The sequence below is a fragment of the Xanthomonas sp. NCPPB 1325 genome (assembly GCF_041477645.2).
Classification (GTDB): domain Bacteria; phylum Pseudomonadota; class Gammaproteobacteria; order Xanthomonadales; family Xanthomonadaceae; genus Xanthomonas; species Xanthomonas cannabis.
The window spans coordinates 1839282-1895720 of sequence record NZ_CM192985.1 but is presented as its reverse complement, the minus strand read 5'-3'; the positions used below and the strand labels follow the sequence as shown (position 1 = coordinate 1895720).

At 66.1% G+C, this 56439-nt stretch carries 52 protein-coding genes, 1 other RNA gene and 1 pseudogene (2 of these 54 running past the window's edge); 29 read left to right on the top strand and 25 right to left on the bottom strand.

Annotated features, from left to right (window positions below; genetic code table 11):
• On the top strand, window positions 1–364 hold the 3' portion of the coding sequence (gene metH, locus ACCQ10_RS07960; RefSeq protein WP_372362709.1) for a methionine synthase. 2390 nt of this gene lie to the left of the window's left edge; only the last 364 of its 2754 coding nucleotides appear in the window; its start codon lies beyond the left edge, outside the window; its stop codon occupies window positions 362–364.
• 129 nt (window positions 365–493) lie between these two features.
• On the opposite strand, the gene ACCQ10_RS07955 is transcribed toward metH, so the two are convergent.
• The 11 genes and pseudogenes from ACCQ10_RS07955 to ACCQ10_RS07905 form a co-directional block, all read right to left on the bottom strand.
• Window positions 494–1699: an AGE family epimerase/isomerase gene (locus ACCQ10_RS07955; RefSeq protein ID WP_372362708.1), complete on the bottom strand. Its 1206-nt coding sequence runs from the start codon at window positions 1697–1699 to the stop codon at window positions 494–496.
• Window positions 1696–2682 (bottom strand): carbohydrate kinase family protein, encoded by a 987-nt coding sequence (locus ACCQ10_RS07950; RefSeq protein WP_372362707.1) that lies wholly within the window; start codon window positions 2680–2682, stop codon window positions 1696–1698. The genes ACCQ10_RS07955 and ACCQ10_RS07950 overlap by 4 nt, the downstream gene beginning before the upstream one ends.
• Window positions 2679–3989 carry an L-fucose:H+ symporter permease gene (gene fucP, locus ACCQ10_RS07945; protein ID WP_228889707.1) on the bottom strand — a complete coding sequence of 437 codons (1311 nt, stop codon included), beginning with the start codon at window positions 3987–3989 and terminating at the stop codon, window positions 2679–2681. The genes ACCQ10_RS07950 and fucP overlap by 4 nt, the downstream gene beginning before the upstream one ends.
• Window positions 3990–4002: 13 nt before the next feature.
• On the bottom strand, window positions 4003–5109 hold the full coding sequence (locus ACCQ10_RS07940; protein WP_372362706.1) for a LacI family DNA-binding transcriptional regulator: 1107 nt from the start codon (window positions 5107–5109) through the stop codon (window positions 4003–4005).
• Between the two features lie 149 nt (window positions 5110–5258).
• Window positions 5259–5513: a hypothetical protein gene (locus ACCQ10_RS07935; protein WP_506191973.1), complete on the bottom strand. Its 255-nt coding sequence runs from the start codon at window positions 5511–5513 to the stop codon at window positions 5259–5261.
• Between the two features lie 29 nt (window positions 5514–5542).
• The gene (locus ACCQ10_RS07930; protein ID WP_372362705.1) at window positions 5543–6385 is read right to left on the bottom strand and encodes a transporter; all 843 of its coding nucleotides are present in this window, start codon (window positions 6383–6385) and stop codon (window positions 5543–5545) included.
• A 393-nt stretch (window positions 6386–6778) separates the two neighbouring features.
• Window positions 6779–7516: a DUF2058 domain-containing protein gene (locus ACCQ10_RS07925; protein ID WP_372362704.1), complete on the bottom strand. Its 738-nt coding sequence runs from the start codon at window positions 7514–7516 to the stop codon at window positions 6779–6781.
• 18 nt (window positions 7517–7534) lie between these two features.
• Window positions 7535–7771 (bottom strand): SlyX family protein, encoded by a 237-nt coding sequence (locus ACCQ10_RS07920; RefSeq protein WP_039403175.1) that lies wholly within the window; start codon window positions 7769–7771, stop codon window positions 7535–7537.
• A pseudogene (locus tag ACCQ10_RS07915) lies at window positions 7764–8117 on the bottom strand (UDP binding domain-containing protein); the annotation flags it as partial. The gene ACCQ10_RS07920 and the pseudogene ACCQ10_RS07915, both read right to left, overlap by 8 nt.
• 61 nt (window positions 8118–8178) lie before the next feature.
• On the bottom strand, window positions 8179–9150 hold the full coding sequence (locus tag ACCQ10_RS07910; protein WP_039403181.1) for an FKBP-type peptidyl-prolyl cis-trans isomerase: 972 nt from the start codon (window positions 9148–9150) through the stop codon (window positions 8179–8181).
• Window positions 9151–9240: 90 nt separating this feature from the next.
• The gene (locus tag ACCQ10_RS07905) at window positions 9241–9798 is read right to left on the bottom strand and encodes a glutathione peroxidase (RefSeq protein WP_372362703.1); all 558 of its coding nucleotides are present in this window, start codon (window positions 9796–9798) and stop codon (window positions 9241–9243) included.
• Window positions 9799–9933: 135 nt separating this feature from the next.
• Between ACCQ10_RS07905 and ACCQ10_RS07900 the strand changes: the two genes are divergently transcribed.
• The 7 genes from ACCQ10_RS07900 (at window position 9934) to ACCQ10_RS07870 (ending at window position 14492) form a co-directional block, all read left to right on the top strand.
• Window positions 9934–10182 carry a hypothetical protein gene (locus ACCQ10_RS07900; RefSeq protein WP_372362702.1) on the top strand — a complete coding sequence of 83 codons (249 nt, stop codon included), beginning with the start codon at window positions 9934–9936 and terminating at the stop codon, window positions 10180–10182.
• A gap of 2 nt (window positions 10183–10184) precedes the next feature.
• Complete coding sequence (locus ACCQ10_RS07895) at window positions 10185–10547, top strand: GntR family transcriptional regulator (protein WP_003483692.1); 363 nt, start codon at window positions 10185–10187, stop codon at window positions 10545–10547.
• Window positions 10544–11419: an ABC transporter ATP-binding protein gene (locus ACCQ10_RS07890; protein ID WP_372362701.1), complete on the top strand. Its 876-nt coding sequence runs from the start codon at window positions 10544–10546 to the stop codon at window positions 11417–11419. The genes ACCQ10_RS07895 and ACCQ10_RS07890 overlap by 4 nt, the downstream gene beginning before the upstream one ends.
• Complete coding sequence (locus ACCQ10_RS07885) at window positions 11416–12402, top strand: hypothetical protein (RefSeq protein ID WP_039403197.1); 987 nt, start codon at window positions 11416–11418, stop codon at window positions 12400–12402. Before ACCQ10_RS07890 ends, ACCQ10_RS07885 begins: the two co-directional genes overlap by 4 nt.
• Window positions 12403–12412: 10 nt before the next feature.
• A complete protein-coding gene (locus tag ACCQ10_RS07880) occupies window positions 12413–13237 on the top strand; it encodes a DUF4097 family beta strand repeat-containing protein (RefSeq protein WP_372362700.1) in 825 nt (274 codons plus the stop codon).
• A 22-nt stretch (window positions 13238–13259) separates the two neighbouring features.
• Window positions 13260–13793 (top strand): DUF2884 family protein, encoded by a 534-nt coding sequence (locus ACCQ10_RS07875; protein WP_372362699.1) that lies wholly within the window; start codon window positions 13260–13262, stop codon window positions 13791–13793.
• Window positions 13794–14069: 276 nt separating this feature from the next.
• The gene (locus ACCQ10_RS07870; protein WP_184552115.1) at window positions 14070–14492 is read left to right on the top strand and encodes a hypothetical protein; all 423 of its coding nucleotides are present in this window, start codon (window positions 14070–14072) and stop codon (window positions 14490–14492) included.
• Window positions 14493–14628: 136 nt separating this feature from the next.
• Here ACCQ10_RS07870 and ACCQ10_RS07865 read toward each other — a convergent pair whose 3' ends face one another.
• Window positions 14629–16035: a class II fumarate hydratase gene (locus tag ACCQ10_RS07865; RefSeq protein ID WP_372362698.1), complete on the bottom strand. Its 1407-nt coding sequence runs from the start codon at window positions 16033–16035 to the stop codon at window positions 14629–14631.
• A gap of 285 nt (window positions 16036–16320) precedes the next feature.
• On the opposite strand from ACCQ10_RS07865, the gene ACCQ10_RS07860 reads away from it, so the two are divergent.
• The 3 genes from ACCQ10_RS07860 (at window position 16321) to ACCQ10_RS07850 (ending at window position 19729) form a co-directional block, all read left to right on the top strand.
• Window positions 16321–17643 carry a hemolysin family protein gene (locus ACCQ10_RS07860; RefSeq protein ID WP_372362697.1) on the top strand — a complete coding sequence of 441 codons (1323 nt, stop codon included), beginning with the start codon at window positions 16321–16323 and terminating at the stop codon, window positions 17641–17643.
• 36 nt (window positions 17644–17679) lie between these two features.
• Entirely contained in the window at window positions 17680–19047 is a 1368-nt protein-coding gene (gene purB, locus ACCQ10_RS07855; RefSeq protein WP_372362696.1) for an adenylosuccinate lyase, read from the top strand.
• Window positions 19048–19228: 181 nt separating this feature from the next.
• The gene (locus ACCQ10_RS07850; protein ID WP_372362695.1) at window positions 19229–19729 is read left to right on the top strand and encodes a DUF3060 domain-containing protein; all 501 of its coding nucleotides are present in this window, start codon (window positions 19229–19231) and stop codon (window positions 19727–19729) included.
• Between the two features lie 173 nt (window positions 19730–19902).
• On the opposite strand, the gene ACCQ10_RS07845 is transcribed toward ACCQ10_RS07850, so the two are convergent.
• The gene (locus tag ACCQ10_RS07845; protein ID WP_372362694.1) at window positions 19903–20271 is read right to left on the bottom strand and encodes a PDZ domain-containing protein; all 369 of its coding nucleotides are present in this window, start codon (window positions 20269–20271) and stop codon (window positions 19903–19905) included.
• Between the two features lie 331 nt (window positions 20272–20602).
• Between ACCQ10_RS07845 and ACCQ10_RS07840 the strand changes: the two genes are divergently transcribed.
• From ACCQ10_RS07840 to ACCQ10_RS07780, 13 genes are all read left to right on the top strand, one after another.
• Entirely contained in the window at window positions 20603–22075 is a 1473-nt protein-coding gene (locus tag ACCQ10_RS07840) for a ribosomal protein uL16 3-hydroxylase (RefSeq protein ID WP_372362693.1), read from the top strand.
• Complete coding sequence (locus ACCQ10_RS07835; RefSeq protein ID WP_184442153.1) at window positions 22072–23001, top strand: GNAT family N-acetyltransferase; 930 nt, start codon at window positions 22072–22074, stop codon at window positions 22999–23001. Before ACCQ10_RS07840 ends, ACCQ10_RS07835 begins: the two co-directional genes overlap by 4 nt.
• 180 nt (window positions 23002–23181) lie before the next feature.
• Window positions 23182–26010 (top strand): 2-oxoglutarate dehydrogenase E1 component, encoded by a 2829-nt coding sequence (locus ACCQ10_RS07830; protein ID WP_372362692.1) that lies wholly within the window; start codon window positions 23182–23184, stop codon window positions 26008–26010.
• Between the two features lie 40 nt (window positions 26011–26050).
• The gene (gene sucB / locus ACCQ10_RS07825) at window positions 26051–27262 is read left to right on the top strand and encodes a dihydrolipoyllysine-residue succinyltransferase (protein ID WP_047696719.1); all 1212 of its coding nucleotides are present in this window, start codon (window positions 26051–26053) and stop codon (window positions 27260–27262) included.
• Window positions 27263–27503: 241 nt separating this feature from the next.
• Window positions 27504–28940 (top strand): dihydrolipoyl dehydrogenase, encoded by a 1437-nt coding sequence (gene lpdA, locus ACCQ10_RS07820; RefSeq protein WP_184442149.1) that lies wholly within the window; start codon window positions 27504–27506, stop codon window positions 28938–28940.
• Between the two features lie 219 nt (window positions 28941–29159).
• Window positions 29160–29753, top strand: a complete 594-nt coding sequence (locus ACCQ10_RS07815; RefSeq protein ID WP_039403243.1) for an LOG family protein — start codon at window positions 29160–29162, stop codon at window positions 29751–29753.
• Window positions 29754–29981: 228 nt separating this feature from the next.
• Window positions 29982–30584, top strand: coding sequence for an IMPACT family protein (locus ACCQ10_RS07810; RefSeq protein ID WP_372363079.1), 603 nt, complete (start codon window positions 29982–29984; stop codon window positions 30582–30584).
• Entirely contained in the window at window positions 30581–32347 is a 1767-nt protein-coding gene (locus ACCQ10_RS07805; protein ID WP_104580013.1) for an ABC transporter transmembrane domain-containing protein, read from the top strand. Before ACCQ10_RS07810 ends, ACCQ10_RS07805 begins: the two co-directional genes overlap by 4 nt.
• Before the next feature lie 86 nt (window positions 32348–32433).
• Window positions 32434–33333 (top strand): hydrogen peroxide-inducible genes activator, encoded by a 900-nt coding sequence (locus tag ACCQ10_RS07800; protein WP_104580012.1) that lies wholly within the window; start codon window positions 32434–32436, stop codon window positions 33331–33333.
• Window positions 33334–33422: 89 nt separating this feature from the next.
• Window positions 33423–35111 (top strand): ABC transporter transmembrane domain-containing protein, encoded by a 1689-nt coding sequence (locus tag ACCQ10_RS07795; protein WP_372362691.1) that lies wholly within the window; start codon window positions 33423–33425, stop codon window positions 35109–35111.
• Entirely contained in the window at window positions 35095–36180 is a 1086-nt protein-coding gene (locus ACCQ10_RS07790) for an HlyD family secretion protein (protein WP_372362690.1), read from the top strand. Before ACCQ10_RS07795 ends, ACCQ10_RS07790 begins: the two co-directional genes overlap by 17 nt.
• Window positions 36177–37580: a TolC family protein gene (locus tag ACCQ10_RS07785; RefSeq protein WP_104580011.1), complete on the top strand. Its 1404-nt coding sequence runs from the start codon at window positions 36177–36179 to the stop codon at window positions 37578–37580. The genes ACCQ10_RS07790 and ACCQ10_RS07785 overlap by 4 nt, the downstream gene beginning before the upstream one ends.
• Before the next feature lie 401 nt (window positions 37581–37981).
• On the top strand, window positions 37982–38176 hold the full coding sequence (locus ACCQ10_RS07780) for a hypothetical protein (protein WP_166752672.1): 195 nt from the start codon (window positions 37982–37984) through the stop codon (window positions 38174–38176).
• A gap of 238 nt (window positions 38177–38414) precedes the next feature.
• Here the strand turns inward: ACCQ10_RS07780 and ACCQ10_RS07775 are convergent, their stop codons facing one another.
• The 6 genes from ACCQ10_RS07775 to hrcA form a co-directional block, all read right to left on the bottom strand.
• Window positions 38415–39545, bottom strand: a complete 1131-nt coding sequence (locus ACCQ10_RS07775; protein WP_372362689.1) for a prephenate dehydrogenase — start codon at window positions 39543–39545, stop codon at window positions 38415–38417.
• Window positions 39542–40450, bottom strand: coding sequence for a pyridoxal kinase (gene pdxY, locus ACCQ10_RS07770; protein ID WP_372362688.1), 909 nt, complete (start codon window positions 40448–40450; stop codon window positions 39542–39544). Before pdxY ends, ACCQ10_RS07775 begins: the two co-directional genes overlap by 4 nt.
• Window positions 40451–41064: 614 nt before the next feature.
• Window positions 41065–42192, bottom strand: a complete 1128-nt coding sequence (gene dnaJ, locus ACCQ10_RS07765; protein ID WP_372362687.1) for a molecular chaperone DnaJ — start codon at window positions 42190–42192, stop codon at window positions 41065–41067.
• Between the two features lie 139 nt (window positions 42193–42331).
• Complete coding sequence (dnaK, locus tag ACCQ10_RS07760; protein ID WP_104580007.1) at window positions 42332–44260, bottom strand: molecular chaperone DnaK; 1929 nt, start codon at window positions 44258–44260, stop codon at window positions 42332–42334.
• A gap of 142 nt (window positions 44261–44402) precedes the next feature.
• Window positions 44403–44921 (bottom strand): nucleotide exchange factor GrpE, encoded by a 519-nt coding sequence (grpE, locus tag ACCQ10_RS07755; protein WP_047696740.1) that lies wholly within the window; start codon window positions 44919–44921, stop codon window positions 44403–44405.
• Window positions 44922–45019: 98 nt separating this feature from the next.
• Window positions 45020–46051, bottom strand: coding sequence for a heat-inducible transcriptional repressor HrcA (gene hrcA / locus ACCQ10_RS07750; protein WP_039403282.1), 1032 nt, complete (start codon window positions 46049–46051; stop codon window positions 45020–45022).
• Window positions 46052–46188: 137 nt separating this feature from the next.
• Between hrcA and recN the strand changes: the two genes are divergently transcribed.
• Window positions 46189–47853, top strand: a complete 1665-nt coding sequence (gene recN, locus ACCQ10_RS07745) for a DNA repair protein RecN (protein WP_039403283.1) — start codon at window positions 46189–46191, stop codon at window positions 47851–47853.
• A gap of 1443 nt (window positions 47854–49296) precedes the next feature.
• Here the strand turns inward: recN and fur are convergent.
• Window positions 49297–49707 carry a ferric iron uptake transcriptional regulator gene (gene fur / locus ACCQ10_RS07740; RefSeq protein WP_005988392.1) on the bottom strand — a complete coding sequence of 137 codons (411 nt, stop codon included), beginning with the start codon at window positions 49705–49707 and terminating at the stop codon, window positions 49297–49299.
• A gap of 104 nt (window positions 49708–49811) precedes the next feature.
• Here fur and ACCQ10_RS07735 point away from each other — a divergent pair, with 104 nt between their 5' ends.
• A complete protein-coding gene (locus ACCQ10_RS07735; RefSeq protein ID WP_039403293.1) occupies window positions 49812–50207 on the top strand; it encodes an outer membrane protein assembly factor BamE in 396 nt (131 codons plus the stop codon).
• A gap of 141 nt (window positions 50208–50348) precedes the next feature.
• On the opposite strand, the gene ACCQ10_RS07730 is transcribed toward ACCQ10_RS07735, so the two are convergent.
• Complete coding sequence (locus ACCQ10_RS07730) at window positions 50349–50630, bottom strand: RnfH family protein (RefSeq protein ID WP_184442135.1); 282 nt, start codon at window positions 50628–50630, stop codon at window positions 50349–50351.
• Window positions 50627–51058 (bottom strand): type II toxin-antitoxin system RatA family toxin, encoded by a 432-nt coding sequence (locus ACCQ10_RS07725; protein ID WP_104580004.1) that lies wholly within the window; start codon window positions 51056–51058, stop codon window positions 50627–50629. The genes ACCQ10_RS07730 and ACCQ10_RS07725 overlap by 4 nt, the downstream gene beginning before the upstream one ends.
• Window positions 51059–51118: 60 nt before the next feature.
• Here ACCQ10_RS07725 and smpB point away from each other — a divergent pair, with 60 nt between their 5' ends.
• A complete protein-coding gene (gene smpB, locus ACCQ10_RS07720; RefSeq protein ID WP_005988385.1) occupies window positions 51119–51622 on the top strand; it encodes an SsrA-binding protein SmpB in 504 nt (167 codons plus the stop codon).
• Between the two features lie 146 nt (window positions 51623–51768).
• On the opposite strand, the gene ACCQ10_RS07715 is transcribed toward smpB, so the two are convergent.
• On the bottom strand, window positions 51769–54216 hold the full coding sequence (locus ACCQ10_RS07715; protein ID WP_372362686.1) for a S8 family peptidase: 2448 nt from the start codon (window positions 54214–54216) through the stop codon (window positions 51769–51771).
• Window positions 54217–54349: 133 nt separating this feature from the next.
• On the opposite strand from ACCQ10_RS07715, the gene ssrA reads away from it, so the two are divergent.
• Window positions 54350–54747: a transfer-messenger RNA gene (gene ssrA, locus ACCQ10_RS07710) on the top strand.
• A 131-nt stretch (window positions 54748–54878) separates the two neighbouring features.
• On the opposite strand, the gene ACCQ10_RS07705 is transcribed toward ssrA, so the two are convergent.
• Both ACCQ10_RS07705 and ACCQ10_RS07700 read right to left on the bottom strand, forming a co-directional pair.
• Window positions 54879–55046, bottom strand: coding sequence for a hypothetical protein (locus tag ACCQ10_RS07705; protein ID WP_158255442.1), 168 nt, complete (start codon window positions 55044–55046; stop codon window positions 54879–54881).
• Between the two features lie 221 nt (window positions 55047–55267).
• Entirely contained in the window at window positions 55268–55519 is a 252-nt protein-coding gene (locus ACCQ10_RS07700; RefSeq protein ID WP_372363078.1) for a hypothetical protein, read from the bottom strand.
• A 143-nt stretch (window positions 55520–55662) separates the two neighbouring features.
• Between ACCQ10_RS07700 and ACCQ10_RS07695 the strand changes: the two genes are divergently transcribed.
• On the top strand, window positions 55663–56439 hold the start of the coding sequence (locus ACCQ10_RS07695) for a sensor domain-containing diguanylate cyclase (RefSeq protein ID WP_372362685.1). 966 nt of this gene lie beyond the right edge of the window; the window shows 777 of its 1743 coding nt (coding positions 1–777); it begins with the start codon at window positions 55663–55665; the stop codon falls past the right edge of the window.

Below are 56439 nucleotides of genomic sequence, written 5' to 3'. Positions count from 1 at the left end.
GCGCACCGAGTTCTGGGGCTATGCGGACGACGAGAGCCTGGACAACGACGCCTTGATCGCCGAACGCTATCGCGGCATTCGCCCTGCCCCCGGTTACCCGGCTTGCCCGGAACACAGCGAAAAACGCACGCTGTTCGACCTGCTCGATGCAGAGCAGAACACCACGATGACGCTGACCGAGAGCTTCGCGATGCTGCCCACTGCGGCGGTGTCCGGCTATTACTTCAGCCATCCCAGGAGCCAGTATTTCGTGGTCGGGCGCCTGGGCAAGGAACAGGTCGCCGACTACGCCAAGCGCAAGGGGATCACGCTGGTCATGGCCGAACGCTGGCTGGCATCGAACCTGGATTACGACCCGGAGTAAGGTCCGCCGCAACACCATAGGAGCGCACCCGGGCGCGACAGGGCGTTACCAGTAAAGCCCTGTCGTGCCCGGGTGCGCTTCTACGTGGGGCCGCCGACCTTCGACAGCGGCGCTTTGATCACATCAACATCAGGCAGCCGGGCGCAACACGTTCAGAACCTCGTAGCATGCGCCCATGGTGTGGTAATCGGTCTTGCCGGCCGGGCTCTTTTCGTCGCTGTACTTGCGGTTGTCCGCGTCCAGGATGCGATACCACGCGCCGTAGCGGTGATCGATCATGTGCTTCCAGGAGTAGTCCCACAGCTTGTCGTACCACTGCCAGTAGCGATCCTCGCCACTGCGCTGGGCCAGTAATGCGGCAGCAGCGAGCGATTCGGCCTGCACCCAGAAGTACTTGTCGTCATCGCAGACCTGCCCGTCCGGTGCGAAGCCGTAATACAGCCCGCCGCGTTGGGCATCCCAGGAGCGTTCCACCGCCACATCGAACAGGTGTTGCGCGGTCGGCAACAACCAGTCGGCCGGCGCGTAGCGGTCCAGCAGCATCAGCAGCTTGGCCCATTCGGTCTGATGGCCTGGCTGGAAGCCCCAGGGGCGGAACAGGTGCTTGGGGTCATCGCGGTTGTAATCCCAATCGATGTTCCACTGCGGGTCGTAGTGCTCCCACACCAGGCCATCGGCCTTGGCGGCCTGACGGCGCGTCATGTTGTCGGCCAACTGCAGCGCACGGTCGAGATAACGTTGCTCGCCACTGGCCTCATACGCGGCGATCATCGCCTCGCACATATGCATGTTGGCGTTCTGGCCGCGATACGTGGTGAAATTGAAGTGGGCGTCGGCTTCATCGCGGTACAAGCCAAATTCCGGCTCCCAGAAATACTTCTCCAGCAGCTGCCAGGTTTCGTCCATCCACGTGCGGGCTTCGGCGATGCCGGCCTTCAGCCCGCACGAATACGCCAGCAGCACGAATGCAACGCCGTAGCAGTGGTTCATGTCGTCTTCCACCACGCCATCGCGCAAGGTCCAGGCATAGCCGCCGGTCGCCGCATTGCGATGCACGTTGCGCAGATAATCCAGGCCGTGGCGCACTGCCTCCAGGTACTCGGCGTTGCCGAACTCGCGGTAGGCCATCGCGTAGTTGAAGACGAAGCGCGTGCTACTCACCAGATGCCGGTGCCCGGCGTCGTAGATGGAGCCGTCATCGCGGAAATACTGAAAGAAGCCACCGGCCGGGTCGATCGCGCGCGGGTGATAGAACGCCATGGTGTCGGCGATGTGCTGGCGCAGGACATCGGCCGAGCGGAAATCGGGTGCGGGGGATGCGGGCAACGGGCTCATGCTTGTTCCTGGATCAGAGAATGGACGTCATCGATACCGGGCATCGCAGCGAACGCGCCCTTGCGCGTGACCGCCAATGCGCCGACGGCGGCAGCGAACCGGATCACCTCGGTCATCGCCGAGGTATCGCCGCACAATTGCGCCAGCGTGGTGCCGCGCGCAGCCAGCTGGAACAGCAGCCCACCCACGAACGCATCGCCCGCAGCAGTGCTATCGCGCACCTGCACGGTGAACGCCGGCACCTGGCCGGAATCGGTGCGGGTCTGCCAGTGCACCGGGCCGCCACCATCGGTGACCAGCAGCCAGCTCGCGTTGCCCTGCCATAGCTTCTGCGTCACTGCGCTGGCATCGCTGTCCAGCGTGCCGGCCAGATAGTCGAGCTCTTCGCGCGAAAGCTTGACCACATCGGCCAGGGCCAGCGCCTCCCACAGCACCGGCGCCGGGTTCACGTCCTGCGGCCACAGCATCGGGCGCAGGTTGAGATCGAGGCTGACGATGGCACCATCGGCGCGCGCGCGGCGCATGCCGTCCAGCGTGCATTGCGCAATCTCCGGCTCGGTCATGCTGTTGGAGCACACATGCAGCACCGCCGCCTGCGCGAAGCCATCGGCAGCAAAATGTTCGGGACGGAACAGCAGATCCGCTGCAGGCGGCCGGTAGAAACTGAAACTGCGCTCGCCCGCCTCGTCCAACGCGACGAACGCCAGCGCCGTCTTGGCCTGATCGGTGCGCACGATGCCGCCGGTGGCTACACCGGCCTGCTGCAGGCTCTGCAGCAGGAAGTCGCCGAACATGTCGCGCCCGAGCATGCCGACAAAATGGGACGCACCGCCAAGCTTGGCGACAGCGACGGCCACGTTGGCCGGTGCGCCGCCCGCATATTGCGCAAACGTGCGCGCGTCGTCGCTGCTGGCTTGTGGCAAGGCCAGCATGTCGATCAAGGCCTCGCCGAAGCAGATCACCTGGTTCTTGGCAGCGCTCATGCGTGCGCCTCCGCCAACGCGCCACGCAGACGAGAGCCCCAGATACCGTAGAACACGATGTACAGGTAGCACACCAGCGGCAGCACGAACGACTCATGCAGGCCGATCCGGTCTGCGAGCAGGCCCTGCAGATACGGCACGATCGCACCGCCGACAATGGCCATGATCAACAGGCTCGACGCCCGCCCGGTCAGCGGGCCGAGGCGCTCGATGCCCAGGGTGAAGATGGTCGGGAACATGATCGAGTTGAACAGGCCGATCGCCACCAGTGCGTACACCGCCAGCATGCCGCCGCTGACCATGGTGGCGCCCAGCAGCAGTGCATTGATCGCCGCGAACGCCGACAACAGGACGCGGGGCGACAGTTTGGCCAGCAGTGCCGAGCCGATGAAACGGCCGATCATCGCCAGCGTCCAGTAGGCCGAGACGTACTTGGTCGCTTCGCGCTCGGTGAAACCGCCGATCTCCGGCAACGAGAAGTAATTAACCATCAGGCTGCCGATCGCCACTTCTGCGCCGACATAGAAAAAGATCGCCAGCACCCCGAAGCGCACATGCGGGTGACGCAAGGCATCGCGCAGGCTATGCGTGCTTTGGTCTTTCTGTGCGCCTGCATCGGTCAGTGCCGGCAGACGGAACAGAAACACGAAGATCGCCAGCAGGAACAGCACCACGCCCAGGCCGATGTAGGGACCTTGCACCGCCTGCGCTTCCTGCACGCGATAGGCCAGCTGCTCGGCCTCCGGCAGTGCCTTGAGCTGGTCGCCGCTCATCACCGTGTTGGACAGGATCAACCAGCCACCCAACAGCGGCGCGATCGCCGTCCCCAACGAGTTGAGCGCCTGCGCCAGGGTCAGACGGCTGGACGCGCTGCGCTCGGGACCCAGCAATGCCACGTACGGGTTGGCCGCCACCTGCAGGATGGTGATGCCGGTGGCCAGCACGAACAATGCGCCCAGAAATGCGCCATACACCCGCAATTCTGCCGCCGGCCAGAAGCCCAGCGCCCCAACTGCCGCCACCGCAAGTCCCGCCACGATGCCCTGCTTGTAGCCCAACCGGTTCACCAGCCAACCGGCCGGCAGCGACATCAGGAAATACGCACCGAAGAAGGTGAACTGCACCAGCATCGCCTGGGCGAAGTTGAGTTCGAACACCGCTTTGAGGTGCGGGATCAGGATGTCGTTGAGGCAGGTGAGAAAGCCCCACATGAAGAAGATCGTGGTAACCACCGACAACGCGACGCCGTTGTTGACGGGCGCCTTGTTGCCGCTTGGCACAGTGGATTGCGTGGAAAGGGAAACCATAGGAGTTGCCTGGTCAGCGGCCTGAGGCCTTGGTGGGGGAACGGTTGGGGGAATGGCTTGCGCGTTGCGGCGCAGGCGCTGCGGTCGGCGCGCATGCACTGCTTGCACGGATCTTCAAGGCGACGGCGGCGGTGAGCCGTTGCGCCGCCAGTTCAGGGCTGCCGATGCGCTGCAGCACCAGTTGCGCGGCCTGCCGGCCACGCGCGCGCGGATCGGCGGCCAGCGTGGTCAGGGCCGGGGTGAACAACGCGGCTTCGGCGATATCGTCGAAGCCGGTCACCGCAAAATCGCGGCCGGGCACACGGCCCTGCATCGCCAGCGCGGCCATCAGGCCCAGCGCCACGCTGTCGTTGTAGCAGACCGCCGCACTCACGCGCTGGCCCGCACCGCCCAACATGCGTGCGCCACACAGCGCGGCATCCTGGCGATTGGGTGCCGACTCGACGTACTGCACGGCCAGCCCCGCATCCGTCATTGCACGCGTGTAGCCGGCACGGCGCTGACGGCACGAACTGGATTCGGCATGGCCACCGAAGAACACGATGTGCCGGTGACCTTGCGCGATGAGGTGCGTGCAGGCCAGAAACGCACCCTGCTCGTTGTCGAGCGCCAGCAGATCCCAACCGGCACCCTCCACTTCGCGGTTGAACAGCACGACGTTGCGCTGGCGGCCGAGCACCTGGGTCAGGGCCTGCGCCTGACTGCCTTCGGCCGGCGACAGGATGATTCCGGCCGGCGTGTGCTCCATCACCGAGGTCAGCACCGCCTGCTGGCGCTGCGTCGATTCACCGGTGCTGCCCAGCAGCGTCACATAGCCGGCGGCGCCCAGCGCTTCATCGACGCCTGCGGCGAACTCGGCAAAAAATGGATTGGACAGGTCGTTGATGACCAACGCGATGCTGGACGAGGTGCGCCGGCGCAGATTGGCGGCGGCGCGGTTGTACACATAGTTCTGTCGATCCAGCTCGGCCTCGACACGTGCCCGCGTGCTTGCATGCACCAACGGGCTGCCACGCAGTACCAGCGAGACGGTGGCACGCGACACGCCGATGGCGACCGCGATATCGCGCAACGTCACTGCGCCACGGCGCGGACGGCGCGCGTCGCCGTCCTCTTCCATTGCAGATGTCGGCGTGGCGCGCGTCAAGTTGCAGACCTGGCGTTAAAAGAAATGCGCATGCCCGTGGCGTTCATTGGATCGATCCAATTAGGCCTTTTCCTTGTTCTCAATGCATGCGGCAGTGCAACAAATCGGGCTGGATAGCCCATTCAGTGCGTGCCAACTGGTCGGTCGGGGCGATTAAGCAGCGCACGGCTCGTTGCCGCAAGATCAGCTGCCGCCAACATGGTGCCGTCTCCGCCTTGCGCCCCTCCCGTATCTAGAACTTTTTTGCCCGTGACCGCCACCGCCACCGCCACCGCCACCGCCAGCTCGAGAATGCAGCCCGGCATTGCGATGCCGCCACGATTCTCCGGGCCACCACGGCAGCTGCGCAGCGCGCGGCTAGCGTCGTCGGGCAGCACGACGCAGACGTCTGGCTCACCGACAGTCGTTACTGAAACGCGATCGACAATCCAATTCCGCCCTGCCAGTCGGGGCTCTCCGAGGTCAGCCCGCGCAGCACCGAGACATCCAGCTGCATCGCGTGCGCCAGTTGCCAGGCGCCGCCCGCACCCGCCACGCGCGAATGCTCGCTGCCGGTATCGATCCCCGCTTCGACGTAGCTGCTGAAATGCTCGCCGGAAAAAAACGTGTAATTGGGTGCAAAGGTCCAGGTGTGGCCCTCGTCGTCGCGCGCGTAGTTGACGTACAGCGCAAATGCACGCTGCTGCGCGAGGTCCCAGGAGGCGGTGACGCCGAGTTCGCGGGCATAGCCGTCGCTGAAGGCCGGGCTGCCCGTCGGCACGCTGTAGGTGCCCAGCGCCGCCCAGTGAAAACTGTCGGAGCGCGATGGCAGGGCCACCTTCAAGCCGATGTGGCTATCGCCACCGCCGCGCACGCGTTGGCGGCCCCCGTGCTGCCAGTTGTAACTGTCGCTGCCCAGTTGCAGCTCCACCTGTTGCGACAGGCCCAGACGCAGCACGGTGTCGGCGGTGTACAGCGTGGTCCGCTGGCCATCGGTGCGATCGGTGCTCGCATCCGGCAAACCCTGCTCCCAGGCGAATGCGCCGGGCTGCAACACCTCGGCGGCAAACGGGATGCCGGGCCGGTCGAACGCCGGTGGATCCTCCGCCTGCGCCGCTGCCGGCCGGCTGCTCAGGCACAACACCAGCAGCGCCCCGGCCAACAGCAGAGGTCGCCCTGCGCGCAGCTGCAACCGCTCGCTCACGAAGGAAGACGCCGGCACCGACGGTGCATCGGCACGCAATTGCGCGGGAACAGAAAACACGGACATGGGTGGCACCATCGGCAGGAAGTGAGCGACAACGCAGCAAATCATCGGGATGGCTGCGTCGACCAGCAACGGCGCGCATGGTGCCGCGCCGGCCGTGACCGGTTTGTATACCGCGCCGCTCTCGCCAGCGGCGCAGCCAGCGTTGTACGCGTGGCAGGCCGTGGCGCGGCAAAACAGCACGCTGCGGCGACAGCTACAACAGGCGCACTAGCCGACACGTACCGACGTCAACCAGCAACTGCTCCCGCACTGACGATCGCCGGGCCGGCAGGCAGGCCCGATCCGGTGGGTCAGCATCCCGCCGCCCTGCCCGGTCGCAACCATTGGCAAGCTCGCCCGCCAACAAAAAGGGGACCCTCAGGTGCCCTTTCAAGACAGCCACGTGATGCCGCCTTACCAGACCAGATCGTCAGGCACCTGGTACTTGGGATCGGCATAGGGATCCTCGCCCGCAGGTGCGTTCGCGTCCACCTTCAGGGCGACCGATGGCGCGAACACCGCCTCGGCGTCGGCCAGCACTTCGGCCGTCACCAGCAGATAGCGCCCGTTGAGCTGCAGCACGCCGAGCTCGCCGGCGTTAAGTGCCTTGAGCTGGTCGGCGGTGACATAGATACGCTTGATCTTGCCGCCGTACGGAAAATGCCGGGCAATGTCGGCATCGGCGTGATTCAGTCCCTTGTCCTTGAGCAGTTCTTCCAGCTTGGCCTTGGCTTCGCGGCGCAGGCGTGCTTCTTCCTGCTTGATCCGCTCGGCTTCGATGCGTTCGTCCTTCTCGCGCTGCGCCCGGATCGCATAGGCCTTGGCCAGATCGATGTCTTCGCGCGTGCGCGGCGGCCTGGGACCGCGCCGGCCTGCATCGGCCTGCGGCGGACGTGGCGACGCCGTCGGCCGGCCGTCGTTACGACGATCGGGCCTGCCCCCGTGCTTGCGTTCGCCACTGCCATCGGTAGCCGCGGCGGCAGACGACCGCTGAGGCCCCCTGCCCTGGCCATCCGGCCGGTGGCCGCCGGGTGCGGGCTTGCCGCCCTTGCCGTGCGGACGCGCGGCAGGCCGCGCGTCGGGTTTGCGTTCTGGCTTGGGCGCTGACTTGAAGCCCAGGCCAAGCAGCTGGTCACGTAGGGTATCGCTCATGGCGGCGGCAATCTGCAATTAATAGTGCGGAGGCGGCGGTTCATCCGCCGCATCGGCAAACAACGTGGAGCGCACCTTGCCCAGATCCTCGAGCAGGTGGCGGATCAGTTCGGCATTGCGGGCACCAGTCAAACGGGCATCCGCCAGCGCTTCACTCAGTTCGTTGAGCGCCTGCTCCTGAAAGGAGAGGCGCGTTTCCAGTTCCACCAATCGCGCTTCCAGGTCCTGGTCGCGCGGCGAGAGTTGCTCATGCATGTAACGAACGGCCTCGTCCGATAGCGTAGTAAGCCAGACCAGCGGCGTCGATCTCTTGCCGGTCATACAGGTTGCGGCCGTCGAACACGACCTTGTCCTTCACTGCCTGCCTGATCTTGCTGACATCCGGGCTGCGGAGCTGCTTCCACCCGGTGACCAGAACCAATGCGTGGGCGCCTTCCGGTGCCGCGAACGCTTCTTCGCAGAAGGTCAGGTCATCGCGCCCGCCGAAGATGCGCCTGGCTTCACGAGTGGCCTCCGGGTCGGAGGCTCGCACGCCGGCACCGGCTTCCCACGGCTGCGCCATCAGACAACGGCTGGACGCAGCACGCACGTCGTCGGTGCTGGACCAACGTCGCCGGCACCAGAGATCGCAACGCGCATGGGTACAAAAGTTCTGCGACAGATCAGGGAAGGATGCCCATCAGTTCGACATCGAACGTCAAGGTTGCGTCCGGTCCGATCGGCCCACCCTGCGTGCCGTTCGGGCCATAGGCCAGGTTGGATGGAATCCAGAACCGATACTTCGAACCGACCGGCATCAACGCGACGCCCTCGGTCCAGCCGGGAATGACCTGATCCAGGCCGAACTCGGCCGGCTGGCCGCGCTGGTAGGAACTATCGAACACCTGCCCATTGAGCAGCTTGCCCTCGTAATTGACGCGCACCTTGTTGGTCCGCATCGGACGCTCGCCGCTGCCCTGGCGCAGCACCATGTACTGCAGGCCGGATGCGGTGGTGATCACGCCCTTCTCGGTCTTGTTCTTGGCAAGGAAGGCATTGCCTTCTTCGCGATTCTTGGCACCGGCAGCGCCCTGCTTGGCCGAGGCGAACGCCTGCATGGTGGCGGCCGCTTCCTGCTGGGTCAGGCGCGTGGTGCCCTTGGCGAACACGGTACGCACCGCTTCCATCAGGATCGACAGATCGATCTCGTCCTTGATGCCGGCCAGCGACGGACCAACTGCACGGTCGCCGAGCATCAGGCCGACATTTTCCTTGGACGGGGCAGCCGGCGCGGAACCCGGCGCCATGCCCGGCACCTGCTGGCCGTTACGGGCCGCCAGCGCGGTGCGCAGGGCGGTATCGGTGGCCTGGGTCTGCTCGTCGGACAGCAGCGGCTTGCCACCCTTGAATGCATTTTCGATGGCGCGTTGCATGGCGCTCAGATCGATGTCCTGGGCGATCGGCTCGAACGAGCGGGCCACATCCATACCGATGGCGTAGCTGACGTTGTCGCGCGTGCTTTTCTCAGACGATGCATTCAAAACTGGCTTCTCCTTGGTGGCCGCTGCGGCCGGTTGCTGCGACATCGCCGGCACCGAAGCCGCCATTGCCACCATCAGTAGCGACGCCGCCGCGCCGCGCTTTCCCATCTTCATTCGATGCACTTCCCGAAAGTGAAAAGACACGCCGCCGACGGCGCTGAACACGCATTGTCGCATGCGCACGCGGCGTTGCGAGAGCCGCGCTCAGCGCGAGGGCGCATTGAGCTCGCGTTCGATCGCCGCCACAACGCGCGAATCGTCCGGTTTGATCTTGCTGGGGAACTGCGCCACCACGCGTCCATCGCGACCAATCAGATACTTATGGAAGTTCCACCCCGGCGCCACGCCCGTCGCCTGGGTCAGCCGCTGGTACAACGGCGTGGCCTCCTTGCCAAGCACATGCACCTTCTCGAACATCGGGAACTTGACGCCATAGGTCAGGGTGCAGAATTCCTGGATCTGTTTCTCGGATCCGGGCTCCTGCCCCTGAAAATCGTTCGACGGAAAGCCCAACACCGCAAACCCACGGCTGGCGTAGCGCTTGTTGAGCGCTTCCAGGCCTTCGTACTGCGGGGTGTAGCCGCACTTGCTGGCGGTGTTGACCACCATCACCACCTTGCCACCGTAACTACGGTTCAGGTTGATTGGCGCCTTTCCGGCGAGCGGGCGGTAGTCCAGATCCAGCAGCGTAGCGCCGGCGGCCAGCGCCGATCCCGCGAAAAATCCAGCAAATACAACCACTAACAGACGTTTCAGCAACATGGGCAATACCTCGGCGAGGGATCGGCATCCCGAATCTGGCGGGGTGCCATCAGTTGGGTGTGACAGACGGTTGACTGCCTGCGTGTCGGTGTTATAGTTGAATACAACACCAGTCATCCAACGCAGGGGGAAAGCATGAACAGCACACGTGTCACGCGACCAGTTCCGCTGTTGCTGTTCGGCAGCACCCTGTTTGCCATTGGTTGGCTGGGAGCCGCTTCCAGTCAGGTAACGGAGTCCGGCGCCGATTATGGCGTGTCGGAAGCGGTTACGGAAAACGCGACAACTCCCCCCGAAGCACGTACCCGGCCTAGCCGGCATCCGCGCGCCTCGCTGTCGATGCCCTATTTCTCCTTCGCGCAGGTTCTGCGCCCACGGAGCTGATCATGAACGACATCCAATGGAGCGACGGCGCTCCCATCTACCGCCAACTCAAGGAACGGGTCATTGCCATGATGCTCGATGGAATCCTCAAGCCGGGCGATGCCCTGCCCTCGGTGCGCCAGGTGGCGGCGGACTATCAATTGAATCCGATCACCGTCTCGCGCGCCTATCAGGAACTGGCCGACGAGAACCTGGTGGAAAAACGCCGCGGCCTGGGCATGTTCATGACCCCGGAAGCCGCACAGAAGCTGCGCGGCAGCGAACGCGAGCGTTTCTTGAATGAAGAATGGCCGGCGGTGCTGGAACGCATCCAGCGCCTGGGCCTGTCCATCGACGATCTGTTGCCACAGGGGAAAACACCATGACCGCCGTCTCCACCGACCATGTCGTCGACGCCCGCGGCCTGCGCAAGGCCTACAAACATCGCCTGGCGCTGGACAACGCCAGCTTCACCATCGCGGCCGGCCGCATCGTCGGCCTGATCGGCCCCAACGGCGCCGGCAAGACCACGGCACTGAAGGCGGTACTGGGCCTGACCGACTTCGACGGCGAGCTGCGCGTGCTGGGCATGGACCCTCGCACCCAGCGCAACGCGCTGATGAACGAGGTCTGCTTCATCGCCGACGTGGCGGTGCTGCCGCGCTGGCTGCGGGTTGGCGAGGCGATCGACTTCGTGGCCGGCGTGCATCCGCGCTTCGATCGCGCCAAGTGCGAGCGCTTCCTGGCCAACACCCAGCTCAACCGCAAATCGCGGGTGCGCGAATTGTCCAAGGGCATGATCGTGCAGTTGCACCTGGCGCTGGTGATGGCCATCGACGCACGCATCCTGGTGCTGGACGAGCCCACCCTGGGCCTGGACATCCTCTACCGCAAGCAGTTCTACCAGCGCCTGCTGGAGGATTACTTCGACGAGCAGAAGACCATCATCGTCACCACGCACCAGGTCGAGGAGATCGAACACATCCTCACCGATGTGATGTTCATCCGCGACGGCCGCATCGTGCTGACTGCCGACATGGAAGACGTGGCGCAGCGCTACACCGAAGTGCTGGTCGGTACCGAGCACCTCGACGCCGCGCGAACATTGAGGCCGATCGACGAACGCGCCCTGCCCTTCGGCAAGACGGTGATGTTGTTCGACGGCGTGCCCAAAGCGCAGCTCGCCCACTTCGGCGAAACCCGCAATCCCGGCCTGGCCGACCTGTTTGTTGCCGTCATGAAGGGGACCTACGCATGAATGCCATGACCAACCACGCATCGCCCGCCCGCACCTTCGGCTGGCTGCTCAAACGCGAATACTGGGAACACCGTGGCGGCTTCGTCTGGGCGCAGGTGATCACCGGCGGCATTGCGGTGTTCTTCGCGCTGCTGGGCGCGGTGATCGGTGCGATCACCGCCCGCCGCAACATGGTCGGCGACAGCGTCAACCTGGACGACATGGCCGAGTACACCCGCACCCTGGGCCAGGTGGGCGACGGCCTGCTGCTGGGCGGGATCGGCATCGCCTCGGTGGTACTGGCCTTCGTGGTGTTCTTCTATGCGCTGGGCAGCCTGTACGACGACCGCCGCGACCGCAGCGTGCTGTTCTGGAAATCGCTGCCGGTCTCCGACGTGCAGACCGTGCTGTCCAAGGCCGCCTGGGCGCTGTTGCTGGCGCCGCTGATCGCCATTGCGATCGGCCTGGTGGTGGGGCTGGCGCTGTGGCTGATCGCCATCGGCGGCGCGTTGATCGCCGGTGCGCCCAGCCCCTGGGCCATGGCCACGCACTCGCATCCGTTCGCGCTACTGTGGTTGCTGCTCAAGACCGTGCCGATGAGCCTGCTGTGGTCGTTGCCCACCATCGGCTGGCTGATGTTCTGCTCGGCCTGGGCCTCGAGCAAGCCGTTCCTGTGGGCGGTGCTGTTCCCGCTGCTGGCCTGCGTAATGCTGAGCATCCTTGCAGCGATGCCCGGCGTGTCGCTGCCGATCGGCTGGATCTGGTACATCGTCGGCTACCGCGGCCTGCTCAGCGTGCTGCCGGGCACCTGGTCGCCGCGTGCGGTCAGCGGCAACCTGGACAGCAGCGCCATGCAGAACCCCAGCGACCTGGTGCAGTGGGCCCTGCAGCACACCGACAGCGCACGCGTCTACGGCAATGCCGACATCTGGATCGGCGCCGCCATCGGTGTGGCCCTGATCGTCGCCTCCATCTACCTGCGCCGCCGGCGCTCAGAAGCCTGAAGGACATCCCATGCGCCTGCCCCTGACCCTGGCCCTTCTGTTCGCATTGCCCGGCGCCGCGGCTGCCGAAGAGCAATGCAAGTACTCCGAGCCGCGCAGCCTGGAGCTGCAACTGGCGGGAGTGAAGTCGGTGCTGTTCGAAGTCGCCTCCAACGACCTGCGCCTGGACGCCGCGCCCGGTACCGGCGGACGCCTGCAAGGCCGCGCCTGTGCGGCCAAGGCCGAACTGCTCAAGCACCTGACCGTGACCCAGAAGCGGGTCGGCGACAAGCTGGTGGTGACCCTGGCCGAAGACCGCCTGATCCGCATGTCCGTCGGCGAAAACTATTCGTATCTGGACCTGCGCGGCAGCGTGCCGAACACTGTGCTGGTGCAGTTCGATGTGGGCTCCGGTGATGCCGAGATCAGCGGTGCCGCATCCGTCAGCGCCGATGTCGGTTCGGGCGATATGACCGTCCGCCGCAGCAAGGGACGCGTCACCGCCAAGGTGGGCTCCGGCGACATCGAGCTGGAGGATATCGGTGCGCTGCGTGTGCTGGCGGTGGGCTCGGGCGATCTGAAGGCAAAGCAGATCCATGGCGCAACCGACGTCGGCACGGTCGGCTCCGGCGACGTCAAACTGCGCGACGTGGCAGGCAACGTCACCGTCGGCACCGTGGGGTCGGGCGAGATGGAGATCGAGGACGTGCAGGGAAGCGTTCGGGTCGAGGCGGTCAGCTCCGGCTCGATCCATGTGCGCAAGGTCAGTGGCGATGTCAGCCTTGCGCGCAAAGGCAGCGGCGACATCAGCGCCAGCGATGTGGGCGGCACCATGCGCGTGCCGGCAGACAAGTAACTCTTCATTTGGGGGATAGCTTATGAAACTGCTTATTTCTGCGGTAATGGCCAGCGTGCTGCTGGTGGGCTGCGGCAAGTCCGAGCCGAAGGTGGTGGTGTCGGGCGAGAACGACAGCGGCGGCGGCGTGACCTTCAACGGCAAGAGCGTGACGCTCAAGCGCAGCGGCTTGCCGGCGGCGACCATCAGTGCCGACGGTGCGCTCAGCATCGACGGCAAGGCGGTGAACTTGAACGACGTACAGCATCAGGCGATGCGCAATTACTACGCGCAGATCCAGGGCGTTGCGGCCAAGGGCATCGATATCGGTACGCAGGGCGCGGCATTCGGCGCGCATGCCGCCGGTGAAGCGCTCAAAGGCGTGCTGAGCGGCAACACGGACCAGATCGGCGACAAGATCGAAGCCGAAGCGGAGACCTTCAAACAGAAGACCATGCTGATCTGCGATCAGCTGGACAAGTTACGCGGCGCGCAGGATGCCGCAACCCGTGCCGTGCCCGAATTTGGACCCTATGCCAATCTCACCCAGAAGGATGTTGCCGACTGCCGCGATTGAGGGCCGCGAGCGGAGTGTGGCAGCGGCTCGGCTCCGCGGCGGTCGCCGTCGTGCTTGCGGCCACTGCATCGGACTGGTCGGACATCGCCGCAGCCACTGGCCGGCACTCTGCGCACGGGTGAACATGCAATGCGTCAGCGGCGCACGATGATCGTGTTGCAACCGCTGGTTGGCGCACCCCTGCGATGGTTTGTCAGCTCTGCCGACCACACGCGCCGGCACCCGCAGACCGCGGCGGGATTACACTAGTGCGCTCCCCTCCGACCCACCGATCCCATGAACAAGTTCGTGATGCTCTGCATGGCGCTGTTGCTGTGCACACTCGCCGCCTGCGGCGATCAGTCGTCCCGGCGTGCCGAACGTGGCAAGCCGCGCGTCGCCATCACCACGCAGTCGGTGATGATCCGTCGCCCGCCTGCCGCCAACGCGGAGATCACCCCGGACGGCACCCTCAAGATCGACGATATCGCGCTACCGCAGAAGGAGCCGACCCGCGCCAAGCTGCAACTGCTGTTCGGGCACCTGCAGGTGCTGCGCCAGCAGGCGGTCAACGACGCCGGCCCGGATCCGGAATACAAGTCGATCAAGCTGACCGCCACACCCGAGATCCAGACGCTCAGCAGCCAATTGCTGGATGAGATTCCGTCGCTGCAACCGTATCGCGAAAGCTTTGGCAACATCCAGGCCGAGCGGCACTGAGCCGCCGGCCAAGTCTGCGCAAATCAGTAGATTGGCGCGAGACCGCGTAGCAGCGCACTGGTGCGCGATGGGGCCTTATCGGGAAGGCTTCATTGCGCCCAGGCGCGCTCCTACGTCCGCACACGCTTCACAGTGGTCAGCCACCGCCACCACTGCTGCCGGCCTGGATGCCACCACGCGTCAGCGCGGCCGGATCCAGCAAACGGCGCAGATCCGCTTCGCCGAGCCCGCTGTCTTCCAGCGCCACGTCCAGCACCGGGCGCTGTTCCTTGTAGGCACGTTTGGCGATCGCGGCGGCCTTCTCGTAGCCGATGATCGGGTTGAGCGCGGTCACCAGGATCGGATTGCGGTCCAGTGCCTCGCGCACACGCTCCTGGCGCACCTTCAATCCGGCGATGGCGCTATCGGCCAGCAGGCGCGCGACGTTGCCCAGCAAGGTGATCGAATCCAGCAGGTTGTAGGCGATCAGCGGCAAGGTCACGTTCAACTGGAAATTGCCGGTCTGCCCGGCCACGGTGATCGCGGTGTGGTGGCCGATGACCTGCGCGCATGCCATGACCGTGGCCTCGGGAATCACCGGATTGACCTTGCCGGGCATGATCGAGCTGCCGGGCTGCAACGCCGGCAATTCGATCTCGCCCAGGCCCGCCAACGGGCCGGCATTCATCCAGCGCAGGTCGTTGGCGATCTTGATGAGTGCAACGGCCAGTGCATTGAGCTGGCCCGACAACTCCACCGCATCGTCCTGCGCGGCCAGGCCTTCGAACTTGTTCTGCGCACTTTCAAACTTGGCCCCGCTCAGGCTCGACAAGGCCTTGGCCACCTTGCCGCCGAAACGCGGATCGGCATTGATGCCGGTGCCGATCGCGGTGCCGCCCAGCGGCAGCCGCCGCAACCGCTTGAGCGCATCGTCAATGCGCTCCTGCGCCGAACTCAGCTGCGCCGACCAGGTGCCGAATTCCTGCCCGAACGTCAGCGGCATCGCATCCATCAAGTGCGTGCGCCCGGTCTTGACGATCTTGTCCAGCGACTTGGCGCGCTTGTCGATGGTCTTGCGCAGGTGCTTGAGTGCCGGCTGCAGATGTTCCTGCACCGCAAGCAACGCAGAGACGCGGATGGCAGTGGGGATCACATCGTTGGAACTCTGGCCAAGATTGACGTGGTCGTTGGGATGCACCGCATCCTTGCCGGAGCGCGTGGCCAGTGTGGCGATCACCTCGTTGGCATTCATGTTGGACGAGGTACCCGAGCCGGTCTGGTACACATCGATCGGAAACTGCGCATCGTGCGTGCCATCGGCCACCTGCAATGCCGCATCCTGTACGGTCTTGCCGATCGACTTCGGCAACAGCCCCAGGTCGGCATTGACGCCTGCGGCAGCGGCCTTGATCAGCCCCAGCGCGCGAATGAAACCGCGCGGCATCGGCTGACCGGACACCGGGAAATTCTGTACCGCACGCTGGGTCTGCGCGCCCCACAACGCATCGGCGGGCACCTGCAATTGCCCCATGCTGTCGTGTTCGGTCCTGAAACGTTCGCTCATCTGCACTCTCCGCACGTAGTGGTGGTGGTGACGCAATGGCTGGCAGCGGGCGCACCCACGCTGGCGAGGCCCACTACGATACCCGCTGGCGACGTTGCGACGATGTCATCGCAATACGTGCACTAGACTGAGCATCGATCCATACGAGGTACCACGCTGCCATGGGCGACGACCCTGACTGTAGACACACAGGCCCTGCGTTCTTTTTTGCGACATCGCCCACCACGGTGCACGCCCATCGTTTGACACCGGCACGCAGCGGCGCCGCAGCATGCGGAGGCGAACATGCTCGCTAATGTGCTGCTGCTGTGCGTCGCGCTGTTGCTGGTGCTGTTGAACGGATTTTTCGTTGCTGCCGAGTTTGCGCTGGTCAAGCTGCGTCACACCCAGGCCGTTGGCCTGGCGCAGACCAACGGGTGGCGCGGCCGCCTGCTGCTGGGCGTGCATGCGCATCTGGATGCGTACCTGTCGGCCTGCCAGCTCGGCATTACCCTGGCCTCGCTCGGGCTGGGCTGGGTCGGCGAGCCGGCCTTCGCGCATCTGCTGGCGCCGGTGTTCGATATGCTGGGCATGTCGCCGGAGGCGGCGCAGTTCACTGCCCTGGCCATCGCCTTCAGCCTGATTTCCTTCCTGCACATCGTGCTGGGCGAGCTCGCCCCCAAGACCATGGCGATCCGGCGCCCGGAGCGCATGTCGCTGTGGACCGCAGCGCCACTGTACGTCTTCTACTGGGTCATGTTCCCGGCGATCTGGCTGCTCAATACCAGCGCCAACCGATTGTTGCGGCTGCTGGGCTGGGGCGATGTGGAGCATCAATCGCACCGCTATTCGCGCGAAGAACTGAAACTGATCGTGGGACGCCAGGACCCCAACGCGCCCACGCCGGACCATGGGTTGGCCCTGATGAGCCATGCGCTGGACCTGCCGGATCTGGTGGCCGGCGACCTGATGCGCCCGCGCGAGCACCTGCGCAGCCTGCGCGAAGGCATGACGCTGGAGGCGGTACTCGCCGAATTCAGCGAATCGCGCTACAGCCGCTACCCCTGGTTCGACGCCGATGGCGAGCAGGTGCTGGGCATCCTGCACACCAAGGATCTGCTGGTGGCGATGGCGCGCGGCCAGGACCTGGACGATCTGCGCCCGCTGCTGCGCCCACCGGCGCTGCTGCCCCTGGAAACCCCGATCCCCAGCGCGCTGGAGCAGTTCCGTACCGGCACCACCCATCTGGCGCTGTGCGTGGAAGACGAAGGCCGCATCCTGGGCTTCTTCACCCTGGAAGACCTGCTGGAAGTGGTGGTTGGCGAGATCGAGGACGAACACCGCCACGTGGTGCGCGACGCGCCGGTGCGCAGTCAGGACGGCTCGCTGCTGGTGGCCGGCAGCACCTCGATCTTCCGCTTGGAACGCCTGCTCGGCCAGGACCTGAGCGCCCCGGACCATGTCAATTCGGTCGGCGGGCTGATCGTGCACCAACTGCAGCGGCTGCCCGAAGAAGGCGAGACCCTGGAGCTGGACGGCCACGCGCTGACCGTGCGGCGCATGGCCGGCCACCGCATCCAGGCAGTGACGGTGCGGCCGGTGGGCGAAGCCGGCGCCGGGGCGGCGTAGAATACCGGCCCCGCCAGCTTCCCAGTGCCCCTGCCCATGTCGGATTCCGCCCTGCTCGCCCTGTCCCCGCTCGACGGCCGCTATGCCTCCAAAGTGGACGCGCTGCGCCCGATCTTTTCCGAATACGGCCTGATCAGGGCGCGGGTGAAGGTGGAGATCGAGTGGCTGCTGGCCCTGGCCGCCGAGCCGGGCATCGCCGAGCTGGCGCCGTTTTCCGCCGCCGCCAGCCAGCGCCTGCGTGCGCTGGCCGACGATTTCAGCGTGACCCACGCCGCGCGGGTCAAGGAGATCGAGCGCACCACCAACCACGACGTCAAGGCGGTGGAGTACTTCATCAAGGAACAGCTCGCCGGCGACGCCGAGCTGGGCCCGGCGCTGGAATTCGTACACTTTGCCTGCACCAGCGAGGACATCAACAACCTCAGCTACGGCCTGATGCTGGAGCAGGCGCGCCGCGAGGTCCTGCTGCCCGCGCTCGACGGCATCGCCGCGTCGCTGCGCACGCTGGCGCATGCCCAGGCTGCCCAGCCGATGCTCTCGCGCACGCACGGCCAGACCGCATCGCCGACCACGCTCGGCAAGGAAATCGCCAATGTGGTGGCGCGCCTGGAGCGCCAGCGCAAGCAGATCGCCGCTGTGGAACTGACCGGCAAGATCAACGGCGCGGTCGGCAACTACAACGCGCACCTGGTGTCGTATCCACAGCTGGATTGGGCCGACTTCGCACAGCGCTTCGTCGAGAGCCTGGGCCTGGTGTTCAACCCGTACACCACCCAGATCGAGCCGCACGACAACGTGGCCGAAATCGGCGACGCCAGCCGCCGCGCCAATACCATCCTGATCGACCTGTCGCGCGACATCTGGGGCTACATCTCGCTGGGCTATTTCAAGCAGAAGCTCAAGGAAGGCGAAGTCGGCTCGTCCACGATGCCGCACAAGGTCAACCCGATCGACTTCGAAAATGCCGAAGGCAATTTCGGCATCGCCAACGCACTGTTCGAGCACTTCTCGGCCAAATTGCCGATCAGCCGCTGGCAGCGCGACCTCACCGACTCCACCGTCCTGCGTGCGCTGGGCACCGCGTTCGGCCACACCCAGGTGGCGCTGGATTCGCTGGCCAAGGGCCTGGGCAAGCTGACCGTCAATCCCGAGCGCCTGGATGCCGACCTCGATGCGGCCTGGGAAGTGCTGGCCGAAGCCGTGCAGACGGTGATGCGCCGCCACGGCCTGCCTAACCCGTACGAGCAATTGAAGGCACTGACGCGTGGCCAGGGCATCACCGCCGCCTCGATGCAGGCGTTCGTGGAAAGCCTGCAGCTGCCGGAAGACGACAAGCAGCGCCTGCGTGCGCTGACCCCGGGCGGCTACATCGGCCTGGCCGAGCAACTGGCACGCGCAGTCTGATCGCCTGCGGGACCGGCGTCATGGCAGCAGCCGGACGCGACTGTAGTCCGGCGGCGGTGCCGGTCGCGCTCGCCAGCCGCGCAACCGGCGCACGCCTTGGCGCCGGACGCAAGAGCGGCGTCGACGGCCTGCCGCATCGCGGCTGGTATGGTGCCGGCCTCATCCAAGCAAAGGATTTCCCATGCGCGCAGTCCGGATTACACCTGTGCTGTTTGCATTGACCGGCATGGCCGCCTTGAGTGGCTGCAGCGCCGAGGGCCCCGCCGGCCAGGCCATGTCGGCCATGTCGTCCACGCTGACCGACCCGGCCAGCGGCGCCGATTGCGGCGGCAAGGACGTGCGGCTGACCCGTGACGACAGCGAGTGGATCCTGCACGGCGACTGCGGCACGGTCACCATCACCGCCTCGCGCGGCGCAATGAATCTGGACAAGGCCCGCGCCATTCGCGTGGAAGGCAGCAACTTCACCGTGCTCAACGCGCAGCTGGGCGAGCTCAGCGTGATCGGCCACGACAACACGCTCAATCTGACCAATGTCGACAGCGTCGACATCCAGGGCAACAAGAACCTGGTGCTGGCGCACGACGTGAAGCAGGTGCGGTTTTCCGGCAACGACAACACCGTCAATCCGTCCAGCAAGCCCACCCTGGATGATCGCGGCAGCGGCAACAAGGTGATGTAAGCCGCGCTACGCGTGGTTGCCGGTGCAGCACGCGCAGCCGCCTGGGCCACACTGCCGACCAGTGGTGATGTCATGCAGGCGCCCGTGCTGCCAGAGCATCACGCCGATCGGCGAGACACCAGGCGCTGCATTCCAGTGCGAACTGCGTGAGCACGTCGATCGGCGCCGGCCGATCAGGGCCGCCGCGCCGCCACTAGCGTCACTTCACGCGGCTTGGCAGCGCCCCGCACGATCACGAACCGCAAGGTTTCGCCAACCTTGCGAGTGACCGCCGCTTTCAGTACATCGGCCTTGCTGCCTGCCACCGGGACGCCCTGCGCCGACACGATTGCATCGCCTACCTGCAGACCGGCCGCGGCGGCCGGCGATGCCGGCTTGATGCCATCGATCGTGACCGACGTGAGGGTGGGGTTGAACGAAAACCCTTCGCTTTCCACGGCAAAACTCAGACCGAACCACCCCTTCTCTTCCGCTGCCTGCACCGCGCCGCTGATGCTCAGCATGGCGGTCAGCAACAGCACACCCGCTGTCCAACGACGCATCGGTCAGTCCTTTGTCGAAAGCAGCGCATACCCCGCTGCGGTGACCCAGTATCGGGCTCCTGATGCGGCGCACTCATGTGCCATCGGACACCCGCCCTTGCGTCACAGCGGCAGGCGCCCGAACACCGTGCGGGCTGCATGGCGCCGCAGCGTTGTACAGCCAACCACCGTCATCCGCACCGCACAGTCCGAATCACCACCTCCCTGAAGCCTTGCCTGTTGCCGCCCTCGCGCGCAGGTGCAGATCCGGCGCAAGCATCGGACAATAGCGGCATTCGCGCCGGCCCTGCCCGCGCCCCAGTCTTCCATCGATACCCTGCAAGGACCCCCCATGGCTGCACGCAAGGCAACCCCTCCTGTCATCGAAGTCCAGGCCCGCCCGGGTCAGCCGTTGGGCATGCCGGTGGAGCGCTTTCTGCGCAACTACTGGCACAAGCATCCGCTGCTGATCCGCAATGCCTTCGCGGACTTCGCCTCGCCGCTGCAGCCGGAAGATCTGGCCGGCCTGGCCTGCGAAGACGGCGTGCTGGCACGCCTGATCAGCCACGACCGCGCCACCGACGGCTGGGACGTGCGCACCGGCCCATTCCAGGAAACCGACTTCCCCGGCCTGCCCGACCATGACTGGACCCTGCTGGTGCAGGACGTGGACAAGTGGGACGCCGACGTGCGCGCACTGCTGGAGCACTTCCGCTTCCTGCCGCGCTGGCGCATCGACGACATCATGATCAGCTTCGCCGCCACCGGTGGCTCGGTCGGCGCGCATGTCGACCATTACGACGTGTTCCTGCTGCAGGGCCAGGGCCAACGCCGCTGGCAGATCGACGCGCGCACCTCGCAGGGCCGCAAGCCCACGCCACTCGCATTCCGCGACGATGTCGACCTCAAGCTGCTGCGCGAGTTCAAGCCCACCCACGAGTGGGTGCTGGGCCCGGGCGACATGCTGTATCTGCCGCCGCTGGTCCCGCATCACGGTGTGGCCGAAGACGCCTGCCTGACGTTCTCCATCGGCACACGCGCCCCGTCCTCGGCCGAGCTGATCGGCGATTACCTGGACACCTTGATCGCCGATGCCGACGAAGCGGTGCGCTACCACGATGAAGACCTCAAGGTACCGGCCGACCCGTACGAGATCGACGTCACCGCGATGAACCGCGTGGTCGCCGCGCTCAACGCGCTGCGTATGAACGACCCGGACCGCCTGGGCGACTGGTTCGGCCGGTTCATGACCACCTACCGCGCCTCCGGCGACGTGGTGCCCGCGCCCGAACCGATCCCGCGCGAAGCGGTGGAACAGGCCCTGGACGAAGGCGTGGTGCTGTACCGCCACCCGTGGTCGCGCTTGGCCTGGCGGCGCGCCAAGCGCGGCGCCACGCTGTTCTGCAGCGGCCTGGAATTTGCGCTTTCCGCCAAGGACGCCGCACGCCTGGCGGCCGCCGAGGAAGTCGATGGCGCGCTGTACGGCCAGCTGACGGCACGCGGCCGCGAGGTAGTGCTGGAGCTGCTGGCCCAGGGCCACTACCAGCGCGCCCATGAGGATACGCACGAGGACATCGACGACGCGCAGGCAGCAGCGCTGAGCGTGTCGGCCGATCACGACGACGCGCATGACGATGCCGATACCGTGGACGCCGACGATGCCATCGACGACGCTGCGGATGTCGAGGAGGTCGCTGACGACGCGGATACCCCGGAAGAGCGCGTCGATTCCGCCGAAGCGGAGCTCGGCGAGGACGAGAACGGGGACGACGACGACGATGCCTCGGACATCGGCGAAGACGAAGGCAGCTCTCCTCGCCCATGAGCCCACACGGCAGGCCACTGATCGTTTCGCTGGACCCGGCCACCGACGCCGCCGCCCTGCGTACGCTGCGCCTGGCCTGCGGCGCGGCCCCGCGCGCTTCGGCCGGGGCCGAGTGGGACGCGCTGGACCCACTCAGCCTGCACCTGGCGGCGCGCACCGAGCAGGGCCAACTGGTCGCCTCGGTCCGGCTGACCCCGGACCGACGCGTCGACCGGCTCGGCTTGGTGCCGGACTGGCGCCGCCGTGGCCTGTCGGATCAGCTGCTTGCCGCCGCCGTGGCCAGCGCCGCCCAGCGTGGCTGGCCCAGCCTGCAGGCCCATGTGACTGCAAACGCCGGGGCGGTCTTCGCACGCCAGGGCTTTCTTCCCGACGGCCCTGCCAACCTGTCACCCGACGGCAGCGCCGATGCCGTCGATCCACCCGGCACGCCGGTCCATCGCCGGCTCGACGGCCCCATGGCGGTGGATACCCTCGGTGCGGCCCTGGCCGCCACCACCGGCCTGCTGTGCAGCGCGCGGCGGCAATTGCTGATCTACACCCGCGCCCTGGACCCGCCCCTGTTCGACAATCCCGGGGTACTGGATGCACTGCGACGCTTCGCCACCGCACGCCACGACAAGCGCGTGCAGGTGCTGGTGCAGGACACCGCCAGCGCCACGGCCAGCAGCAGCGCGATGTTGCGCCTGGCCCAGCGCCTGCCCAGCGTGTTCCGGTTCCGCGCCGTCAGCGATCCCGTCGATACCAGTTATGCATCGGCATATGTGGTCGGCGATGACGCCTACTACTTTCGTCCAACAGGCCATCGTTTCGACGACGGCGAAACCTGGCTGTCCGGCGCGGCCCGCAGTCGCCAGCTGGAGCGCGAATTCGCGCAGATATGGGAGCGCAGCGCGCTCTGGAACGAGCCGCGCGCACTCGGCATCTGACGCCGCAACGCCCTTGCCACGTAGGCGCGATGCCGATTGGTCTACCCGGCCGGTCAGCTCGCAGACGCCCCCTCACCAGCGCAAGGGGGTATAATTTTTCGAGATTCGATACCGACCGATAGGGCATCTCGCCCTGCCGCTTCCGAACAGTCATCCCCACAGCAGACCCGACTTACCATCGTGGATAATCTCCTAAAGCAGTTCGCGCAGTCATCGCAGCTCGCCGGCGGCAACGCCGCCTATATCGAGGATCTGTACGAGCAGTACCTCGTCGCCCCGGACAGTGTCGATCCGAAGTGGAAGAGTTATTTCGACGGCTTCAATGGTCGCGATGCCGGTGATGTGCCGCACTCGGCGGCCATTGCCCACATCCTCAGCGCCTCCAAGCAGGCCGCCAATGCCGGGACCGGCGCGGGCGCCAGCGACGAGCGCGAGCGCAATGTCGGCCGCTTGATCACTGCCTACCGTGCGCGCGGTCACCTGGGCGCACAGCTCGATCCGCTCGGGCTCACCCCGCCGGTCAACCCGCCCGATCTGGACCTGCCGTTCCACAGCCTCTCGCAGGCGGACATGGACAGCGAGTTCAGCACCGGTGGCGTCGGCGGCCAGCCGCGGATGAAGCTGAAGGATCTGCTGGCTCGCCTGAAGGCGACCTACGCCAGCACCATCGGCGCAGAGTTCATGCACATCCAGGAGTTCGACCAGCGCCAGTGGATCTATCGGCGCCTGGAAGATGCGGGCGGCCGGATTGCCGGCGATGCGGCCAGCCGCAAGCGCACCCTGGAGCGGCTCACCGCCGCCGAAGGCCTGGAGCGCTACCTGCACACCAAGTACGTCGGCCAGAAGCGTTTTTCGCTGGAAGGCGGCGACTCGCTGATTCCGATGATGGACGAGATCATTCGCCAGTCCGGCAACGATCAGGTCAAGGACATCGTGATCGGCATGGCCCACCGCGGCCGTCTCAACGTGCTGGTCAATACGCTGGGCAAGAATCCGCGCAAGCTGTTCGACGAATTCGAAGGCAAGTTCGAGCATGCCCATGACGACCGCGCGCACACCGGCGACGTCAAGTACCACATGGGTTTCTCGGCCGACATCGCCGTCGGCACCGACAAGCAGGTGCATGTGGCGCTGGCGTTCAATCCCTCGCACCTGGAAATCGTCGACCCGGTCGTGGTGGGCAGCGTGCGCTCGCGCCAGGAGCGTTTCGGCGATGCGGAGCGCAAGGCCGTGCTGCCGATCCTGATCCACGGCGATGCCGCGTTTGCCGGCCAGGGCGTGGTGATGGAGCTGTTCCAGATGTCGCAGGCACGCGGTTTCGCGGTCGGCGGCACGGTGCACATCGTCGTCAACAACCAGATCGGCTTCACCACCAGCACCCGCGACGACGCCCGCTCCACGTTGTACTGCACGGACGTGGCCAAGATGATCGGCGCGCCGGTCTTCCACGTGAACGGCGACGATCCGGACGCGGTGATGTTCGTGTCCAAGCTGGCCTACGAATTCCGCCAGCAGTTCAAGAAGGACGTGGTCATCGACCTGGTCTGCTACCGCCGTTGGGGCCATAACGAGGCCGATGAACCGGCAGCGACCCAGCCGGTGATGTACCAGACCATCCGCAAGCACAAGACCACCCGCGAGCTCTACGCCGCCAAGCTGGAAAGCGAGGGCGTGCTGAGTGCCGACGAGGCCAAGGCGCTAGTGGACGGCTACCGCAACAAGCTGGATTCGGGCGAGTACACCACCGAACTGGCCAAGCGCAAGCCGGACGAATTCGCCATCGATTGGTCCAAGTATCTGGTCGGCACCGCCGCCGATCCGGTCGACACGCGCGTCAAGCGCGATCAGCTGGACCGTCTGGCCAAGCTGATCACCACCATCCCCGAGGGCGTGGAGCTGCACGCCCGCGTTGCCAAAATCTACGACGACCGCGTCAAGATGGCCGCCGGCGATCAGCTGGGCGACTGGGGCTTTGCCGAAAACCTCGCCTACGCCACCTTGCTGGCCGAAGGCCACAAGCTGCGCCTGGTGGGCCAGGATGCGGGTCGTGGCACGTTCTTCCACCGTCACGCGATCCTGCATGACCAGAAGAACGACAACTACTATCTGCCGCTGCGCCAGCTGGTCGAGAACCCGGAAGACGCCACCATCATCGATTCGCTGCTCAGCGAAGAAGCGGTGATGGGCTTCGAGTACGGCTATTCCACCACCGACCCGAATGCGCTGTGCATCTGGGAAGCGCAGTTCGGTGACTTCGCCAACGGCGCGCAGGTGGTGATCGACCAGTTCATCGCCGCCGGCGAAGCCAAGTGGGGCCGTATCGCGGGCCTGTCGCTGTTCCTGCCGCATGGTTACGAAGGGCAAGGCCCGGAGCACAGCTCCGCGCGTCTGGAGCGTTTCCTGCAACTGTGCGCGCTGGAGAACATGCTGGTCTGCGTGCCGACCACGCCGGCGCAGTGCTTCCACATGATCCGTCGCCAGATGCGCATGACCACCCGCAAGCCGCTGGTGGTGATGACGCCCAAGTCGCTGCTGCGCCACAAGCTGGCGGTGTCCAGCCTGGAAGAACTGGCCGACGGGCAGTTCCAGCATCTGATCCCGGATGCCAAGGCCGACGCGGCCAAGGTCAAGCGCGTGGTGTTGTGCTCGGGCAAGGTCTATTACGACCTGCTCGAAGACCAGACCAAGCGTGACCAGGACGATGTCGCCATCGTGCGTATCGAGCAGCTGTACCCGTTCCCGCGGGCGCAGCTGGCAGCCGAGCTCAAGGGCTATGCCAATGCCACCGACGTGGTGTGGTGCCAGGAAGAACCGCAGAACCAGGGTGCGTGGTACCAGATCCGCCATCACCTGAACTTCTGTCTGGCCGGTGGCCAGAGCCTGCATTACGCCGGCCGCGCCCGTTCGCCCTCGCCTGCCGCCGGCCATATGGCCGACCACATCGCCGAACAGCAGAAGTTGGTCGCCGATGCGTTGCTCAATCCGTTCAACGACCAAGTCGCTGAATAATTCCTTCCCCAAAGAACGAAAACCCTAGGACGCTCCCCGAATGGCCACCGAAGTCAAAGTTCCGGTACTGCCCGAATCCGTTTCCGACGCCACCATCGCCAGCTGGCACAAGAAGGCCGGTGAAGCGGTCAAGCGCGACGAGAATCTGGTCGACCTGGAAACCGACAAGGTCGTGTTGGAAGTTCCTTCGCCGGTCGACGGCGTGTTGAAGGAAATCAAGTTCGAAACCGGCAGCACGGTCACCAGCAACCAGATTCTGGCGATCATCGAAGAAGGCGCCGTGGCTGCGGCTGCACCGGCCGAAGAGAAGAAGGCCGATGCACCGGCCGCTGCGGCAGCGCCTGCTGCTGCGCCGGCCCCGGCTGCTGCCGCGGCACCTGCACCGGCGTCCAAGTCCGCTGCAGATTCGCTGCCGCCGGGTGCGCGCTTTGCCGCGATCACCCAGGGCGTGGATCCGTCGCAGGTCGAGGGCACCGGCCGTCGCGGCGCCGTGACCAAGGAAGACATCGTCAACTTCGCCAAGGCCGGCGGCGTGGGCAAGGCCTCCGGCGCCCGTCCGGAAGAGCGCGTGGCAATGACCCGCGTGCGCAAGACCATCGCCAAGCGTCTGATGGAGTCCAAGAACTCCACCGCGATGCTGACCACCTTCAACGAGGTCAACCTGGCCAAGGTGTCGGCCGCACGCAAGGAGCTGCAGGACGAGTTCCAGAAGGCGCACGGCATCAAGCTCGGCTTCATGAGCTTCTTCGTCAAGGCCGCCGCCAACGCGCTGCAGCGCTTCCCGCTGGTCAACGCCTCGATCGACGGCGACGACATCATCTATCACGGCTACAGCGACATCTCGATTGCCGTTTCCACCGACAAGGGCCTGGTCACGCCGGTGCTGCGTAACGTCGAGCGCCAGTCGTTTGCAGAGGTCGAACAGGGCATCGCCGATTACGCCGCCAAGGCGCGCGCCGGCAAGCTGGGCCTGGACGACCTGCAGGGCGGCACCTTCACCATCACCAATGGCGGCACTTTCGGCTCGCTGCTGTCCACCCCGATCATCAACCCGCCGCAGAGCGCCATCCTGGGCATGCACGCGATCAAGGAACGTCCGATCGCCGAGAACGGCCAGGTCGTGATCGCGCCGATGATGTATCTGGCACTGTCCTACGACCACCGCATCATCGACGGCAAGGACTCGGTGCAGTTCCTGGTCGACATCAAGAACCAGCTGGAAAACCCGGGCCGCATGCTGTTCGGCCTGTAAGCCTTGAAGCCCCTCTCCCCACGGGAGAGGGGTTGGGGGCGCCAGGCAACTGCGTCCGACTCAGCAATGAAGAATGAGCCGCCGCGAGCCACAGGGGCGAACTATCGGCTGTTCACTAACTCCATTTCGCAGTGGTTTGCTTCATATCGGGAATACCCGGAAGGCGACCACAGCGCACCCTCATCCGGCGCTACGCGCCACCTTCTCCCGCAGGAGAAGGGACAGGCAAAGGACTCTAGAAATGGCTGAAAACTACGACGTCGTCGTCATCGGTGCCGGTCCGGCCGGTTATCACGCCGCCATCCGCGCGGCCCAGCTGGGCATGAAGGTCGCCTGCATCGACGCCGCACTCGGCAAGGACGGCAAGCCCGCCCTGGGCGGTACCTGCCTGCGCGTGGGCTGCATCCCGTCCAAGGCGCTGCTGGATTCTTCGCGCCAGTTCTGGAACATGGGCCACCTGTTCGGCGACCACGGTATCAGCTTCAACGACGCCAAGATGGACGTGCCCACCATGATCGGCCGCAAGGACAAGATCGTGAAGCAGTTCACCGGCGGCATCGCGATGCTGTTCAAGGCCAACAAGATCACCCCGTACTACGGCTTCGGACAGCTGCAACCGGGCAACATCGTCAAGGTGACCCAGCACGAAGGCGGCGAAATCGAGCTGAAGGGCACCAACGTGATCCTGGCGGCCGGTTCGGAATCGATCGAACTGCCGTTCGCCAAGTTCGACGGCGACACCATCGTCGACAACGTCGGCGGCCTGGATTTCACCGCCGTGCCCAAGCGCCTGGCGGTGATCGGCGCTGGCGTCATTGGCCTGGAGCTGGGCAGCGTGTGGAAGCGCCTGGGCGCCGAGGTCACCATCCTCGAAGCGCTGCCGGACTTCCTGTCGCTGGCCGATGCCGAAGTGGCCAAGACCGCGTTGAAGGAATTCAAGAAGCAGGGCCTGGACATCAAGCTCGGCGCCAAGGTCAGCAAGACCGAGATCACCGGCAGCGGCGATGCCAAGCAGGTGGTGCTCAGCTACACCGACGCCGCGGGCGAGCAGACCCTGACCGTGGACAAGCTGCTGGTGGCCGTGGGCCGCAAGGCCGCGACCAAGAACCTGCTGGCCGACGGCACCGGGGTCAAGGTCACCGACCGTGGCCAGATCGAGGTCGACGGGCATTGCCACACCGGCGTGGACGGCGTGTGGGCGATCGGCGACTGCGTGCGCGGCCCGATGCTGGCGCACAAGGGGTTCGAAGAAGGCATTGCCGTGGCCGAACTGATCGCCGGCCTGCCGGGCCACGTCAACTTCGACACCATTCCGTGGGTCATCTACACCGAGCCGGAGATTGCCTGGGTCGGCAAGACCGAGCAGCAGCTCAAGGCCGAAGGCGTCGCCTACAAGGCTGGCAGCTTCCCGTTTGCGGCAATCGGGCGTGCGGTCGCCATGGGCGAGCCGGCCGGCTTCGTCAAGGTGATCGCCGATGCCGAGACCGACCGCGTGCTGGGCATGCACCTGGTGGGCGTGGGCGTGTCCGAGCTGGTGCACGAAGGCGTGCTGACGATGGAGTTCAACGGCTCGGCGGATGATCTGGCGCGCATCTGCCACGCGCATCCGACCCTGTCCGAGGCGATCCACGATGCCGCGATGGCCGTGAGCAAGCGCGCGATCCATAAGGCGAACTGAGTGGGGCCGGGATTTGGGATTCGGGAGTGGGGATTCGTAAACGGCTCCCTCTCCTGACCCTCTCCCGGAAAGGACATGACGCCGGGCTAAAAGCCCGGCGTCATGTTTTTCAGGCACGCTCAAAACAATCCTGCAAAGTTCATTTCGGCGGGCCCCTAGATGGCATCGACGCAGCGCGCGCCCGTTTTTACGAATCCCCAATCCCGAATTCCGAATCCCATGAAAAGCATCTGCGTCTACTGCGGTTCCAACGCCGGTAACAAGCCGGCCTATGCCGAACGCGCCACCGCCCTGGGCACGCGCATCGCCGAGCAAGGCCTGCGGTTGGTTTACGGCGGTGGCAACGTCGGCCTGATGGGCACGGTGGCCAACGCGGTACTCGCCGCCGGCGGCCAGGTCACCGGCGTGATCCCCAAGCAGCTGGCGGACTGGGAAGTGGCGCACCGCGGACTGACCGAGCTTGAGATCGTCGGCTCCATGCATGAGCGCAAGATGCGCATGTTCGAGCTGTCCGATGCCTTCGTCGCCCTGCCCGGCGGTTTCGGCACCATGGAAGAGATTTTCGAAATGCTGACCTGGCGCCAGCTCGGCATCGGCAACAAGCCCTGCGCGTTCCTGGATATCGAAAATTTCTATGCGCCGCTGATCGGCATGATCGATCGCATGGTGGAAGAACGGTTCCTGCACCCGGATCAGCGCACCGACCTGTGGTACGGCGCCGATATCGAGCAGATGCTGGAGTGGATGCAGCACTACACGCCGGCGCAGGCCTCCAAGTGGATCGACGAGAAGCGTCGCGCGACGCTGGTGTAGTCGACGACACTTCAAGCCCACCTGGTTTCATCGCGCGCCGTGCCTGCGACGACGTGCGGTGAAACTGGCCGGCACCCGCGTCAACTCGCCGATCCACCGAGGGTGAGATCGCTCGGCACTATTCCATCCGCCATGACTGCGCTCCGCGGCCGCAGCGCCAATCCGACAGCCAGGGTCTTCCAGTCCGCCACCACGACTGCGGCAACCGGCATCGCTGCCTCGCTTAGAATGGCAGCGATGCCCGATACCCTTGCCGCTGACGCGCACCACAGCCTGGACATCAAGCACAGCCGCTTTCTGGCCCATGCCTGTGCGCTCGACGCTGCGGCCCAGGCGCTGGAGATCGTGCAGCGCGTCTCCACGCCAGATGCCACGCACAACTGCTGGGCCTATCGCTTTGGGCAGGATTACCGCTCCAGCGACGATGGCGAGCCGAGCGGCACCGCCGGCCGGCCGATCCTGGCGGCCATCGACGGCCAGGGATTCGATCGGGTGGTGGTGGTCGTCACGCGCTGGTATGGCGGCATCAAGCTTGGTGCCGGAGGACTGGTCCGCGCCTACGGTGGCACCGCCGCCGAATGCCTGCGCCTGGCAACGCGGCGGCCGTTGATCGCAGTCACGCTGCTCGACCTGCACTGCCAGTTCGACGATCTGGGCCTGGTGCACGCCGCGCTTGCCGCCTTCCACGCCGACAAACTAGACGAGCAGTTCGACGCGACAGGCGCAGCGCTACGCGTGCAACTGCCTGCAGATCAGCTTGCCGGCTTGAAAACGCGCCTGTGCGACGCCACTCGCAATCGTGTCCACATCTCACTTCCGGAAACCGCATGAATCAGCCAGCCGCCAGGCCCAGTCCGTTGCGGAAGCTTGGCAGCCTGCGCACCTTGTGGCCATTCGTGCAACGCCAGCGCGGCCTGTTCGCGGCATGGCTGATTGCGCTGGCGGTGTCGTCGGCGGCCACGCTGAGCCTGCCGGCCGCGGTCAAGCGCATGATCGACCACGGCTTCTCCGGTGGCGCACAGATCAACCAGGCATTCGCGCTGCTGTTTGCCGTGGCGGTGGTGCTGGCGTTGGCCACGGCGGCGCGCTTCTACTTCGTTTCGCTGCTGGGGGAAAAGGTCGTCGCCGACCTGCGCGGGCGGTTGTACGCGCACCTGATCGGACTGGATGCCGGGTTTCACGACCGCAGCCGCAGCGGCGAGCTGGTGTCGCGGCTGTCGGCAGACAGCGAGCTGCTGCGTGGGCTGATCGGCACCACCATGTCGGTGGCGCTGCGCAGCTCGGTGACGGTGATCGGCAGCATGGTGATGTTGTTCGTCACCAGCCCGCGCCTGGCCGGCTTCACCCTGATCGGCATTCCGCTGGCGGTGCTGCCGATCGTGCTGGGCGCACGCCGGCTGCAGAAGATCTCGCGTGCCAGCCAGGACCGCGTGGCCGATGCCAATACCCTGGCGGCCGAAACGCTGGGCGCAGTGCGCACCGTGCAGGCGCATGCGCGCGAGCGCTACGAAAGCCAGCGCTTCAGCCAGGCGCTGTTTGCCGCCATCGACACCGCGCGGCTGCGGATCCGCACCCAGGCCGGCGTCACTGCGGTGGCGATCGTGCTGATCTTCGGCGCCATCGTCGCGGTGCTGTGGCTGGGCGCGCACGACGTGGTGGCCGGGCGCATGACGCCGGGCACGCTGGGGCAGTTCGTGCTGTATGCCTTGATTGGCGGCGGCTCGGTCGGCGCGCTGGCCGAGGTCTGGAACGAGTTGCAACGTGCTGCCGGCGGCATGGGCCGGGTCGGCGAACTGCTCGAAGAACAACCGGCGATCGTGGCGCCGCCCGTGCCCACGCCGCTGCCGCACCCGCTGCGTGGCGCGATCCATTTCGACCAGGTCGTGTTCCATTACCCGCAGCGTCCCGACACGCCGGCGCTGGATGGCTTCGATCTGCAGGTCAGCCCCGGCGAAACCGTTGCCCTGGTCGGTCCCTCGGGGGCCGGCAAGAGCACCGTGCTGTCGATGCTGCTGCGCTTCCATGACCCGGCCAGCGGCAGCGTGCGCATCGACGGGGTGGACCTGCGCCAGACCGACCCGGTGCGGCTGCGCGAACACATCGCCTTGGTCCCGCAGCAACCCACCCTGTTTGCCGCCAGTGCAGCCGACAACATCCGCTACGGCCGCCTGGAGGCCAGCGCGGCCGACGTGGAAGCCGCGGCCACCGCTGCGGAGGCAGATGGCTTCCTGCAGGCACTGCCGCAGGGCTACGCCAGCGAACTCGGCGAGCGCGGCACGCGCCTGTCCGGTGGCCAGCAGCAACGCGTGGCGATCGCGCGTGCGCTGCTCAAGGACGCGCCGATCCTGTTGCTGGACGAGGCCACCAGCGCACTGGACGCGCAGAGCGAGCGCGCCGTGCAACAGGCACTGGACCGGCTGATGCAGGGCCGCACCACCCTGGTCATCGCGCACCGCCTGGCCACCGTGCTCAAGGCCGACCGCATCGTGGTCATGGATGCCGGCCGCATCGTGGCACAGGGCACGCATGCGCAGCTGATCGCCGAAGGTGGCCTGTATGCCGAGCTGGCGCGCTTGCAGTTCATCGATCAATGACCACGGCTTGATCCCGACCCGTGGGCGATGCGCGTCGGACGAGCCGGCGCAGCGTCCCCGGGCAAACTGCCCCGACCGACGTGCCCATGCCCCGCCCCAAGACCACCCTCCGCCAGCTCAGTTATTTCGTCGCGCTGGCCGATACCGGCAGCTTCACCCGTGCCGCCGACCAGATGGGCGTCTCGCAGCCGTCGCTGTCGCAGCAGATCCGTGCACTGGAAACCATCATCGGTGCGCCGCTGTTCGAGCGCGGCGTGCCGGCCATCCTGACCCCGCTGGGCCGCGACCTGCTCGACCGCGCGCGCAGCATCCTGCTCGACGTCACCGATCTGGAGGAAGTGCGCGCCACCTCGGCCGACCCGTTGATCGGCACCATCCGCCTCGGTGTCTCGCCGACCCTGGGCGCCTATCTGATGCCCAGCCTGGTCGCGCGTCTGCACCGCGAGCACCCGGCGCTGCGCGTGCATGTGCGCGAGGGTCTGCCGACGGTGCTGGCCAGCGACCTGGCCAACGGCGTGCACGACCTGATCCTGGCGCAACTGCCGGTGGCCGGACGCAGCCTGCACAGCGAGCGGCTGTTCCGCGAACCGCTGCACGTCACCATGGCCGCCGATCACCCGCTGCGCAGCAAGCGCTGGATCACCCCGGCCGACCTGTGCGGCGCCAACCTGCTCACCCTGATGCCGGAGTACCGCCTGGCCGAACAGGTGGCCGCCATTGCGATGGAGGTCGGTGCCCATGTCCTGCGCGATTACGAAGGCACCAGTCTGGATGCGATCCGCCAGATGGCCGGCATGGGCATGGGCCTTGCATTGCTCCCGGACCTGTACGTACGCCAGGAAATCCGCGAAGGCGACGACGTGGTGGTTCGGCCGGTCAAAGGCGGGCGCTACTATAGGGAGATCGGTTTGCTCTGGCGGCAGGGTGCCGGTCGCGCGCCCGCCTTCGGTTTGATCGCCGATCTGCTGCGTGCGGTAGCCGCATAGGAAAATCCTATGCGCTGAATAAGCGCCGCAGCCTTGTTCCAGGGCCGGCAACTCGTCAATGTTTCACTGAACTCATCAACGGATAGCGAATGGCGGCCAAGCGGATCGGATGGCGGGAAGCGGTGGGCTGGCTGGCGGAAATCGTCGGGCCGGACATGCCGTATGTGCGTCTTGCCATGGTGTACGGCGTTGCGATCAGCTTGCTGTCGCTGGCCACGCCCATCTCGGTGCAGTTGCTGATCAACAGCGTTGCCAACACCGCGCTGCCCACCCCGCTGTGGACGCTGTCGGGCCTGTTGCTGGGGTTGCTGCTGCTGGTGACCTGCCTGAGCGCCATGCGGGTGTGGATGATGGCGTTGTTCGAGCGCCGCCTGTTCGCGCGGGTGGTGGCCGAGATCACCGTGCGTGCGGTGCACGCGCAGAATCCGTTCTTCGCCGACCAGAACCGTGGCGACGTGTTCAACCGCTACTTCGATCTGGTGGTGGTGCAGAAGGCCGTGCCCAGCCTGGCGGTCGGCGCCTTCACCATCGTGCTGCAATCGGCAGTGGGCCTGATCGTCACCAGCTTCTACCACCCGTTTTTCCTGGGCTTCAACGCGTTGCTGCTGATCACCATCTTCTCGATCTGGATGATCTGGTCGCGCGGCTCGATCCGCACCGCGGTCGAGCTGAGCCACGCCAAGCACAATGCCGCGCACTGGCTGGAAAGCGTCGGCGGCTCCAACGGCTTCTATAAATCCAGCCGCCACCTCAATTTCGCGATGGACCGCTCCGAGGCGGTCACCGCTGCCTACGTCGCACAGCATCGGCGTCATTTCCGCTACACCTTCACCCAGACCGTGGCGTTCCTGCTGACCTATGCGGTGGCCAGCGCAGCGCTGCTGGCGCTGGGCGGCAGCCTGATCCTGCGCGGCGAATTGTCGATCGGCCAGCTGGTGGCGGCCGAGCTGATCCTCAGCGCGGTGTTCTACGGCATTGCGCAGCTGGGCTCGTACCTGGACGTGTTTTACGACCTGGTCGCCAGCGCAGAAGAACTGTCGTTGCTGTACGCCATCCCCCAGGAACGCGCAGTGGCCGCGGCCGGCAAGACGCCCGGCAATAGCGCGGTGCGGCTGGATGGCGTGGTGATCGAAGGGGCGCGGTTCGATTTCGCGCTGGACGCCGGCGAGCAGCTGGTGACGCTGGCCGATGGCGGCGCCGAGCGCTTGCTGGCGATGGTGCTCAAGCGGCACGTGGTACCCGATCGCGGCCTGGTGATGGTGGGCGGCGCCGACATGGCCACCTTCGACATGTACCTGCTGCGTTCGGAAGTGACCGTGCTCGATCGCCCGACCATCGTGGAGGTCACCATCCGCGAATACCTGGCGATGGCCTCGGCCGATGTGACGTCCGAAGCGATGCTCGAAGCCATCGACACGGTGGGGCTGCGCGCGCGCATTGCCGCGCTGCCGCAGGGACTGGACACCCGGCTTGCTGCTTCCGGCTTCCCGCTGTGGATCGGCGAGGTGATGGCGCTGAAGCTGGCCAATGCGCTCCTGGTGCGCCCGCGCGTGCTGATGTTGTCGCAGCTGTACGACCTGTTGCCCGCCGAGCGCCTGACCCGGGTGCTGCGCCGCTTGAAGGAGGCCGGAACCACCGTCCTGCTGTGCACCGGCCGGCCGGAGGACATCACCCTGGATGGCTGGTTCCGGCTGGAGCCCGAGCGCCAGCAACGTTACGCCACCCGCGCCGAACTGATCGCATCCACCCAGGAGGCAGACAATGCAGCACGCCCCTGACCGGATCGCGCACTTCCCTACCCTGGCGTCCATGCGGCCGCCCAGCATCGCCAAGGTGCTGGCGTGGATGCTGCTGATCGGCGTTGCCATCGCTGCGTCCATCCTGGCGTTCGCCCCCTGGGTGCAGACTGCCAGCGGCAAGGGCCAGGTGGTCTCGCTCGATCCCGGCGATCGCCAGCAACAGGTCACCGCCTTCGTGCCCGGCCGGGTGGAGCGCTGGTACGTGCACGATGGCCAGCACGTGTCCAAGGGCGACCCGATTGCCCGCGTCGGCGACCTGGACCCGGATCTGCTCGCCCGCCTGGCCACTGAGCGCGCGCAGGTGGCGGCGGAGATCACCGCCATCCAGCAGTCACGCGCGGTTGCCAGCATTGATGTCGCGCGCAGCAAGCAGTTGCTGGACGAAGGGCTGGCCGGCCGCCGCGACTACGAGCTGACCCAGATCAAGGTGGCCGAGGCCGATGCCAAGCTGGCCGAGTCGCGCGCCAAGCTGACCCGCATCGACATCCAGTTGAATCGCCAGTCCGCGCAGCTGGTGCGCGCGCCGCGCGATGGCCGCGTGCAGCAACTCAACGCTGCCAGCGGCAGCGCCATGGTCTCGCCCGGCACGGTGCTGGCGGTGATCGCGCCGGAGCGCGTGGAGCGCGCGGTCGAGCTGTACATCGACGGCCGCGACGTGCCGCTGATTCGTCCTGGCCGCCCGGTGCGGCTGGAGTTCGAAGGCTGGCCGGCGATCCAGTTCAGCGGCTGGCCGTCGGTAGCGCACGGCATGTTCGACGGCCGCGTGCGCGCCATCGACCCCAACGCCGCGCCCGACGGCCTGTTCCGCATCCTGGTCGAACCGCAGCCTGGCAAACCGGCATGGCCGGCGCAGGAATTCGCCCGCCAGGGCGGCAAGGTGCGCGGCTGGGTGCAGGGCGAAACGGTGCGGGTGGGCTACGAACTGTGGCGCCAGCTCAACAACTTCCCGCTGGAATTTGGTCGCCGCCCCGCCGCGACCACGCAGGAGGATGGCAAGACCAAGCCTGCCGCCTCCAAGTCCGAAGACGAGGAGACGGGCAAGAAATGAGGCACCGTCTGCTTGTCCTGCTGATCGCACTGTGCCCCGGTGCGGCATTCGCCCAGGCCGCGCCGCTGAGCCTGGACGAGGTGCTGCAATCGTCCGCCCGTTCCGCACCGCAGATCGTCGAGGCGCTGGCAAAGGTGCGCCAGGCCGAAGGCAAGGGCATCTCCGCCGACGGTGCGTTCGACACCGTGTTCGATATCGAGGGCCGCTCGCGCGAGGCCGGCTATTACGACGGCAGCACCATCGAAACCGGCGTCAAGCGGCCGTTCGAGAACAACGGCGGTTATTACTACGGTGGCTACCGCTCGTCGCGTGGGTCGTTTCCGGTCTACGAAGACAAGTCCTATACCGACCGCGGCGGCGAAGTGAAGGTCGGGGCGCTGTATGCCTTGCTGCGCGACCGCGTGGTCGACGAACGCCGTACCCGTCGCAGCGTCGCCAGCGCCGACATCGATGTGGCCCAGTACGAAGCGGAGATGGTGGCGATCGGCGTGCAGCGCCGCGCCGTGGATGCCTACCAGAGCTGGGTGGCAGCCGGGTTGAAGTTGCGCGCCTACAAGGACCTGCTGGAGTTGGCCGAGCGGCGACGCAACGCGATTTCGCGGCAGGTCACGCTGGGTGCGCGCCCAACCATCCTGCTGACCGAGAACGACCAGAACCTGGTTCGCCGTCGCGCCCTGGTGGTGCGCTCAGAGCAGGACTTTGCCAACGCCGCCAACGCGTTGTCGCTGTACCTGCGCGACGAGGCCGGCATGCCGCTGATCGTCTCCACCGAGCGTCTGCCGGCAGACACCTCCGCGCTGGAAGGGCTGGCCGGTGCCAGCAAGATCACCGCGCCGGTGGAACGCCCGGATTACCGCGCCGTGCTGACCCGCATCGATCAGGCCACCGCACGGCTGATGCTGGCGCAGAACGATCTGAAACCACGGCTGGATGTCAGTTTCGAGGTCAGCAAGGATCTGGGCGACCCGGGCGTGGGTGGCCCCAACCGCTCGCAGACCGATGCGATCATCGGGTTCCGTTTCAGCGTGCCGTTGGAAAATCGCTCCGCCAAGGGCCGCGTGGCCGAAGCGCGCGCCGAGATCGAGGCGCTGGACCAACGCAGCCGTTTCCTGCGCGACCAGATCTCGGTGGAGGTGGAATCCATCGTCATCTCGCTCAATGCCGCCGAGCGCCTGGCCAAGATCGCCGACGAAGAACGCGGCCTGGCCGACCGCCTGGCTGCCGCCGAGCGACGCCGCTTCGAGCTGGGCTCGGGCGATTTCTTCCTGGTCAATCAGCGCGAGGAAACCGCCAACGACGCGCGCGTGCGCCTGATCGATGCGCAGGCGCGCATCGCGTCGGCACGCGCCGAACTGGCCGCTGCCACGGCCGACCGGGACGCGCTGCAGCTGAGCCGTTGATGCGTGGCGCTTTGGCACGGGCGTACCGCACTGCCTGGCGGTGCATGGCGCCCCAGCCCACCCAGGTCTTGAGGTTTTTCGCGCAAGCGATTGTGGGCGCGGCCTTGCCAGGCGCCCGCGTCAGCCGCGTGCTGCAAGTACCCAGTCTCCGCGCCATCGCTCTGGCGGTCCCGCGTCATTGCCGCGACCGGCGGTGGCGTGAAGGTGCACATCTTCCGCTGCAGCGTTGCCGGGCGCGCATGACATAGCAGCGCGCCCAGCGGGCTCGACCTTCCCGTTGTCGCCGGATTGCGCAATGACGCCTGGGTAACACGTGGCTACGCATGCTCGGCGTGCCAGCACGCGCTGGTGGTGCGGGCCGATGATCCGCATTGCAACCCTCGACTCTTTCGGAGGTGCCTATGTCTTTCCGGCAATTTCCCGCGATTGGTGCAGATGGCGAGCCGTACGTCATCATCGAGTTCCGCGACGAGCACGCATCCACATCCGAAACGCACGCCGCGCCGCGGTATGAACTTCCCGACGGCCGCCATCTGCATCGGCAGGGCCAGCGTTTCGTGACCGAAGGCGGCGAGCTGCAGCTTTCCATGCCTTGAGACGGTGTTGATCATTTTTTGACCAACCAACCGGCAGCCCTTGCTGTGCGAGGGCTGCGTCCGGTTATCCACATGCTTGTGCAGCATTCATCCACACCCTGTGTGGATGAAACCGTTGCCGGCTACCTGTGCCTCGCGCAGGCGCTGTCTTAGCGCACCGAACAACTGCGCGGCGCGTGTGCACGCTCGAGTGCGCTACGGTGAACGCGCAAGCGTCGGACAGTGAACCGACAGGGCTTCAACCGATGGCGCGATCCGACCGTTCCAACACGCGCCCGATGCCACTGCGGTCGATCTCGCTCGCCGCCTGGGTCAGCGCCACCCGGTCGCTGTCGGGCTCGAAGCCGATCCGGAAGTGCAACTCGCCCACCGGCGTACGCGAGGAATGGATCGACGACAGATTCACCCCATGCTGCTCGAACACATGCAACAGCGCGCGCAGGGAACCAGGCTGGTCTTCCGGCAGGTACACGCTCAGGGTCAACGGCTCGGTGAGATCTGCCAGCAGATAGCCCACCCGTTCGTAGGTGTAGTTGCCCGCGGCCAACGCGTCGTGTTGCAGGGCCTGCGCGTTGTCGTGCAGGAACCGGGCCCGAAACTGCGCGCGTGCAGCATCGTCGCCCTGCGCGACGAGTGCACGCAGCTGTTGCAGCTGCAAGACCAAGCGGTCGAGCATTTCGCCCACGTACGGGTTGCCGAACTGGATGTCTTCGTAGATTGCGGGGTTGAGCGAGAGAATGCGCGCGATCACCGCCGTGTCCAGCTCGAACGATGCCGAGCGATACGGCATCAAGGCCTGCAACTGGCCCAGCAGCGGCGCGTAATCGCGCAAGGTGCCGGCCTGTGCCAGGTGGGTGGCATGCACCATCGCCTGCACCAGCGCCATCACCCGGTCATGGTGCTCGGGCGTGGCGTAGACGCATTCGGCCTGCAGGGCCGTGCACAAGGTCTGTACCCATGTGGACCAGCGCTGCAGGCGCGCTTCGCACACCACCATCACCCGCCCCTTCAGCGTGGGCGACTTGGGTGGCGCAGTCATCGGATGCAGGCCGACCACCTCGGCCGGCGATGCCAGCATCGCCGCCACCGGCGCCTGCTTGATCGAGGTGACATCCATCCACAGCTGCGATGCCGCGCGCGCGCCGGCAAGCGCGACATAGCGCTCGATCAAGGCGGCGGTGTGGCGAATGGGCGCGGAAAAAATCAGCACGTCCGCCCGCTGCGCCAGGGTGGCTTCGTCGATGCCGCCACTGTCGGCAGGATCGAAGCCGATCACTTCCAGCTGCATGCGCGTGCGCAGGAACTGCGCCAGCCAGCGTCCGTACGCGCCGGCAATGCCGACGATGCCGACGACCGGCTGGGGAATCATGCCAGGCGCTCGACGGCAAAACGCGGCGATGCCGCGAGCGCAGCCGGCGCGGCGGCCAGCACGTCGAACTCTTCGTACCCCGCCGCCAAGGTCGCCTCCAGTGCGCTGTGCACACCACTGAGCGCATGGCCCACCGCCTGCTCGAACGGTACATCGCGCAGCAACAAGCCGATCAGCAAGGCCATCAGCACATCGCCGGTGCCGGCCACGTCCACCGGCAGATGCGGGCTGGCCCAGCGATAGACCGCCTCGGTGCTGACCGCCAGGGTGACCAGCTCGCCTGCTGCACCGGCCACACTGTGGGCGAGCACCCACTGCGGCCCGCGTGCCAGCAAGGCAGGTGCGGCGGCGATGGCATCGTCCTGCTGCAGGCTTGGCAAGCCGGTCAAACGCCCCAGTTCGAAGGCATTGGGCGTGACCAGCCAGGCGTGCGGCAGCAAACGCTCGGCGAACACGCGCTCCAGCCCGGGTTCCACATACGGGCCGGTGTGCGTGTCGCCAATCACCGGGTCCAGGCAATAACGCAGCTGCGGCGCCTGCGGCAAGGTCTGCTCCAGCCAGTCGGCGAAAGCTTGGCCGTTCGCCAGGCTGCCGAAGTAACCGGAGACCAGCATGCGTGCACGCTGCGGCAGGCCGCGTTCGGTGGCGCCCAGCAACAAATCCGCCAGCCAGTCGGCTGGCAGGATGCGCCCGCGCAGGGTCGCGTAGAACGGCGCATTGCTCAGCAGCGTCGTCGGCACTTCGGCCACACGTAGCCCCAGCGCGCGCAGCGGCGGCACCGCAGCGCTATTTCCGGCGTGACCGTAGACCAGTTGCGACTGCACCGAGATCACATCGATCGGCGAAGGACCGTCGGGGCGCTGGCGGCGACCGTGGACGAGGTGGCTGTCGGTGGCATCGCTCATGGGTTGGCCGTCTTCGAAGAGATGACGCCATTATCCTCCGCAATGCGTGAGCGGATACGCGGGGAGTGGATCAATGTGATCCGGCGTGTACGGATGGCACGAGATGGCAGCGGTGCTTGATGCATTGCCGTATCGAGCGCGATCGATCGTTACCAAGACCGCGCCGGGTGTGTCCATGGTAATGCGAGGGCAGTGGCTGCCACGTTCGGCCATCAACTAAGGGACGCGAGCCGCTGATGCACCTGCAGGCTCGCCCTCATCCGCCCTTCGGGCACCTTCTCCCGTTGGGAGAAGGAAGATCGTTTTTTTGCCGTGTTCTGGCGGTGGAGAGGACACGATTTCGTCATCCACCGCGAGCGGCTGATGCCCCTGCAGGCCCGCCCTCATCCGCCCTTCGGGCACCTTCTCCTGATGGGAGAAGGAAGATCGTTTTTCTGCCGTTTTCTGGCGTTGCGAAGGACACGATTACGTCATCCACCGCGAGCGACGGATGCCCTGCACGCGCACCCTCATCCGCCCTTCGGGCACCTTCTCCCGATGGGAGAAGGAATGAGGTCTTGCCGCGACGGGAAACGCATGGCGTCTCCTGTCGCTGCCTGCGAGACAGACGTCGCTTACGACGTCATACGGTCCCAGAAACCCTTGACGCCATCGATGAAGGTGGCCGACTTGGGCGAATGCTTGCGCGCATCCTCACCGGTGAACGTAGCCTCGAACTGCTGCAGCAACTCGCGCTGATCGGCGGTGAGGTTGACCGGCGTTTCCACCACCACGCGGCAATACAGATCGCCTTCGCTGCGGCTGCGCACCGAGCGCACGCCCTTGCCGCGCAGGCGGAACAGCTTGCCGGTCTGGGTTTCGGCCGGAATGCGAATTTCCGCCTCGCCGCCAAGGGTCGCCACGCGCACGGTATCGCCGAGCGCCGCCTGCGAGATGCGGATCGGCACTTCGCAGTGCAGGTCGTCGCCATCGCGCTGGAAGATCGCATGCTCACGCACGCGCACTTCCACATACAGATCGCCCGGCGGTGTACCGGCCGGACCGGCCTCGCCCTCGCCTGCCAGACGAATCCGGTCGCCGGTATCCACGCCGGCCGGCACCTTGATCGACAGCACCTTGTCCTCTTCCACGCGCCCTGCCCCGTGGCAGGTCTTGCACGGGTTCTGGATCAACGTGCCGCGCCCGTCGCAATGCGGGCAGCTCTGCTGCATCGCGAAGATGCCGCGCTGGATGCGGACCTGGCCGCGTCCATGGCAGGTACCACAGGTCTCGACCTTGCCGTCTTCCGAGCCGCTGCCATGGCATGGCGTGCACTCGATCAGGGTCGGGATCTCGATGCGTCGCTCGATGCCGGCGACGGCTTCTTCCAGATCCAGTTCCAGGACGTAACCGACGTCGGCACCACGTCGCGCAGCGCGCGGACCGGCGGCGCCACCGCCAAAAATATTGCCGAAGATATCGCCAAAGATATCTCCCATGTCCGGGCCACCAGGCCCGCCACCACCGCCCATGCCGTGCTCGAACGCCGCATGGCCGTGCGCGTCGTAGACACGACGCTTATTGCCATCGGACAGCACTTCGTAGGCTTCCTTGCACTCCTTGAACGCCGCTTCGGCAGCAGCGTCGCCGGGGTTGCGGTCCGGGTGGTGCTTCATCGCACACCGCCGATACGCCTTCTTCAGCTCTTCGTCGCTGGCGCCACGGGCCACGCCCAGCACTTCGTAATAATCGCGTTTGCTCATGACAGGGGATCGGGAATCGGGAGAAGGGAATCGTTCAAAGCGTACATCCTCAAATCAATCAGCGTTCGGTGGGGTCCAGAACAGCGAAGGAGCGATGCCGCAGCACCGCTCCTCCGATTCTCTATTCCCTATTCCCGACTCACGCCTTCTTGTCGTCCTTGACCTCGGTGAACTCGGCGTCCACCACGTCGTCGGCGGCCTTGGAGGCCTGCGCATTGCCGCTGGCCGCATCGGCGTTGCCGCCCTGCTCTGCTGCGGCAGCCGCCGCGTACAGCGACTGGCCGGCTTCTTCCAGCGTCTTGCTGCGCGCTTCGATCTGCGCCTTGTCGTCGCCCTTCATGGCGGTCTCAAGATCCGACAGCGCCGCTTCCACCTTGCCGATCACATCGCCACCGACCTTGCTGCCATGCTCGGTGATCGCGGTGCGGGTGGCGTGGATCAGGCCATCGGCCTGGTTGCGGGTCTGCACCAGCTCCTGGAACTTCTTGTCTTCTTCGCGGTTGGCTTCCGCGTCGGCGACCATGCGCTGGATCTCTTCGTCCGACAGGCCCGAACCGGCCTTGATCTCGACCTTCTGTTCCTTGTTGGTCTTCTTGTCCTTGGCCGACACGTGCAGGATGCCGTTGGCGTCGATGTCGAAGGACACCTCCACCTGCGGCATGCCGCGCGGCGCCGGCTCGATGCCGGACAGGTCGAACTTGGCCAGCGACTTGTTGAAGCGGGCCTGCTCGCGCTCACCCTGCAACACGTGCACGGTCACGGCCGACTGGTTGTCTTCGGCGGTGGAGAAGGTCTGCGAGGCCTTGGTCGGGATGGTGGTGTTCTTTTCGATGATCTTGGTGAACACGCCGCCCATGGTTTCGATACCCAGCGACAGCGGGGTCACGTCCAGCAGCAGCACGTCCTTGACGTCGCCAGCCAGCACGCCGCCCTGGATCGCAGCGCCCACGGCCACGGCTTCGTCCGGATTGACGTCCTTGCGCGGTTCCTTGCCGAAGAAATCGGCAACCGCCTGCTGCACCTTCGGCATGCGGGTCTGACCGCCGACCAGGATCACTTCGTTGATGTCGCTGGCGCGCAGGCCGGCGTCGTTCAACGCGGTGCGGCACGGCTCGATCGACTTCTTGACCAGGTCTTCGACCAGCGCTTCGAGCTTGGCACGCGTCAACTTGATGTTGAGGTGCTTCGGGCCCGAGGCGTCGGCAGTGACGTACGGCAGGTTCACTTCGGTCTGCTGGCTGGTCGACAGCTCGATCTTGGCGCGCTCTGCCGCGTCCTTCAGGCGCTGTAGCGCCAACGGATCCTTGCGCAGATCGATGCCCTGATCCTTGTTGAACTCGTCGACCAGGTACTCGATGACGCGGTTGTCGAAGTCTTCGCCGCCCAGGAAGGTGTCGCCGTTGGTGGCCAGCACTTCGAACTGCTTCTCGCCATCGACCTCGGCGATTTCGATGATCGAGACGTCGAAGGTACCGCCGCCCAGGTCGTACACGGCAATCTTGCGGTCGCCGCCGTTCTTGTCCAGGCCATAGGCCAGGGCTGCCGCGGTCGGCTCGTTGATGATGCGCTTGACGTCCAGACCGGCGATGCGGCCAGCGTCCTTGGTGGCCTGACGCTGGCTGTCGTTGAAGTACGCCGGCACGGTGATGACCGCTTCGGTGACCTTCTCGCCGAGGAAGTCTTCGGCGGTCTTCTTCATCTTCTCCAGCACGCGCGCGGAAATTTCCTGCGGCGCCATGCGCTTGCCATCGCTGGTCTGCACCCAGGCATCGCCGTTGTCGTGCGCCAGGATGCCGTACGGCACGTGCGAGATGTCCTTCTGCACTTCGCCGTCGGTGAACTTGCGGCCGATCAGGCGCTTCACCGCGTAGAAGGTGTTCTTCGGGTTGGTCACGGCCTGGCGCTTGGCCGAGGCACCGACCAGCACTTCGCCGTCCTTGGTGTAGGCGACGATCGAGGGCGTGGTGCGGTCGCCTTCGGAATTTTCGATGACGCGGGCCTTGCCGCCGTCCATGATCGCCACGCACGAGTTCGTGGTGCCGAGGTCAATACCAATGATCTTGCCCATGGATACGCTCCTGATGATTCTGTAGCTGTGTCCGGCGACGCCGGGTCTGGCTGAGATGTGGGGGTGGTGCGCAGGTGTTCAAGCCATCCGTGCGCATCTGTGTTTCACCGGCGCGCCTGGCAGTTCAGCCGGGCGCTGCCGGTCAGTCGTGCTTGGCCACGACCACCAAGGCCGGGCGCAGCAGGCGGTCGTTGAGCAGGTAGCCCTTCTGGAACACCTGCACGATGTGGCCGGGCGCAATGCCTTCGGCCTCGCCCTGGCTGATCGCCTGGTGCTGGTCGGGGTTGAACGGCTGGCCGACCGGGTCGAGCAGGGTCAGGCCGTTGTCGGCAGCGACCTTGAGCAATTGCTTGTAGGTCATGTCCAGGCCATCGCGCAGCGGGCTGGGTTCGCTGCCGGCGGCGGTCAACCCGGCGTCCAGGCTGTCGAACACCGGCAGCAGCTCGCCCAGCAGCTTCTCATTGGCGAACTTGCGGGCGTTCTCGACATCGCGCGCGATGCGCTTGCGCTGGTTCTCCAGGTCGGCGCGCTCGCGCAGGGCGTCGGCCTTGACCAGGGCGATCTCGCTGCGCAGCGACTCGATCTCGGCCTTGAGCGGATCGGTCTCGGGTGGGTTCTGGGACAGGTCTTCGGAGTCGAATTCGGGGTGGTCTTGGTTCATGTGCAGTTCCCGGGCAAGCGGAACGCCCGCCCCAACGTCACCCCGTATGTGGGCGCTCGCGCGCGTTTCAAGCAAACAATCGCGCCGATCGCCGCCGGTTATCGCGCGCCGGGCGGCTCCATGGCCGCGCCCAGCACCTCGGCGGCGGTCTGCACCAGCGGAATCACCCGGTCATAGGCCATGCGTTTGGGACCGATCACGCCCAGCACGCCCAGCACCTGGCCGTTGGCGGTGTATGGCGCGGTGACCAGCGAGACATCGTCCAGCGACACCATGCCGGTTTCCTCGCCGATGAAGATGCGCACGCCCGGCGCCTGGATGGTGCGTTCGAGCAACTGCAGGATCTCGCGCTTGCTGGCAAAGGCCTCGAACAGCTCGCGCAGCCGGTCCAGGTCCGACAGGTCCTGCACGCCCATCAGGCGGGTCTGCCCGGCCATCACCATGTCGTCGGCATCGGCCGGCACCAGCGCCTCGCTGGCCAGGTCCACGCTGTGCGCCAGCAGCTGCTCCATCTCGCTCTTGGCCATGCGCAGCTCGCGCAGCAGGCTGACGCGGATGTCCGACAGCGCGCGCCCGGCGAACTGCGCATTGAGGTAATTGGCCACCCGTTCCAGCTCGGCTGGCTCGTAGGCGCGGCGCGGCTCGATCACCCGGTTCTGCACCTCGTTGTCGGCAAACACCAGGATCGCCAGCACCCGGCGCGCGTCCAGCGCCACGAAATCGATATGCCGGAACGCAAACTGCTCACGCCGCGGCGCACTGACTACCCCGACGAAGTGACTCATCGCCGACAGCATCTGCGAGGCGCTGCCCAGCAACGACTGGGTGCCGTTGCCGCTGGCCAGCTCCGCGCGCAGGCGGCGCACTTCGTCTTCGCCGGGCGGCTGCATCTGCACCAGGCTGTCGACGAAGACCCGGTAGCCATGCGCAGTCGGAATGCGCCCGGCCGAGGTGTGCGGGGAGCTGAGCAGGCCTACGTCTTCCAGGTCGGCAAGAATGTTGCGGATGGTGGCCGGGCTGACATCCAGCCCGGCATGCTGGGCCAGGGTCTTGGACCCCACCGGCTCGCCGTCGCGGATATAGCGCGCGATCAGCGTGCGCAGCAACTGGCGGGCGCGGGGATCGAGCATTGGGGACTGGGACGCGCGCATGGGATCATCCGGTGAGACTGGGCATAGATAATGTCTGGCCCCGGGGATGGCAAGCGTCCGATTCCCCGTCTGCCCCTCCCACCCTAAGCTTCCCCAAAGCGTTCACACTCGACCCCATGCTCAGACACCTCTCGATCAAGGATTTCGCCGTTGTCCGTGCCACCGAACTGGAATTCGGGCCGGGCATGACCGTGGTGTCGGGCGAAACCGGCGCCGGCAAATCGCTGATGGTGGACGCGCTGGGCTTTCTGTCCGGCCTGCGCGCCGACAGCGGCGTGGTGCGCCACGGCGCCGACCGCGCCGAACTGTCGGCCGAATTCCAGCTCCCGGCCGAGCACCCCGGCCTGGCCTGGCTGGCCGACAACGAACTGGATGACGATGCCCAGTGCCAGCTGCGTCGGATCATCCGCGCCGATGGCGGCTCGCGTGCCTGGATCAACGGCCGCCCGGTCACCTCCTCGCAACTGGCCGAACTGGCCTCCCGGCTGGTGGAAATCCATGGCCAGCACGAACACCAGGCCCTGATGGCCCGCCACAGCCAGCTCGCCCTGCTCGACGCCTATGCCCGTAACAGCGCCCAGCGCGAGCAGGTGCGCCAGGCCAGCCAGCGCTGGCAGGCACTGCTGGACGAGCGCGACGCGCTGTCGGCGCAGGGCGATGTCTCTGACCGTATCGGCTTCCTCGAGCACCAACTGGCCGAGCTGGAACGCGAGGACCTGGACCCGGCCGCGATCGCCGCGCTGGACGTCAATCACCGCCGCCAGGCCCATGCCACCGCGCTGATCGGCGCCTGCGACAGCGTGGCCCAACAGCTCAACGGCGACGACGGCGCCAGCGCGCTGGGCCTGTTGCAGGACAGTCGACACGATCTGGCCCGCGTGGCCGAGCACGAACCGCGCCTGGGCGAGGTGGACGCACTGCTGGACAGCGCCGTGATCCAGATCGAAGAGGCGCTGGCGCTGCTCGACCGCGTGCGCGACGACCTGGATGCCGACCCGGCCCAGTTCGAGGCCATGGAACGCCGCCTCGGCCGGCTGCACGACCTGGCGCGCAAACATCGCGTCGCCCCGGACGAGCTGGCCGCCCACCGCGACCACCTGAGCGCCGAGGTGGAGAGCCTGCGCGGCGCCGACGAGCGCCTGCAGCAGCTGGACAAGCACATCGACACCGCCACCGGCGTCTGGCGCAGTGCGGCCAGCGTGCTCAGCGCCAGCCGCCAGAGCGCCGCCGAGGCCCTGTCGGCCGCCACCACCACCCTGATCGGCGAACTGGGCATGGGCGGTGGGCAATTCCTGATCCAGCTGCAGCCACACGACAGCGCCCGGCCGGACCCCAACGGCGCCGAGCGGGTGGAATTCCTGGTAGCCGCCAACGCCGGGCAACCGCCGCGCGCCCTGCGCAAGGTCGCCTCCGGCGGCGAGCTGTCGCGTATCTCGCTGGCCATCGAGGTGGCGGCGCTCGGCCTGGACAGCGTGCCGACCATGGTGTTCGACGAAGTGGATTCGGGCATCGGCGGCGCGGTGGCCGATATCGTCGGGCAAAAGCTGCGCGCACTGGGCGAAGAACGCCAGGTGCTGTGCGTGACCCACCTGCCGCAGGTTGCGGCCAAGGGCCACGCACATTACCGGGTCAGCAAGGCACCGGTGGACGGCATGACCCAGAGCGCGGTCGAACTGCTCGGCCCGCAGGCCCGCCAGGAAGAACTGGCGCGCATGCTCGGCGGCGTGGAAGTGAGCAAGGAAGCCCGCGCGGCTGCCCGCAAGCTGTTGCAGAGCGCCTGATCGGGGCCGGCAGCGCCTAGTGCCGCTACGCCGGTGCGACGGCGGCGGCAGTGATGACGCGTGGCAGCACGACCGTCGTGCGCTTGCGAGAGTCCTTTCCACTGATGAGGCTCCCTTCCCCCGCCTGCGGGGGAAGGTGCCCGAAGGGCGGATGGGGCGACATCGCTGCGACGCGCCTACGACAGGCGCGACAGCCGTACACGGTGTCGCCCCTCATCCGGCGCTGCGCGCCACCTTCTCCCGCCAGCGGGAGAAGGGATGCCTGGCTGCGCGTGATCTGCCGGTTGCACTGCAACTGACGACCCACCTACTCCCTTCCCCCGCCTGCGGGGGAAGGTGCCCGAAGGGCGGATGGGGGCGACATCGCGGCAACACGACCACGACAGGCGCGACAGCCGTACACGGTGCCGCCCTCATCCGGCGCTGCGCGCCACCTTCTCCCGCCAGCGGGAGAAGGGATGCCTGGCTGCGCGTAATCTGCCGGTTGCACTGCAACTGACGACCCATCTACTCCCTTCCCCCGCCTGCGGGGGAAGGTGCCCGAAGGGCGGATGGGGGCGACATCGCGGCAACACGACCACGACAGGCGCGACAGCCGTACACGGTGTCGCCCTCATCCGGCGCTGCGCGCCACCTTCTCCCGCCAGCGGGAGAAGGGATGTCTGGCTGAGCGCGATGTCGGTTGCACTGCGACTGACCACCTACCTGCTCCCTTTTCCCGCCTGCGGGAGGAGGTGCCCAAAGGGCGGATGGGGCGACATCGCTGCAACACGACCACAACAGGCGCGACAGCCGTACACGGTGTCGCCCTCATCCGGCGCTGCGCGCCACCTTCTCCCGCCAGCGGGAGAAGGGATGTCTGGCTGAGCGCGATGTCGGTTGCACTGCGACTGACCACCTACCTGCTCCCTTTCCCGCCTGCGGGAGAAGGTGCCCAAAGGGCGGATGGGGCGACATCGCTGCGACGCGCCTACGACAGGCGCGACAGCCGTACACGGTGTCGCCCCTCATCCGGCGCTGCGCGCCACCTTCTCCCCCCAGCGGGAGAAGGGATGCCTGGCTGCACGTGATCTGCCGGTTGCACCGCAACTGACCACCCCCCGCGCCCTTTCCGCCGCCTGCGGGGGGGAAGCTGCCCGAAGGGCGGCTGGGGCGACATCGCTGCGACGCGCCTACGACAGGCGCAACAGCCGTACACGGTGTCGCCCCTCATCCGGCGCTGCGCGCCACCTTCTCCCGCCAGCGGGAGAAGGGATGCCTGGCTACGCGCGATCTGCCGGTTGCACCGCAACTGACCACCTACCCCGCCCTTCCCCCGCCTGCGGGGGAAGGCGCCCGAAGGGCGGATGGGGGGCAAGCCCGTGCATCAAATCCACCAACACACCCCACAACGCACAAGGCGGCCGAAGCCGCCTTGTCATTCGCCCCTGCAATACACCTGGCTCAGCGCGGGCGCTTCTTGCGCACGTACAGCACCAGCGAATGCTCTTCCAGCTCGTAGCCGTGCTTGGCCGCAATCTGGCGCTGCAGCGCTTCGATCTCTTCGCTTTCGAACTCGATGACGTGGCCGGTATCCACATCGACCATATGGTCGTGGTGGCCGCCGCGATCGAGCTCGTATACGGCCTGCCCGCCCTCGAAATTGTGCTTGAGCACCAGGCCGGCGGCTTCGAACTGCGTCAGCACGCGGTACACCGTGGCCAGCCCGATCTCGTCGCCGTGATCGAGCAGCTGCCGGTAGATGTCTTCTGCGCTGAGGTGATGCTGGTTGCTCTTCTGTTCGAGCAACTCCAGGATCCGCATGCGCGGATGGGTCACCTTGAGCCCGACTTTGCGCAGGTCGTGGGTTTCCATATGTTCTCCGTTCATTGGCGATTTAGCGCCAGCTGCCATCAAACGGGTCGCGGCGACCGGCGGGAGTGTATCATCGGCGTGATTTCCTCAGCACTTACTCCCCGATGCGCAATCTCCTGCTGGTCGCCGCCATTGCTCTTTCCACCGCTGGCTGCGGCATCATCTACAAGCAGCCGATCTACCAGGGCAACCTGATCAAGCAGAACGCCGTGGAGCAACTGCAGGTAGGCCAGAGCAAGCAGCAGGTCAGCGCGTTGCTGGGGACGCCGTCCATTCCCGACCCGTTCCATGCGCAGCGTTGGGACTACACCTCCACCCAGCGCGTCGACCGCCTGGCGCATACCGAAGTCAAGAATTTCACCGTGTTCTTCGAGAACGATCAGGTGACGCGTTGGGAAGGCGATTATTTCCCGTCGCAGGACGAGCAGCTGGCTAAATCCGCGCCCAAGCAGTTCGGCCGCAACCTGGCCCGCGACAAGAAGAAGCAACGCGGCCGTTGATGGCCCGGTTGCAGTTCGGGCGATTGCCCGGCCCTATGCAGCGCCTTGAAAACCGGCCAGTGATGCCGGTTTTTTTGTTCCATCTGTGCGGAACAGTTCGCTCAACAACACTTCGCCTGACGACGAGGGACAACCGTGCAACTACGTGCCGGATCCGCTCTTCCGGCCGGGCGCAGCCCGTCGACGACGCGCTTCCTTGGGGTCCAGCAGCAGTGGCCTGAGCAATTCGATCCGGTCGCCCGCGCACAATGCCTGCTCCGGCCGCACCACCACACCGTGAATCGCCAGCGCGGCGGGCGTGCAGTCCCGCGTCAGCCCGGAGGAGGCCACCGCCTCGGCAACCGTCGTGCCCTGCGGCACCTCCAGCTGCACGCTGCTGTAGCGGTCAGGCCAGGCCAGGACGACCTCCACCTGCACCGTCATACGTCGCCGCGGTCGGCGACGCGCACGAAGTCGTTGACCATGCGATCGGCCAGGCCCTGGAAGCCCAGCGCCAGCGCCGGGCCCAGCAAACGCGAGCTGGTCTCCACTTCGAGGGTCAGGCTGACCTTGCACGCGTTCTCGCCCAGGGCCTGAAATTCCCACAGGCCTTCCAGGCGCTTGAACGGCCCGTCGCGCAAATGCATCACGATGCGCTCGGGGCGTTCGAGGATGTTCTCGGTGGTGAACCAGGTGCGGAACGAGCCCAAGCCCAGATCCAGACGCGCCACGATGTGCGCATCGTCCTGCTCGAGCACGTGGGCAGCGTCGCACCAGCCGAAGCGGCGCGGATAGGCGGCGACATCATTGACCAGATCGAACATGCGGGAGGCGCTGTGTTCGACCAGGGCGCTGCGACGGATGATAGGCATTCGCTAACTTGTGAAAGACGGAAGATCGTTTGACGACACCGAATCGGCGACAATGGCGGCATGAGCAAGAAACCATCCAAGGATAAAGCAAACGGCGCGAAGGCCACGAAAACCATCGCGCTGAACAAGCGTGCGCGCCACGAATACCACCTGGAAGAACGCTACGAAGCCGGTCTGGCGCTGCAGGGCTGGGAGATCAAGGCGATCCGCGCCGGCCGCGCCAACATCGTCGACGGTTACGCGTATGTCCGTTCCGGCGAGATCTACCTGATCGGCGCCCAGATCACCCCGTTGATCCAGGCCTCCACGCACACGGTGCCGGTGGAACGACGCGACCGCAAACTGCTGCTGCACCGCGCCGAGATCGACAAGGTGCTCACCCGCGTCGAGCGCGAGGGCTACACCCTGGTGCCCACCGCGCTGTACTGGAGCAGCAACAAGGTCAAGCTGGAAATTGCCCTGGCCAAGGGCAAGCAGAATCACGACAAGCGCGATGCCGCCAAGGACCGCGACTGGCAACGCGACAAGCAGCGCGTGATGCGCCGGCATAATCGTGATGCCTGAGGAGCTGGGATTCGGGAATCGGGAATCGGGAATCGGGAATCGGGAATCGTAAAAGCCTACCTGGTCGTGCGGTGCGGCAGCTGGACTCGCGGCGAGTCGGTCGAAGCAGCCCTCGCTGTTGCGATTCCCGATTCCCGACTCCCGAATCACGTCTTTCCAAGCATGCGCATCAAATTCGGTACTCCCCTGCCCTGTACGTAGCGGTCGCGCTGCAGGTCGGTGCTGGTGTCCAGCAGCAGTTGCTTGATCCGGTCGGGGAAGCCGATGAACTCGCGGCGCGCCGATAAAAACCCGGCCAGAACGCCCGAGACATGCGGCGCGGCCATGCTGGTGCCGCTCATTTCCACCATCAGGCTGGCCGGGTCTTTCGGGTCGAAGTCGTAGTAAGCCGACACGATCTTTTCGCCCGGCGCCACCACGTCGGGTTTGCCGCGGCCATCGGCGGTGGGCCCGCGCGAAGAGAAATACGACACGCCATAGTTGTGCGGGCTGCTCTTGTGCACCGAGCCCACCACGATGGCCTCTTCCAGATTTCCCGGATCGCTGATCGACAGGTCCATGTTGGCCGGATAGGCATCGCCATCCTTGCCCATCAACCACGCCAGCCCTTCGTTACCGGCGGCCACCACCACCAGCACGCCTTGCCGCCATAACCGCCGCAATTCGTTGCACAGCGGGGTAAAGCCGCAGCCATAGCTTTCCGGGTCGAAATAGCCGCCCAGGCTCAGATTGACGCCGTGGATGACCAGTTCGCCAGCGCGTTCGTTGATCGCGGCCACCTGTTGCACCGCCTTGATCATCCACGAGTCGCGGCCGTCGCCGGCATCGTCGAGCACCTTGAAACCATACAGCCGAGCGTCCGGCGCCATGCCGGAAAACTCGAGCGGGCGACCGGGCGTGCCGTGCGCATCGGCAATCACCGCCTGACACTGGCCGGCGATGATGCCGGCAATGTGCGTGCCGTGCCCATGCCGATCGAGCCGGGTGAACGCTTCGCCATCGGCGCGCGTCAGTTGCCGGGGCGCGCCGCGCCGCGTGCAATCCCATTGCGCCACCACGTTGTCGCGCTGCCCCTTGGCGAAGAAATGCGGATGCCCGGCCGCGATGCCGGTATCCAGGACTGCCCAGCCGATCTCCTGCCCGCGCGCGCGATACGCCGTGCGCGCGGCATCGGCGTGCAGCACGTTGCCGGAGACGTGAATCAGCGCGCGCTTGCCGGCATCACGCCACACCCGGCGAAAGCCCAATGCGCGATAGCGGTCCTGCAACGATTCGATTTCGAAGCGGGTCAGCCGGGCCGAGACGAACCGCTGCAGGCCATCTTCCAGTTCGATCGCTTCATCCAGGGCATCGCCTGTCAGGCCGGTGCTGCGTGCGGCGGTCTCGCGCAGCTGGTGCAGCAGCTGCGCACGCACGCTGCCCGGGTCGTGCCCCGACAGCCGCCGATCCAGCTCGATCAGTACCTCGTGCCGATGGTCGGGGCCATGCGCTTCGAGCTGCTCACTGAGATCCTTGATCAACACCGCGTTGGACACCGGTTGATCGAAGCCGACGCCAACCGCCTGACGCACGGCGGCGCGCACCTGCGGGATCGACAGATAGCCCGAGCCCGAGTGGGCGTTGTGCTGCCAATCCGGATTCAGCCGCGCGCCGGCCAGGTTGTCAAAACGTCCCTTGGCATTGGCGATGTCATCGGTGAGATCCGGGTCCAGCGCGATCGGGTCGCGCGTTTCGGCCACGTTGATCCACTGCTGGACGCAGTCGGGAAACGGCAGCTTGCGGGTGCCGGTCCAGCGCTTGAACATGCTGCGCACCTGCGGCAACCCCAGCGGTGATCCCAGGGTTAAAAATAGCGTCACCTCGCAGTCGGCGGCGCGCAGTTGCCGCAACACGTCGTAGGCAATCATCGAGCCCTGGCTATGGGCGACCACCACAAACGGCCCGCCGCCCGAGCGCAACCGCTGCACCAGGCTGTCGCGCATCAATGCGGCACGCTCCGGTACGAAAAAAAAGTCATGCACGTCCTGCAACAGCGCAGCGGAGATCAGCCGCAGCAGGACCCGATTGACCGCATCGACCGGCCCTTTGGCCTGCACGCTGCCCGCGCCGTTTTTGCCATCCAGCTCGTCGAGCAGGCGATGCAGATCAGACCGCTCCTGTTCGCCCTGCGCCAGTGCGTCTGCAAGCAGATGCAGATCCTGCTCGCCCGGCACCACCCCCAGCGTGCTCAATGCCCGCTGCACGCCCTGATTGAGCGCCGGCCCCACATCGCGCGCATCGCAAGTGCCCGGCTCGGCGACCGGATAGCGCTCGCGATTGACCCAGTACGCGAGCCGGGTGCGCTCCCCCATCGGCCGCCCGAACAGCGCCTTGTCCCACTGGCACCGCAACACCTCGGCCGGCGGCTTGTTACCGATGCCATGGATATAGATCACGGTGCGCGCCTTGCCCTGCACGCGCGTGGCGGCGACAGCCGGTTCATTCGCCTGCCGGGTGCGTTGCACTCGCTGGCGCGACGGTGCGGGTTCGGTGTCGCCGGCCGTGCGCGACATGGCGCGCCGCGTGCGTGAACGTGGGGGCTTGCCTGTCGCCATCGCTTCGCTCCTTCGCTTGCAGACTGTTCGGTTCGGTACCGCCTGAAGCCACTGTAAGCGCAGCCCATCTCAACACTTGTGACAGGGAGCGCCGATCCCTACACTGATGTGGTCAGCGTTTGATGCTTTCCCCGGGGGTGCACTGGTTTCGACGGGGGTCGCGAAGTCGCTTGGCGCATGCCGAGGGGGCAGCTTTCCTCGTTAATCCAGCAGCAAACTTTTAGTTGCCAACGACGACAACTACGGTTCGGACTACGCTATCGCCGCTTAATTGGCTTTAGTTGTTAGTTCTACAGCCGCCTAAGGCGAACCCCCGAACCTACTTGTGCCCGTGCTCGTAGATGTAGGGTCATTATCACGGAACCGCCGGTAGTGGCTGCCTGTCAGCTGCCGGCTAGATCAAGCAGGCTGGTTTCCAGGTGCGCTTTGCCCGCCGTGCTGCCTGGGAACGAGATCTAACGGAGGGATAAGCATGTAGTGCCGGGGATGGAGTGCTTCCGGACGGCGGTTCGATTCCGCCCACCTCCACCACACCACGGTCCTAAGACGACCGACCAAGGCCGGGAATCCTTCCATGACGGGTTCCCGGCCTTTTTCATGCGCGGTCGATGCGTTTGCGTAGCAGGCGGGACGCCGCGGTGAACAGTTCGCCACCAGGCGTGTCAGTTAGTGACGCGCACCGTCGGTTCGGCGCCCGTGCTGCGCGGCTGCGGGCAGGGTTCGATGTCCGTATCCAGAGCCGCCTCACCGCGGAGTTGATCGAACAGCGCGAGCAGTTCGGTGGCTTCCTGCTGCAGCAGGACCAGGGCGCTCTTGTTGGGCTCTTCCACTGCATTGCTCCGACGGCGCTCCCCAGCGCCCTGCGGCAACCGACGCAAACTGCGTGCCAGCGTGACGATGCCGGCAGCCGCGACGCGTGGGCTCAGTCGGTTGGCCCACCTCGCACATTGACACTCGGGGGCAGAGACCCGCCGATCAGCAGCGGGAAGACAACGGCACCCTCAACATGCGGCGGAGCACCAGCCGTGAGCAGGATCGAGGCGATAGCCGCTCAGGTGTATTCGAGCTGCCGCTGTGCTTCGGCGTGCATGGCTTCCAGCGTCACCATGCCGGCGACGCGGGCGGCCGACATGGCGCTGCGGTGGTCCGGGAATGTCGGCGACAGCCTGGCGCCTGCGAGCTCGCCGCTCGCCTTGCCGGTGCCGATCTGCTCGATGTTCCAGTCCGCGCTCCAGGACTCGGCGGCATCGCCACTGCGCGCTGCGTGGCAGGTCAACTGGTAGCGTCCAAGAAAAATGACCAATGTGTGCTCGGCTCGACGGTTCGTCACGAGCATACCGGCACGGTGTGGCCGCGACGAGTGCTGCCCCGTCTGCCAGCTGACTGCCCCACCTGGGCACGCGGCTTGCATCGGACTCAACCAGACCATCGGTGTTGGGGAACACGGTGTTGACCAAAAAAGCAAAACGCCGTGCCGCCGGAGCCTTGCTGCTCGGCGGGGCCATCTTCGTCCTGATCGGAGTGGGCGGTTACTTCACCACCCAGCGTTCGCTGTCCGATGCCGGCTGGGTGACGCATACGCAGGAGGTATTGGCCGGCATCGACGAGATCCAGGCGGGCCTGCTGTCGGCAGAGTCGTCGGTGCGCGGCTACGTGCTCACCGACAACGAGGCATTTCTGGGGGTCTACGCCGATGCGATCGGGCGCCTGCCCGAGCGCATCGTGCGGCTGGATGCCCTGGTCCAGGACAACCCGGTGCAGAGGCGCAACGCGCGTGCGCTGGGGCAGCTGGTGGACAAGCGATTGGTGCAGATCAACGACCTGCTGCACAGCTATCGCGCGCATGGACTGGATGGCGCGCGCGGGTCGATCGCGCGGGGCGTGTTCCAGACCTCCGCGGCCCTACGGCGGCAGGTGCAGACCATGACCGAGCTGGAACGCCATGAGCTGGTCAAACGCACCGAGGCCAACACCAGCAGCGCGCAGTGGGTGCTGCGCATGACCGTGATCGGCATCGTCAGCGGGCTATTGGTGATGCTGCTGGCCTACCGCCTGCTGGCGCGCGAGCTGCAGCGGCGGGTGCATGCCGAAGACGCTGCCAGCCATACCAGCGAGCGCCTGGTGGAATCGTTCGCGGCCCTGGAGCGCACGTCTGCCGGCCTGGAAGCGCTGGCGCGGTATTCGGGCCTGCTGCAGAACTGCCGTGACGCCGAGGAAGCGCTG

Excerpts from the sequence above, each read along its gene's own strand:
- ACCQ10_RS07955 (WP_372362708.1), bottom strand. The coding sequence starts at position 1,699 with ATGAGCCCGTTGCCCGCATCCCCCGCACCCGATTTCCGCTCGGCCGAT.
- ACCQ10_RS07950 (WP_372362707.1), bottom strand. The coding sequence starts at position 2,682 with ATGAGCGCTGCCAAGAACCAGGTGATCTGCTTCGGCGAGGCCTTGATC.
- fucP (WP_228889707.1), bottom strand. The coding sequence starts at position 3,989 with ATGGTTTCCCTTTCCACGCAATCCACTGTGCCAAGCGGCAACAAGGCG.
- ACCQ10_RS07940 (WP_372362706.1), bottom strand. The coding sequence starts at position 5,109 with ATGGAAGAGGACGGCGACGCGCGCCGTCCGCGCCGTGGCGCAGTGACG.
- ACCQ10_RS07930 (WP_372362705.1), bottom strand. The coding sequence starts at position 6,385 with ATGTCCGTGTTTTCTGTTCCCGCGCAATTGCGTGCCGATGCACCGTCG.
- ACCQ10_RS07925 (WP_372362704.1), bottom strand. The coding sequence starts at position 7,516 with ATGAGCGATACCCTACGTGACCAGCTGCTTGGCCTGGGCTTCAAGTCA.
- ACCQ10_RS07920 (WP_039403175.1), bottom strand. The coding sequence starts at position 7,771 with ATGCATGAGCAACTCTCGCCGCGCGACCAGGACCTGGAAGCGCGATTG.
- ACCQ10_RS07910 (WP_039403181.1), bottom strand. The coding sequence starts at position 9,150 with ATGAAGATGGGAAAGCGCGGCGCGGCGGCGTCGCTACTGATGGTGGCA.
- ACCQ10_RS07905 (WP_372362703.1), bottom strand. The coding sequence starts at position 9,798 with ATGTTGCTGAAACGTCTGTTAGTGGTTGTATTTGCTGGATTTTTCGCG.
- ACCQ10_RS07900 (WP_372362702.1), top strand. The coding sequence starts at position 9,934 with ATGAACAGCACACGTGTCACGCGACCAGTTCCGCTGTTGCTGTTCGGC.
- ACCQ10_RS07895 (WP_003483692.1), top strand. The coding sequence starts at position 10,185 with ATGAACGACATCCAATGGAGCGACGGCGCTCCCATCTACCGCCAACTC.
- ACCQ10_RS07890 (WP_372362701.1), top strand. The coding sequence starts at position 10,544 with ATGACCGCCGTCTCCACCGACCATGTCGTCGACGCCCGCGGCCTGCGC.
- ACCQ10_RS07885 (WP_039403197.1), top strand. The coding sequence starts at position 11,416 with ATGAATGCCATGACCAACCACGCATCGCCCGCCCGCACCTTCGGCTGG.
- ACCQ10_RS07880 (WP_372362700.1), top strand. The coding sequence starts at position 12,413 with ATGCGCCTGCCCCTGACCCTGGCCCTTCTGTTCGCATTGCCCGGCGCC.
- ACCQ10_RS07875 (WP_372362699.1), top strand. The coding sequence starts at position 13,260 with ATGAAACTGCTTATTTCTGCGGTAATGGCCAGCGTGCTGCTGGTGGGC.
- ACCQ10_RS07870 (WP_184552115.1), top strand. The coding sequence starts at position 14,070 with ATGAACAAGTTCGTGATGCTCTGCATGGCGCTGTTGCTGTGCACACTC.
- ACCQ10_RS07865 (WP_372362698.1), bottom strand. The coding sequence starts at position 16,035 with ATGAGCGAACGTTTCAGGACCGAACACGACAGCATGGGGCAATTGCAG.
- ACCQ10_RS07860 (WP_372362697.1), top strand. The coding sequence starts at position 16,321 with ATGCTCGCTAATGTGCTGCTGCTGTGCGTCGCGCTGTTGCTGGTGCTG.
- purB (WP_372362696.1), top strand. The coding sequence starts at position 17,680 with ATGTCGGATTCCGCCCTGCTCGCCCTGTCCCCGCTCGACGGCCGCTAT.
- ACCQ10_RS07850 (WP_372362695.1), top strand. The coding sequence starts at position 19,229 with ATGCGCGCAGTCCGGATTACACCTGTGCTGTTTGCATTGACCGGCATG.
- ACCQ10_RS07845 (WP_372362694.1), bottom strand. The coding sequence starts at position 20,271 with ATGCGTCGTTGGACAGCGGGTGTGCTGTTGCTGACCGCCATGCTGAGC.
- ACCQ10_RS07840 (WP_372362693.1), top strand. The coding sequence starts at position 20,603 with ATGGCTGCACGCAAGGCAACCCCTCCTGTCATCGAAGTCCAGGCCCGC.
- ACCQ10_RS07835 (WP_184442153.1), top strand. The coding sequence starts at position 22,072 with ATGAGCCCACACGGCAGGCCACTGATCGTTTCGCTGGACCCGGCCACC.
- sucB (WP_047696719.1), top strand. The coding sequence starts at position 26,051 with ATGGCCACCGAAGTCAAAGTTCCGGTACTGCCCGAATCCGTTTCCGAC.
- lpdA (WP_184442149.1), top strand. The coding sequence starts at position 27,504 with ATGGCTGAAAACTACGACGTCGTCGTCATCGGTGCCGGTCCGGCCGGT.
- ACCQ10_RS07815 (WP_039403243.1), top strand. The coding sequence starts at position 29,160 with ATGAAAAGCATCTGCGTCTACTGCGGTTCCAACGCCGGTAACAAGCCG.
- ACCQ10_RS07810 (WP_372363079.1), top strand. The coding sequence starts at position 29,982 with ATGGCAGCGATGCCCGATACCCTTGCCGCTGACGCGCACCACAGCCTG.
- ACCQ10_RS07805 (WP_104580013.1), top strand. The coding sequence starts at position 30,581 with ATGAATCAGCCAGCCGCCAGGCCCAGTCCGTTGCGGAAGCTTGGCAGC.
- ACCQ10_RS07800 (WP_104580012.1), top strand. The coding sequence starts at position 32,434 with ATGCCCCGCCCCAAGACCACCCTCCGCCAGCTCAGTTATTTCGTCGCG.
- ACCQ10_RS07795 (WP_372362691.1), top strand. The coding sequence starts at position 33,423 with ATGGCGGCCAAGCGGATCGGATGGCGGGAAGCGGTGGGCTGGCTGGCG.
- ACCQ10_RS07790 (WP_372362690.1), top strand. The coding sequence starts at position 35,095 with ATGCAGCACGCCCCTGACCGGATCGCGCACTTCCCTACCCTGGCGTCC.
- ACCQ10_RS07785 (WP_104580011.1), top strand. The coding sequence starts at position 36,177 with ATGAGGCACCGTCTGCTTGTCCTGCTGATCGCACTGTGCCCCGGTGCG.
- ACCQ10_RS07780 (WP_166752672.1), top strand. The coding sequence starts at position 37,982 with ATGTCTTTCCGGCAATTTCCCGCGATTGGTGCAGATGGCGAGCCGTAC.
- ACCQ10_RS07775 (WP_372362689.1), bottom strand. The coding sequence starts at position 39,545 with ATGATTCCCCAGCCGGTCGTCGGCATCGTCGGCATTGCCGGCGCGTAC.
- pdxY (WP_372362688.1), bottom strand. The coding sequence starts at position 40,450 with ATGAGCGATGCCACCGACAGCCACCTCGTCCACGGTCGCCGCCAGCGC.
- dnaJ (WP_372362687.1), bottom strand. The coding sequence starts at position 42,192 with ATGAGCAAACGCGATTATTACGAAGTGCTGGGCGTGGCCCGTGGCGCC.
- dnaK (WP_104580007.1), bottom strand. The coding sequence starts at position 44,260 with ATGGGCAAGATCATTGGTATTGACCTCGGCACCACGAACTCGTGCGTG.
- grpE (WP_047696740.1), bottom strand. The coding sequence starts at position 44,921 with ATGAACCAAGACCACCCCGAATTCGACTCCGAAGACCTGTCCCAGAAC.
- hrcA (WP_039403282.1), bottom strand. The coding sequence starts at position 46,051 with ATGCTCGATCCCCGCGCCCGCCAGTTGCTGCGCACGCTGATCGCGCGC.
- recN (WP_039403283.1), top strand. The coding sequence starts at position 46,189 with ATGCTCAGACACCTCTCGATCAAGGATTTCGCCGTTGTCCGTGCCACC.
- fur (WP_005988392.1), bottom strand. The coding sequence starts at position 49,707 with ATGGAAACCCACGACCTGCGCAAAGTCGGGCTCAAGGTGACCCATCCG.
- ACCQ10_RS07735 (WP_039403293.1), top strand. The coding sequence starts at position 49,812 with ATGCGCAATCTCCTGCTGGTCGCCGCCATTGCTCTTTCCACCGCTGGC.
- ACCQ10_RS07730 (WP_184442135.1), bottom strand. The coding sequence starts at position 50,630 with ATGACGGTGCAGGTGGAGGTCGTCCTGGCCTGGCCTGACCGCTACAGC.
- ACCQ10_RS07725 (WP_104580004.1), bottom strand. The coding sequence starts at position 51,058 with ATGCCTATCATCCGTCGCAGCGCCCTGGTCGAACACAGCGCCTCCCGC.
- smpB (WP_005988385.1), top strand. The coding sequence starts at position 51,119 with ATGAGCAAGAAACCATCCAAGGATAAAGCAAACGGCGCGAAGGCCACG.
- ACCQ10_RS07715 (WP_372362686.1), bottom strand. The coding sequence starts at position 54,216 with ATGGCGACAGGCAAGCCCCCACGTTCACGCACGCGGCGCGCCATGTCG.